Below are 57,671 nucleotides of genomic sequence, written 5' to 3' on the forward strand. Positions count from 1 at the left end.
TTGGCATTTTCACAAAGCTATCATGATACAAGATTTATCTATATTTTCAATCATGAGGAATATGCCGAAATGGAATGGATGAAATGGTTACCACATTTTAAACTGCCGCATATGCATGCAAGAGGTTTGATACATAACGAAGAAACGAGAGATCAATTATTATCTTCGTTATATGAAATTATTCGTGAGCGAGATACTGACGTCCAAAAGGGGAAAACAATATTTGCCCCCCATTTAGTTTTCTTCGTGGCAGATTATTCCCTGCTTGCTGAGCATGTCATCTTAGAATACTTAGAAAGCCAGCATACAAAAGACCTTGGCATATCTGTTGTTTTCGCAGAATCTGCGCAGGAACGAATGACCGAAAATGTTCATACGCTCATTCGATATGTAAATGAACGGGAAGGAGATATCCTCATTGAGGCAGGAAAGGCTGTTGATATTCCTTTTTATTTAGATGAATTTGATGCTTCGACTAATGAAAGGTTTACACGAATGCTTCGAACATTGAATCACCAAGTAGGCATTAAAAACTCGATTCCAAACTCGGTAGGTTTCCTAGAGATGTTTGGTGTGAAAGATGTAGAGGATGTACCAATAGCACGAAATTGGACATTGAATGAGTCAGCAAAATCACTTGCTGTTCCAATTGGTTTCAAAGGGAAGAATGAACTTGTTGCATTGAATTTGCATGAGAAGGCGCATGGTCCCCATGGATTGTTAGCGGGGACAACTGGTTCAGGTAAAAGTGAATTTTTACAGACATATATTTTATCGCTTGCAGTCCATTATCATCCCCATGAAGTAGCTTTCTTATTAATCGACTATAAAGGTGGAGGAATGGCTCAACCTTTCAAGCATATTCCCCATCTTTTGGGAACAATTACGAATATAGAAGGTAGTAAAAACTTTAGTATGCGAGCACTTGCATCTATAAATAGTGAGCTCAAACGAAGACAACGTCTATTTGATCAATATGTTGTGTCGCATATTGATGATTACACAACCTTGTATAAAGAAGGAAAGGCAATGGAACCTCTTCCTCATCTATTCCTTATTTCGGATGAATTTGCAGAGTTAAAACGAGAGGAACCAGATTTTATACGAGAGCTTGTGAGTACGGCTCGAATTGGGCGAAGTTTAGGGGTACATCTTATATTGGCTACTCAAAAGCCCGGCGGTATTATTGACGAACAGATTTGGAGTAATGCGAGATTTCGAGTTGCACTAAAGGTTCAGGATGCATCGGATAGTAAAGAAATCCTGAAGAACGGAGATGCGGCTACGATTACTGTAACTGGACGTGGTTATTTGCAAGTTGGAAATAATGAAGTGTATGAGCTATTTCAATCTGCATGGAGTGGGGCTCCTTACAAGGAGGAAGTTTTAGAGGGTGAAGACGATGTGGCACTTATCACAGATCTTGGTTTATATCCTCTTTCTGGAATTGCGACAAATGTGAAAAAGAAATCTAGTGGCTTGACAGAAATGGAGGCAGTTACTGCTAAAATTGCTAAGATAACTAGTGATTTGGGTATCCAAAAGGTGGCTAGTCCATGGTTGGAGCCGTTACCTTTGCGTCTTGAAAAACAACAAGAGGTAACTACTATTCAACCAGGGATCCCTGTAGGAATGATTGATGAACCAGAAAAGCAAAGTCAGTCATCAATTGCCTATAACTGGACAAAGGATGGAAATCTTGGCGTGTTCGGTTCCTCAGGGTATGGGAAATCATATACATTACTTACAACTATATTGGGACTTGCGGAAAATCTTTCTCCAGAAGAAGCAAATTTTTACTTGCTTGATTATGGAAATGGCTCGCTACTTCCTCTCAGACAGCTCCCTCATACTGCTGATTATTTCACGATTGATGAAGAGTTAAAAAGAGAAAAACTAGTGAAGCTTATGAAAGAAGAAATCACCAAAAGAAAGGTTACTTTCCAACAATCAGAGGTTAGTAACATTCATATGTACAATAATTTATCGACGGAAAAGTTACCTCTTCTATATATAGCCGTTGATAATTATGATATTGTCCGTGAGGAAATGGAAGAATTGGAAGCACAACTAATTCAATTTGGTCGAGATGGTCAATCGCTTGGAATTTACCTGTTTGTGGCTGCAACAAGAGTTCAATCCGTTCGACAGTCCTTAATGAATAATTTAAAAACTAAAATTGTTCATTATTTAATGGATGCAACGGAATCATTTACAGTAATCGGACGAGTACCATTTGACCTAGAACCTTTCCCGGGTAGAGCAATTCTAAAGAAAGAAGATGCCTACTTTACTCAAATTTACTTGCCAGCTAGTGGGGCAGATGACTATGAAGTATTAGAATCTATTAAGAATAAAGTAAGTAATTTAAGAGCGCAATATAAGGAAGGAACACTTCCGTTACCAATTCCAATGCTTCCACTAGAGCTATCAGCTTCAAGTTTCTCTTTCTACTTGGATGGAAAGAAAAAGGATGCAATCGTTCCAATTGGATTGGATGAGGATACAGTTCTTCCAATTACCATCGACTTTAAGAAAAATCGTCATTGTCTACTCATAGGGCAAGTCCAAAGAGGGAAGACCAATACGATCACTTTGATGCTTCACACACTGTTAGAACAGAAAACAGGGTTTATCTCTATATTTGATTCGTTTGACAGAGGATTATCCAAATTTACTGCTTATGAATCCATTGATTATCTGGAAACGAAAGAGAATTTAGTGGAATGGATTACTCGGACAGAGCAATATTATGCGGAAGTAGAACGGGACTATCTCGAAAGTATTCAACAAGGGAATCCAGGAGAAATCACGCTTTCTTATTTTATCATCGATGGCTATACAAGATTCCTGCAAGTAGCTGATATTACCATACAGGACAGACTAGCGAAATTGATGAAACGATTTGGTCACTTAGGATTTAATGTCATCGTGTCTGGGAATAACGCTGAAATTACGAAGGGCTATGATGCCTTTACGAATGAGTTGAAGCTTGTTAGACAGGCGCTCGTCTACATGAAAAAGGCAGAGCAGACTTTGTTTACAGTTGCATATGAACGAAAAGAAGCAGAGCTTCCACTTGGATTTGCACATTATATTTTAAATGGGAATGCCATTAAAGTTAAAATCCCTTTAAGTGAGTTGGAGAGGACGAACGTACAATGAAATCAACTAAAAATACCAGACTATTAAAATATGGTGTTGGAATTCTATTAATACTAGCTATTCCTATTATCTTTTTCCAACTGATGGGCGTTAATATTCTCGATTTGAATAACTCGAACAAGCGCACTATTGCAATCGTAAATGAAGATATGGGATTAACAAAAGATGCAGAACAAGTACAAATGGGTGTCGAAGTAGTCTCTATTTTAGCAGAGGGCTCAGATTTTGGTTGGAAAGTAATGGGACGTGGTGCGGCAGAAAATGGGTTAAAGTCTAACCAATACGATGCGATTGTTTATATTCCTTCCAATTTCTCGGAAAATATAATGTCTTATGATGAACAAAATCCGAAAAAAGCAGAGTTTGCCTATCAAGTTCAGCGTCAGAAAACGGGATTGCGTAAGGAACAGGTTTTACATGAAATAGAAGTAGCAACGGACCGCGTAAATGATAAAATTTCCACTCTATACTGGAGCTATATAGCGCAGGAAATGAATCATATTAAAAAAGAGTTTACGAGCATTTTAGGAAAAGAAACAGAATTCCTTAGTTCCATGTCTGCTTATTATAAGCCTGAGTCAGAAACATTAGCTGAACAGATGCAAACGCAAAAAGATCAAATGGCGGCATTGCAAACGACAATCGGATCAGCAAATAATGCACATAATAGTCGAATTCAAAATGCCGATACATTCGGATTGCAGATGAATAACTTCATCACCTATATTCAGCAATATAAAGAATTTCAAAATACACAAAGGCAAATACTACAACAAGTACAGGATGCCAGCTTGGCAAAAATTCACGCAACAGCAGCAACACAGGCTGAACAATTTAATCAGTCCGTGCAAATGTTAGAAGAAAGTAATAACAATATAAATGAAGAAATTCAAAAAGTGAATCATGTTATCGATACAAATAAAGAAAAATTTAATGAATTATCCGAACTACGTAAAAATGAAGTGGATCGTCAACTGACAGATTTACTAGTAGTGCAGGGAACTGCAATCGATCGCTACAATAATACAATCTTAGATAGTTTAGAAAAAGGCATAGAAGCAGGGAAAAGTGGGAATGCAGTTCTTGCAGCAACTTCCATAGGAACAGAGCCGAACCAATTTACTTCTATTAAAGAACAACTGGAGAAAAAAGCTGCGGACAAAGCTTCCGTTGTTCTACCTGGTTTAGAAGAACAGCGTGTGAAAGTGGATAGTATATTAACAGGGTTAACCTCTTTAAAAACAAAAGTGGCTGAAACGGATCCTGCATCGGCTTTTATAAGTGAAATTGATATCCTTCAAGCAGAATTAGGCTCGATTACAGCAGCTTTATCAGAAAGAGAAGCTACATGGGCTAATACAAACCAAACCGCAACGACTGACTATACGCAAGCTTCTGCAGAGTATGCAAAACTATTGGAAAACTATAACTCTATTTATAGAGAATACGAGTCTATACAACAAATTATAAATACTTACCCAACTGATACTGCACGTATTGGAATGGAAATAATGCAAAAAGAAAATGATTTGCTTGCTAACCCTAACGTTTCAAAGAATCAAAAAAGTAGATTACAAGAACTATTTGCAAAGGGAGCAGCTAAAACAGATACTAGTTCTTTGTTATCCTACTATGCTACTTTAGAGCAATTTGAATTTACGCTCAATGAGGGTGGAGGTAGTGCAAATAAGGATGCTATTTTAAAGGATGAAATTTTAACAGCATTGTTGAAAAATGTGGTAAATATTAATGAATTGGAGTTAGAAGGTTGGACTTCGGTTGAAGAAGGTATTCCAGAAACAGAACTAGGAATGTCTGATTTAAGTACAACATTTGCTGCAATCATGTCTGGTTACAAGGAAACTGCGGAACAACAGCACGCTTCTTTGATCAGCGAACTAAATTCTATCGATGAACAAGCAAATATTTTACTTGCTCAAATTCAGAATCCAGCGAATATGATTCCATCTGGAGAACCGGTGGCAACTACCTCTGAAGGGCAAGTAATGGCTGGTCAACAAAATGTCACTTCTCAGCTTGTAACATTAAGTGGAATGATTCAATCTTTATCGCAAAAACAAAGCAGTTTAGTAGATTATGCAAATGATTTAACTGTGAAAGCAGACAATATAAAAGAGACATCTAATGAATTCAGTGGTAAATGGGATACGAATGTAAATGCTATGTCTGATTTTGATAATGATATTCAAGAGTTTCTAGCTAACACGTATGTAGATGGTCAGGAAAATGGATATGCATTTAATCACTTTGTGAATCCATTGGAAGTAAAAGGCGAAGCAGCTGTTTCGGATGAAATGGAAAAAGTTCCGCCTGTTATTTTATTTATCATTCTACTAATTAGTAGTTTATTAATCGGCTATTTCTCTTATCAGATGAAAGAAGGACCTATTGGACTCCAGTTAGCTCTGACTGCTCTATTGTCTATACTTGTTGGTCTTATTATCAGTTTCTACAGTATCTATATGTATATTTTAAATGACCACCGTGCACTAGAATGGACAATCTTTACTATTCTTTTATTGCTTGCTGGCGCAGCTATCATTCGTGCTGCATTAGAGTTCGGACAATCCGTTGGGTGGCTAGCTAGTGTGGCGTTGATGTGTTTATACATCATTCCATTATTAATACTTGCTGTACCTGATATTAATATGCCAGATGTCTTGTCTGCTGTTTATATGTCTATCAAATATGAACCTGAAACTAGCTTTATATGGGGAGCAGTGATTACAGCAATTATCTCTCTAGCAATGCTTGCTACTACTTACTTTATGAGTACTAATAAATCAAGAGCATCTGTGGCAGATGAAGCGTATGAGAGCTAAATACCGGTTCATCCTCCCACTGTTAGTATTAATGTTTATAGGAACTAGTTTTATCGTTGTTGCAGAAGAACCTAAAGAAGCAAAAGACTTGGATCCTTTGATTTATGAAAAACTAGAATTTAAGAAAAATACCGATTATCTACATGACAAGCAAAAAACAGAGATGAAAAATACAATTCCTGAAAAGCAATTTGATATATACTTTGACGGGAGAAATAAGCTTCCTAATCGAGGAGATACATCCTTTTTGTTTCAAACAGCTGAGCGCGGGGAAAAAAGTACCGTAACTGCGAAATCTTCAGAGCTAAAATTATTTTCTAGTTCTGATACAAAGAAACTAGAATTATCAGCTGCCGACATGAAGGAAGAGAAATCTTCAAATAATAGCGTAAGAAATATCCTGTTTTTCGGAATAATAGCGCTAGGTGTTCTGATGTTATTTGTCATTCTTTTACCAAGGCTAGTCAATGCTAATGATTCCAAAATAATTGCAAAATGAATTAGGAGGTAATGTATATGCTTGGTCATTATTATGCACTCTTAGCTAAAAAGAGGGAAGATTTGCAGAGATTAATAACATGTCAGTCTTCTTTGCAGGGGAAACAATCCGAATATAACACGAATGAACCCAAATGTTTGGAACCGGAACTAACATCCACTACTTGGCAAGGAAATCACGCAAATAAGTTTGACGATATAAGGGAATCTGGCATTCACACTAGTTATGTAGATATATCGGGAACTCAATTTTCTAATGTATTTAGTGCTATTTCCGCGAAAATTAGTGAATTGAATGCAGAAATTATATCGATTCAACAGATTATCACCAATATTGAAGCAGAACAAGCACGGCAAGCTCAAGCGAAAGCATACTAACTTGCAAGGGGGAGAAACGTTATGTCTACAGAAGTTAAAATCGTCTATGCAGATGTAGAAAATCAGCTTGGAGAAATGACTGGTACAGTTAATCTACTCAATCCCAAAGCAGAACCACCTATTAGTGGAAATACCCTAGATGTTGTTACAAAATTTAATGAGTTATCCTTAAAATTGGATCAATTACTTGTAAAATATCAAACATTGTCGACTGGGAATATTCAAACAACTTCTGCTTCTATTGACTTTATGGAAGAGTCCGATCAAAAAATATCAGCAGCGATGCAATGTACAGTAAATGGAACTAGTGTGGTGGCGAGATGAAAATACTAAGCGTACAACCATTTCATGAGGGACTTCAAGGGAATATTAATATGCTGTCAAGACTAGAAGGGGAAATTAATGCGATTCAAACTGCGGTTCAAGGCTTAGTTATGATGGAGGAAACGCTTAAAGGAGAAGGTGGGAATGCAATAAGATCATTCTATAATGATTGCCATCTCCCCTTTCTACATTTCTTTTTAACATTTAAAGATCTGTACAATACGACCCTTACTACGATGAATTCCGCCTTGGATACTTTAGAGCCGGATGCTAATGGCTATATTCGACAAGCATATCTGGAAGGAGAAGTAGAAGATGGGCTAAAAGAAATTTCTCAAGTAACCACTAGTTTAACGGACGAATCCAATAGTATTATCAATTCTGTTTCCGATATAGTTCCACTGCCACATTTAGACGATAGTGGTGTGCAAGAAGGTGTAACTAGCGCTAAAACATCTAGAAATAATACGGTTTCGGATTTAAATGAATTCGATTTGTCTCAAACCAATGCACTGCTTCTTATAGAGGCAGCCATGTTAAATATGGAAGCATGGCTAACAGATATGGAGTATTTAATGGAAGAAGGATTAACGGATGTTAACTTCCCAGCCGATAGTTGGAACTCAGTGCAAGATGCAACGCCGATTGGTCAATTTTATTTGCAGCATCAAATAGACATGCTTGCCTCAAATCCACGAGTAGAAGAAAATGGTGTGGAAGTGTCAGCCCCTACCCCTACTTCTACTGCTAAGGAAAGTTTATGGGAAGCTATTATGTCTACTGTAGGAGTTGGTATTGCCGATTGGAAAGAAAAACCTATTAATGCAGCTGCTACTTTATTTGGCACAGCTTTAGTTGGGAACTCCACTTACAAAGAAGTGAGATTAGCTGCCCAGGGCTTTGGAATTACTAGAACTACTAGAACAACGAAACAGAATGTCACGAAAACAGTTATTAAGATTACTAGACCAGACTTAATTGGAGTTAAAAATAAAACATACTCTGGAGCAAATGCGACAAACTATGAAAAGATTTTTAAAAGAGTAGATACAGCAACAAATATCAAATCCACGTTTCGTTTTTCTGCAAATAAACTTGGATATATTGGAGTATTTGCTACAGCCGGTGGAGATATCGTACATGGTATACAAAATAATGAGTCTGCGAGCGAAATAGCTGGTAATGTAACAGGTGACGTTGCAGTTGCTGGTACATCAATGGCAGCTTCAGCATGGGCTGGGGCACAAGCTGGAGCAATGGTAGGTGTAGCTGGAGGACCCTTAGGCGTTGTTGCAGGAGCTGTTGCAGGATTAGTCGTAGGTGTCGTCGTAACTGCTGTTTTAAGTAAAGTGAAAATTATGGACGTTGATGGTGATGGTGAGACCGATTCTATAGGTGATGCTATTAAAATAGGAACTAAAGGTCTTATTGACGGTGTTGCTGGTTGGTTTGATTAATAGATTAATTGGAGGAGAAAGTGATTAAACAGCAAAATATGGACAGTAATACATTGTCTTACTTAAAATTTCAAACTCCCGAGATGAATAAAAAAAATATTATAGTATTTTTCATTATACTTTTATATTTCACCGGAATAATTCCTATAATAGGTGAACCGTTTTCCTATTCTTTTTTTATGGCAGCAATAATACCAATTGCACTCATTTCTATATGGGCAATTGTTTATGTAATTGATCCTTATAAAAATGAAAAGTCCTATTATTTATTCTTCGGTATTTATGGAATAGTGAATACGTATGTATTTTTCTTAGTTGTAGTAAAACTACTTTATGTGAATATTGGAGTAGAAGGTACTAAACCGTTTGTTTTATGGCTAATGTTATTTATAGCTCTGTTAGTAGGAGTGAATATATTAAATGTTAGAGCTTTAAATTCAGGAACGTATGATAAGTTACAGAAGAAAAAGAGTCTAAATATGTCATGGGCAATGATTGGGGCTTTAGGGTATATTGTCGGTCAGTTTATATTATCGTTCATTTACAGTGATGACGCGGTAAGTACACTACTGATTGTGTTAGTTTCTTTACTTGCTCTTTTGACTTCCTATTTTTCCGTTTATATTCATCGTTATTATTTTATTCATAAAAATATAGAACTGGTAAAACAGGTATATCCAAACTTTAGTTTGCCGAAAAGTGAGAGAAATGCGAGAAAGAAAAAGTTAAAATAAACGGTATATTTTAGCTGGAGTTAGTAAGGAGAGAATTCTAATTCAAAAAGAAAAAATGGATAACATTTTCTCGTCTTATTTAAAATTTGACTCACCTAAATCTAATAAAGAAGGAGTAATAGGATACTTACTTTTATTTTTGTATTTAATGGGGGTTTTCCCTATTTTAGCGGTTCCCTTCTCATTGCCATTTTTATTAGCAGCTATTGTCCCTGCAGCTTTAATAACATGTTGGGGAATTATTTATATAATAGATCCTTATAAATATGAAAAATCCTATTATTTATATTTAGGGGTATACGGTGTCGTCAATACTTACATCTTTTTTGTAAGCATACAAAAAATGCTATACAAAAATCTTGAAATAAATGGTTGGGCTCCATTTATGTTTAATATAATATTATTCATTCTACTAATTTTGGGTATGAACTGGATGAACTGGAAAGCTCTTTATAGTGAGACATATTATAAGTTACAACAAAAGAGTTCTATTCCAGTAGGATGGGCATCTATCGCAGGGGCTTCATATATATTAGGACAAATAATATTGTCCGTTGTCTATACAGACTCGGGGATCAGTATATTAATGATAGTTTGTCTTACTCTTTTATCTTTTTTTACGGCATTTTTATCTATTAATATTCACCGATACTTTTTTATCAGAAAGCATATGGATAGAGCGTTGGCAATTTACCCAGAATTCGGTTTACCAAAGGATGAGAGGCACGGAAACGAAAAGAAAAAAAGAAAGAGAAGAAAAAAGAAAAAGAAATAGAGGAAGAAGGGAAAATAATGATTCCAACATTTACTATACAAGACATTTTTGTAATGATGCAAACGTTAAATACGAAAACTTTAATAGGCTTTTCGAATCCCTTCGAACATTTAACAAAGTACGAAATTGAAAGGGAATGGGAGAAAACCTATAAAAAACTACATAAGTTAAATCTAATTGACTTAGTCGATAAGGAAATAAAATTAGAAGAAAACTTTGGAAATGCACTATGGATCATGTCACGCACCAATATGGTTGTGGAGATTATAAAAGATGGGACAGAAAAAAGTTATTTTTATTTTAGTAAAGACCATGTAGTGGAATGCAAAGAGAACGATGACAGTGAGTTTACATTATATGTACATGGAACTCCAGACTATGTTTGGAATAATGTTATTTATCCTCGAATGCTTTTAGGTGTAGAAAGTCGCTCAAACGGTGAAGGGGAAACTATTCTTATACCTACTTCTTCCTATAATACGTGGGTTAAAGCACGTTCGATAACGGATGTACAGAGCCTGGAATCTATCAATTCGGGTGAGATTTGGAAGAGTGTTAGTAGTCAGTTGGATGCTGCATTAAAAAGTATGGTACATAATAATCGATTAATGGTATTTTTTAAAGAGGATAATCATTGGGTTATCGAAGGGATGCATGTGTTGACTTCACATAGAAATAATTGGACATTCAAAATGGTGAAAAAAGACAATAAAGAGTTATTGGAAGGAAAACAAAGTTCCAATTTGGAAATTGTTTCAGAAATCTTAGATGTGTTAGTAAGGATGCAAAATCAACAAACAACACTTAATAAGTGATAGTAGAGAAATCAAGCACCTTTTCGTCAGTTGAAAAGAGTGCTTGTTGTCTATGGAGTAATATTTGTTTTATTCTTTTATGTATTATATTAACCCTCCAACAATACTAATAATAATTCTTTTAAGTGGGGAGTGTATCAATGGCTTGTAAGCTGAGTGAACAGGATTTTGAAGTGCTAAAAGAGCCTCTTAAATCAGGAAGACAAGCACCTGGTTCAATAGCTGGGGCACTATTTTTAACTATATTTCTACAGGCAATTCTATTTTCATTAGAGTATTTCTTTGTAGGAGTTAACACTACCTATCCATATAAAGATGAAATACTTTCAGTTCATTTATGGATAACTGGTGTATTAATTTTATTTTCTCTTCTTTATTCTATTCCTGCAATATATAAAAGAAGCGACAAAATGCAGTATTTTATCTCCATTTTAGTATCGCAAAATTTATTTTCCGTTAGCTTTTTAATCTGTGCATTATTTTTGATAGGGAATGACGATGGAAGTGGAACAAAGGAGACCTCAGAATCTTTACTAAACTTTACCTATGTAACGCTTGGAATTGGGCTGTTGGTCTTCGTTCTCACATGTATTCGTTTCTATATTTTGTTACAAAGAGGGGAGTATAGAAAAGGATCAAAAAAAGAAGAACTTCGTGGACGGTTTGAAGTGAAATCATATATACCTGTTGCTACTGTTGCAGGTACAGGATTGGTTTTTGTCATACAATATATCGCTAGAATATCTACACTCAATGATTTAAATATGATCATTTTCATTGTTATAGGTATAGGTTTATTTTTTTACTATGGTATTTGTATTGCCAGAACAATTGGTGATATTATATTGTAAAATTCGTTTTCAAAGTTTTAACTTCAATGAGCGAGGTTATTTAAAGTAGAATACTATTAAATAATAGTAGAGAAATCAGGCACTTTTTTGTTATTTAATCAAAGTTCCTGATCTCTCTCAAGTAGTAATCTTATGTATTTTCATGAAGTATTTTGACATTTAATTTTTCTAATTGCGCTAGGTTGATTGTATAGCTGTTTTCGGTCTCTACAAATATTCCGCCATCAACTTTATTTCTTTCAGCTGTACGGATATCTGTATTCGTTTCGAATATCAGATTATTACCACCTTTAAATTTCAGGTAAAATTTATACTTTTTCAATTCATCAGTATTACGCAATATTCTCCCTCCTTTAACGGAGTATAGCATTTGTCTATCTAAAGGTTAATAGATATAAGATAGTTTTATTGGGTATATAGTTTATGAGACTTAATGAGGATACCTTTCTTATAGAATAAATTAGGTGATATTACTTAAGTAGTATATAATGAAGGGATGCTGAAAATACTGAATTAGAGAATATAAAGGAGTTTGATCATATGGGAAACAATACAATAAAAACGGAATTACCAGAGAATTATGAAGAACTAAAAAAGGCAGCTAATCGTACTGCAAGCTGGAAATCGCGTTACGATGCAGTAGTTGAATTAGGAAAGTATAATCACAGTCAAGTGAAGGATATATTAAGAACAAGACTTGCAAATGATCCGGTTTACAAAGTACAAGAGGCTGCTTTCCAAAGTTTATTGGATTTTGGAGAAGAAGCACAATTACCAAAGCGTAAAAAGTTTGAGTTAGTAAAAGGAGCAAACAAAGTGTTTGTTCGTGTTAAAAAGAGTTTGCCTAAAGACCATACATTTGAAGAGTTTTTAACAAAGTTAAAGAGAATGCGTATTGATGTATATGATACGTATGAAGGTGACAAAGGCGATGAATTCAAAACTTGGTTAGAAAACGAATGGTCTAACTTAAAATAATTTTAAATACAAAAAAGCAATTGTCTTCATAGGCAATTGCTTTTTTCGTGCATATAAATTTATTATTTATACTTCTGAATTAAGTTGTATTAGGTAATAAGATTAAGTTTTTATAGTAAATAATTTAGTAAATAATAAGTATAAGTAATAATATTCCTTATTAGATTGACACTTAATAGGGTAGCGCATATATTTTAAATAGATAGTTAGTAATGATTGGAGAGAATATCATGGGGAAATTATGGGATACACCTGAGAAGCTGCGCACTTTGCTATGTGAATTGGTTAGTTGGGATAGTATTACTTTAACAGAAGGTGAAAGAGCATTTGCACCAAAATTAGTGAATAAGTTAGGGGAACTTCGCTATTTTCAAGACCGTCCGAGTTTATTACAAATGCATGATGCGGGGCTAGGAAGACAAGTAGTGACGGCATTATATAAACATCCTGAGGCGACCGAAACAGTTGTATTGATCAGTCATTTTGATACAGTTCAGACGGAAGAGTACGGTGTATTACAGCCGCTTGCGTATTTTCCTGAAGAGTTAACAAAAAGATTGATGGAAAATCCGGAAGAATTACCAGAAAGTGCTCGTGCGGATTTGGAGACTGGTAAATATTTGTTTGGTCGCGGTACGATGGATATGAAGATGGGTCTTGCCTTACATATGCAGTTGATAGAAAAAGCAAGTGTCGAGGAGTGGCCGATCAATCTTATTTTGACAACGGTTCCAGATGAAGAAGTCAATTCTGCTGGTATGCGTGCTGCTGTTACACATTTAGTCCGAATACGGGAGGAATTCAACTTAACTTATAAGCTTTTTTTAAATAGTGAACCTTCTTTTTCTCAAAACCCTACTGATATTGCAGAATATATTTATACAGGGTCGATAGGCAAAATTATGCCTGCTGCTTTGTTTTATGGGAAGGAAACGCATGTTGGGGAACCTATGAAAGGTATGACTGCCAATTATATTGCATCTTTCTTAACACAACGTATGGAATGGAATGATTTATTCCGGGAAACAGATCTTGGAGAAAGTACGCCGTTACCTGTTTCATTGCAGCAAAAGGATTTAAAATTATCTTATTCTACCCAAACACCTTATCGTGCTGTTGCATTATACAATGTGTTTTTACTAAAACGTACTGCATCGGAAGTAATGGATCTGTTCGAGGAAGTAACAGAAGATGCAATGAAGGCATTGAATGAAAGTTATTCCATGATTTGTGAGCGTGAACAAGTAACAGGTGTGGGACAAGTAAAAGTTATACGTTATGCAGAACTATTAGCATACGCAAATAAAAAGCTAGGCATCGAACAAGTGGAACAGCTTAAAGCACAAACACTTTCTAATGAGGAGTGGGATGATAGAGAAAAATCACTTCGTATCGTAGATGATCTGATGATCCAGTGTCAAGAGCTTGCACCAGCAACAGTGATCCTATTCGCGCCACCTTATTATCCGGCAGTGAACACATCGGATGATCCGGTGATAAAAGATGCTGTAGAATTGATGCAGCAAGCAGGTCGATCGTTTAACAACAAAATTGATCAAATACATTATTTCAATGGAATTTCCGATTTAAGTTATGTCAATTACGTGGATGACGGCAAAGGTTGGACCGCATTTGAAAAAAACACACCTGTTTGGGGAGATACTTATGATATTCCTTTTAACGATATGGCGAAGCTAAAAGGTCCTGTTTTGAACGTTGGACCATTTGGTAAAGATGCGCACCAAAAAACAGAGAGACTTCATGTAGACAGTGCATTTGTGGAGATGCCCGAAATGCTAGAAAAATTGTTGAAGAGTTTATACTAAGTATAAATGTCTTTGCGACGAGTGACCGCAGGAGCATATGTTTTCGTAGTGACGAGGAGGCTGAAGCCAAGCCCACGGAAAGCGAAGTGGTGGGCCTTGCCGAGTTTAATATTCAACTCTATACATCTAAAATAAAGTTTATCTACAGTCTGAGACTTCCTAAAAAAGGAAGTCTTTTTTATTTGCGCTTGTTAGCTGATTACTTTCGGATATAAGATGCGTGTATGTTGTCGCTACAAATTTACTCACTAAAAGAGATAATTTACTTTCGAAACGAAAAAAACTGTTATATTTATGACTGATGGTTAGTTTACTAATTGCGTAACTTATTAGACTTTTTTGTATTTTAATAATATTTTGTTTATAAATATGTTGAATATCTTGGTTTTTTTGGAGATAATGAAACTAATAATTTTTTATGATAGGAGTAATTGGATGGAAATAACAATGAGAACTAATTTAGAACATAAAAATAGAGCAAATGATTATGTGCATGAAGTATTCGAACTAGTAAAGAATAGAAATCAAGGGGAAAAGGAATTTTTACAGGCAGCACGTGAAATCTTTGATTCACTACGACCTGTATTTCTAAAGCATCCCGAATATATACATAATGGCATTTTAGAACGCATAACGGAACCGGATCGAGTTATTACGTTTCGTGTTGCATGGGAAGATGACACTGGAAAAGTCCAGGTAAACCGCGGTTTCCGCGTCCAATTTAATAATAGTTTGGGGCCATATAAGGGAGGAATCCGTTTTCATCCAACGGTAAATAGTAGTATTATGAAATTTTTAGCTTTCGAGCAGACATTTAAAAATGCTTTGACCGGACAACCGATAGGAGCAGGTAAAGGTGGATCGGATTTCAATCCTAAAGGGAAGTCGGAACGTGAGATCATGAGATTTACCCAAAGTTTCATCACCGAGTTAAGCAAATATATAGGACCTGATATGGATGTTCCGGCTGGAGATATCGGTGTTGGGAAAAGAGAGATTGGTTATATGTTCGGTCAGTATAATCGTTTAAAAGGTGGTTACGAGGCAGGAGTGTTCACCGGAAAAGATCCAAACCACGGTGGGAGTCTAGGTCGTAAAGAGGCTACAGGTTATGGGACAGTCTATTTTGTAGAAGAAATGTTGAATGCAGAAAACGATACCTTTGAAGGAAAAAAGGTAGTCGTTTCCGGATCTGGGAATGTTGCAATATATGCTATGGAGAAAGCTATAGAGCTTGGTGCAGTGGTATTAGCGTGTAGTGATTCAAGTGGATATATTTATGATCCTCAGGGGATTGACGTAGAAACGGTTAAACAGTTAAAAGAGTTGGATAGTAAAAGAATTCAGGAATATATAAAGACTCATCCAAATGCAGTCTATCATGACGGCTGCACAGACATTTGGTCAGTAGCCTGTGACATTGCATTACCTTGCGCCACACAAAATGAAATGGAAAAAGAAGATGCTTTGTTGTTAATAGAAAATGGAGTAAAAGCAGTAGGGGAAGGTGCTAATATGCCTTGCACCGAGGAAGCTATTCTTGCATTCCAGGCAAAAGGGGTATTATTTGCTCCAGCTAAAGCAGCAAATGCTGGCGGCGTTGCAGTTTCCGCAATGGAAATGTCACAAAATAGCATGCGCTTATCGTGGACTGTGGAAGAAGTAGATGAAAAGTTGAAACAGGTAATGAAGAATATATATACAAGTTGTTATAGTGCTGCAGAAAGTTACGGCCATCCAGGTAATCTGGTAATAGGAGCTAATATTGCTGGTTTCCTTAAAGTGGCGGATGCAATGGTAGCACATGGCATTCATTAATCAATACAAAAAGGGGCAACTCGAATAGAGTTGCTCCTTTTGCATATTTATCATTGGTTCTTACTATGACAATAAAATTAACTGTGGTTACTGTAGTAATAACACCTTTCGGAAATCACTGTTGAAATAGGGATACTATTATTCAAGAATGGATGAAGGAAATAGATACACATTGCTTAACACTACAAGAAATAAAGAAAGAGGTTGGTCTCGACAAAGTCGCGACCAACCTCTTTAAAAAACTTACGGGAAACCTGATTAAAGCTTAAATTTATTAACAATCTGATTTAATTGATGTGCAATATCATTTGTCTCGTTTGAACGAAGGGCAATCTCATCAATGGAAGCAGTTGTTTCTTCTGTTGCTGCTGAAATGGATGTAGTAACCTGCTCAATTTCTCTTATCGATTCAGTAAGTTGCGTGATTAACTCAACGACCTGTTTTGAATTATCGGCTTCTATTGTTGTCAGCTCTGAGATCATGGAAATTTCTTCAACTGTAATGGCAACGGCTGTAGAAATATCACTTAATGATTGAGAGGTCTGAAGGACAGTAGAAGAACCTGTTTCGATTAACTTTGTACTTTCTTCAGTAGATTCTACTACTAACTTAATACTCTCTGTAATGTCTTTTATAATTGTTTCAACTTGATCAACTTCGCTATTGGATTGTTCAGCTAGTTTTCTTACCTCTTCAGCGACTACAGCGAAGCCTTTTCCATGCTCACCTGCACGAGCTGCCTCAATCGAAGCATTAAGTGCCAGTAAATTGGTTTGAGCTGCAATTGCTGAAATAGATCCAGTAATTTGTTGAATCTGTTTTGTTGCCTCATTTAGACGGCCAATTGTTTCACTTGTTTCAATAGAAGCAGTTTTGATTTTATCCATATCATGACTAATCTCACTTGCACGTGTCAGACCTTCCTTGGCAGTGTCCATAGTTGTTTTGGAATTTATGACCGTTGAATCTGCTCGATTTTTTGAAATTTGTAAACCTTGTGCGAGATTTTGCAAGATTTCGGATGAACGTTCTGCAGTAATCGTACCATCAGATACCGATGCGGCAGTTTCACTCATGTTTGTAGATACTTGATGAACAGCATCCTTCATCTCATTAAGAGAGATAGAGTTATTCTCGACATTATTTGTTAATTTTACTGATGTCGTTTGAATTGTTCCTATAATTTCTCTTAGATTTGACGCTAATGTATTTAATATTTTACTTAAATCTCCAACCTCGTCTTTACTAGTAAAGTTGGTGTCCTCGACTGTTAAATTACCTTTTGCAATTTCGCCAGCATGTGCAATAAGTGCTGAAAGTGGTTTTGTTTTTCTTCTTATTAAATATAAAGTAATTAATGATGCTAAAATCAGTGGAATCAAACTAATAAGTATCCCCTTACTAACTACGTCCCATGTACGATCTGATACAATAGAAGCATCAAAATCAATAACACTTATAGCGATAATATCTTTGGAAGGATCATGATCTTCAAAAATAGGTGCATATCCAGATAGTCTTTCTAAGTCAGCAAATTCATAAGCCTCTGAATAAGTAGCATGTTGCATTTCTACTAACATTGCAACAGCTTCTTTGTCTATGTAAAACTGATCTCCGGCTTTGAACCCATCTTCTCTTAAATTGTCATCCATAGCGAGCAGTTTACCATCTAAATCTATAATGTACTGCGTTTCAAAGATTTCCTTATGAGCAGTAGTCCAATTTAGTTGTTCCCCAACACTTTCAATTGCTGAAGTATCTCCTGCTAGAATCTTTTTAACATCATCCGGTTGGATTAACCCAGTTGTGATATTGGCACATCCATATGCCTCAATTCCTGCTGCTTTATATAACTCGTTATAAGCAGTGTTGTACGTGGCAACGGAAGTGATTAATAGCATAGAAGCAATTATCCCAACAATGATCATTCCTAGATGCACTGTTAAATTATTTTTCATTTTAAAATCTCTCCTGTCTAACTTTCAAACTTATATAACATTTATAACATAACAATAGGGATAAAGATATAGTATTATAAGCGCGATTAATGCGCGAATGTGACTAATTACCTTCCATTTTAAATTTAAATATATAATTCTTTGTCTTATTAACAGGCAAACTATTATAGGAAACACAGAATTAATTTATAAATTGATTTAGAAAAATTTGAATCTATTAATAAAAATTCTATCGAAACGACATAAACTCTGTAATATTATTGTTACACAACTGTAAAGGTAGTTTTGTTTGAAAGATGTTAGTATGGGTATAGAGAAATTTTCCGACATGAAAATGAATTTTTCAATCACATCTTTGGGGGAACATAATTTTGACTTCTTTGTTTAAAAAAATCATTACAATCTTTAGTTTAACTGTAGTTTTAGCCGCGGGAACATTTGCAGGAAATACAGAAGCAGCAAGCACTGTAGCATCCAATGAAATAGTATCGAGTGCGAAAAGTTTAGTAGGAATTAAATATCGTTATGGTGGAACAACGAAGGCTGGTTTTGATTGTTCAGGTTATATCGGTTATGTTTACAAAAGTAAAGGTGTTAACTTACCAAGAACAGCAGCAGGGATGTATAACTCTGGAAAAACAGTAAAAAAAGCAAATTTAGCAGTAGGAGACTTAGTATTCTTTAACACATCGGGTAAAGGCGTATCTCATGTTGGAATGTACATAGGTAGCAATAAATTTATCCATGCTTCAACTTCTAAAGGCGTTCGAGTAGATAAGTTAAATGATCCTTATTACTGGGGTAAAAAGTATGTTGGTGCTAAAAGAGTAGCAACTGTTACAGTAGCAAAAAAATAATTAAAATTATACAACCGTTCCGGCAATTTGCTGGAACGGTTTTTTGTATTAATATGGCGAGGATAGATTTTCCAATTGGTGATTTAGGCTCCCTGCTAACTATAATGAAATTCTTTTAGATATCGAATTAAATGAAGGATAGAAGAATTGAACAGAACGTAAATTGTGAATGAATATATAAAAAATAGATTATTAACATCAACCTCTATATATGTAAAATAGAAGACTAGCTATTAATATGTGACCTGACAACCTATACTATATTACCTAAATAAATAAAACCGATTCTAGTGAATACCAGAATCGGTCTTTTACAGTTGTTGAAAGTTATCGGTAAATAAAGTTTGTAGTGGATTCTAAAAAAGATTGTTTCCAAAACCCTTTCCTACAGAATGGGATAACCGGTCCTGGGGGATCTACTATCTTACTGAATGGTTACCTCTTTCATCCCGACAAGATTATTATTTCCATCATAGGATAAAAATAATCCTTCTGAAAAGAGGGATAAATCTATGATCTCATCTAACCTTTTTTCGAGTGCAAAATTGTTCTGGCCCCGATAGATTAGTTCATAATCCACTTCTCCTTCTAAAGAGGTGAATCGTACAATAACCCTTTTGATATCACCGCAGGCAATATCAATAAATGTATTCATATAAAAGCTAGATTTTGTTAACTTAATAGTTGGTGAGATAAAACCTTGATTGATAGGAGAACATCCTGGCGCGTATGTTTCACATGTCACTTCATCTAGTATAGACTGATAAGCCTCAACAAGATTGACATTTTCTTTTACGTTATAATAGCTACCACCAGTACTATTTGCAATTTGCGCTAATAAATATTCGTTTAATTGACTTGCATTACCAAGTCCAATAGTATATATTTTAATATTTTTTGATTGTGCTTTTTTAAGTATGGAAAGTATTTTACTAGTGTTTGATTTTCCATCTGTTATTAAAATTGCAATTTTGGGAGAAGTATCATTTGAAAATTTATCGATTGCTATATCTAATCCCTCTAAAATATTAGTTCCACCAGATTGACCAATATTAACAAAGGTAGGTCTTACATGGTTGGTTGGACCTTTCGCCAAAAAATGACCCTTTGAATTAAAATGAGCACCAATGTTTGTTGATGCATTAATAGCCGAAATTAACTCCTGAGATTTAGATATCCTTAACTTATCAGGATCACTTCGTTTCATACTACCGGAAGAGTCTATAATAAAACCAACCTCAAAATTTCTTGGACAACTAAAGTCGGTCATTAGCGGTCGATCAATTTGAACCTGATGACTATGTGTTTTATTGACAACTGAGGATAGCTCATTTGAATATCTTGGGTCCTTCTCAGAAACACGTGCAGTAAAGGAAGCATTTCCCGAAGTATTCGAGTAGATAGTAGTATAGGCAACTCCATTCACAAAGCTTACTTCATTATTTGTAAAAGAAAATTGTGGTGAATTAAAAACCACTTTCCCTTTATAGTCTGAAATTATTTGACCTCCAGGACGAACAATACTTGCTTTAACAGTGACATAACTTGAAAAATTATCCAAAGCACCTGTTGGACTATCCTTGGGCACTGATGGTGACTTATAATTATTCTCAACTACATGTTCGATTCGCAATTCTGCTTTGGGTACATAGCTAATTTGTACCTTAACTGGTGTTCTATAGCAGGCCAAATTTAAGTCATTACTTCTGTTATCGCTGACTCTAAAAGAAATTGTATCAACTAAAGTTTTGGCTGATTTTAAGGACGTTATTTCAGCAGTTAAATCAGCACCATCTGTATAAATAGTTGGAGAATTGGAAACCTTTCTCCCTTCTTCATTCGTAATAATTGCACCAGACTTGGATGTAACTACAAATGGAATAGTTTCATCGTAAGAAATGCTATTTCCATAACAGTCTTTTAGTATCAACGTTATAAATGATGTATCTACACCGTTTGCAATCAGTGTAGGTGATTCAATATCTAGATTAGCTATACGCACATCATGAGTTGAAGATGGGATATTTACTGGTTCATCATTAGGCGATGGGAAAACAATAGTTCCCGTATCAGGAAAATCAGAAGGTAACTCACTTGCTACATTGTCCTGTCCGGATGGGGCATTTCGTAACCCCTTGATACTAAATTTACCTCGACTTGCGATTCTATTAAGAAAGACGGTTGCATCTACACGGGTTAGTGTTCGTGCAGGTTTAAAATCTTCGTATGTTTTTTTTCCATTAGTTCCAGTGGATAAATTTTGTGTGTATAAGTATTGAACTGCATAAGTTTCTGTAAGATCATAACCGTCAACAGCAGCTAAAATACGTGCAAATTGCCCTCTAGTTACGCCCTTTCCTCTAATTTTTGTATTGGTATACCCATTTAAAGGGATATTTTTACTTTTGAAATACCGATAATAACCAGATGCGCTATCCTCGTTCTTCTTTGCTACAAAAGGGGAAATTGCCTTATAAGAAGTATCAAATTTAGATAATACGGAAACTAACTGTGATTCAGTGATTTCTTTATGTGGGCCAAATGTGCCATTGGGATAACCTTGCATTATACCGGTTTTAGTTGCCCACTCAATCGATGAATAAGCCCAGAAGTCATTTTTAATATCTGTGTATAAACTTGCTGCATTTGTCCTGTCTTGATTAAAAGTAAAAGGTATAGCTAGTAATAAAACAATAAGTAGAAGCAATGTCCGTATTGTAATTTTGTTCATTTTACTTGTCCTTTCTATTAATCGAAGAAGAGCATGTCATCCCGATAATTTTGTTTTAGATCAGATTCTAAGAAAGCCAAAAATCTAGAAATCATTGCAGAAGATTGAGCTCTTGTAAGAGGTTGATTTGGGTTGAAACGGTTATTACCATCTCCATTGATAAGGCCAAGTTCAGTTGCAACATATACACTATCTTTTGCATAGGCAGGTATAATCTTGTCATCTGCATAGTTAGTAGAGAATCCAGGAGTAGGAGCACGTCCTTCCATTCCCAAAGCTCTCACAAGTATTGCTACCGCTTGAGCTCTTTTAATTGGTTGGTTAGGTCCAAAAGAATTTGGATTAACTCCATTAATGATTCCTTTTTCAACAGCACTTTCAATGTAAGGGTAATCAGGATGTTTAGTATCAAGGTCTACAAAAATAGCCTTTTTAGGCGTAGCTTTCTTTTTAGATTCTTCTAAAACCCTTAAATTTACGGCCTTTAATACACCTACTGTAAATTGAAATCTTACCATTGGGGTATTAGGAGAAAAAAATTGACTTGATTCATCAAAGATTCCTAAAGAATATAGCTTCTCAATATCACTCTTAGCCCAATGATTGGATAAGTCCCTGAACTTTGGCACAATTAGGCGGTCGATTTTTGGAACATTGACTTGATTTAAATGTATAATACCTTTGGAATTTATATTACTAGACGCAAAAGGTATATTATAATTGTATTCCGAAATCATATTACTAGAGCTAATAACAGAATGTCCTCCAACAAAACTTGAGAAGGAAGGTATATTTGGTTCGTATTGAAGCGTTCTAGATTTGCTATCAGATACTTTACTTGTTACGTACGCAGTGCCTTTACTTGTGTTTATTTCAAAGTCCAATAGCTGTGTTTCTGTTGCTCCCCAGAAATTCTTATAACCTACATCCTTACCGTTTAAAAATACGGTAATTGTTTCCGTGTTTTTTGAATTCTTTTCTTTTTTTAGATATACTTTTCTTCCCACTACATTTCCAGAATAGTAATCACTTGCTGGTCGGTTATCAATTACAGATGCTTGAGAAAATTGAAAGTCATCTAAAGTATAAGTTTCATTATCAGTTGTTACTTTTTCTGAGTAGCTTTTGATAGATGTATTGGAGGTAGTTTGTCCTTTGTCTACGTGTGATTCTAATGTCGAAACATATGAAACACTTCTAGTTAGTTTGCTTCCATTAGGGTTAGATAGGTTAAACTTGTATGTTGTCGTTATTTGGTTCTTACTAGTTCGTTCCGTAACAGTTGCTTTACCACTGAAATGAATGGGATTTCCTGATAAAAAGAAAACCTCTTCATAAGTATACTCATTTAAAACGCCTCCGTTAAAGTCAGGAGCTTTTGCAAATGTCTCGATTTGAAACAGAACTAATGCTAAAAGTAACCCAGCAAAGTAGATAAATATGCTCTTAGAGCTTGATGCCTTTCTAATTGTAAACCCTCATTTCTTGTTAAATTGATCAGAGAAATAGTTTATAACCTATATGTCGATCAGCTTTTAATCGACCAAAATTAATCGACCTTTAATAATTGATTCGTGAATAATAAACAATCTATCATTAGGAGTTAAATCATCTATAGATATAACTTTGCCTTCTTTGATAAATGTTGTTTGCTCAATATTCATACTGTTGATTTGTCCAGCTTCATTCCAAACACCTTTTTGCCACTGACTAACATTTTTTACACGTATATTAGTTCTGGAAATCGTATTTTCAAAACGTCCGACAGAAACTAAATTTGATATCGGATGTGAAGAACCTACGATATGACTAGCAATAATATCATTATTTCTTACGTAAAAGTATGCATACTGTCCAATTCTCTCATCCATTTCGTTTCTAGAAACTACTTTTAAAACAGAACGTTTATAATCTTCAACTACATTTGAGTCGTCACTAAAGGTTAACCTAGTAGTAGAAACATCTTTCCAATAGTTATTAGATAAAATTTTGGCATTATTTATAGTTAACCCGTACGATCCAGTAGTATTAATCTTACCAAAATAGATTGCATGACTCGCAAGGTTGGGACTTTGGAAACCATCATTTGTTATATGTATAACATTTGCATAATCACTAGAGGTACGTCCGTCAGAGACAACAAATGCAGTTCCGCTAGACTGAAGACTATATGAATCAACTAATCTACCATTTCGAATAAGAATAGTGCCATTATGGTAAGATAATAAACCTACATTTCTTAAACCTATCTTTTTTATAGAAGTATTAATAGAAGTTAAAGGTTCATAAAATGTACGTTCATTACTTTGTTTAATCACCATTTTTTGTATTACTTCTTTACCGAATTGTTTGACAGTAACATAGTATACTTCATCGTATGTATAGTAGCGTAATTGATCCCTCTTAATTTCTTTATTTCCTACATAAATCGATGTTTTATTGGTGAAAGATTTACTTGTGTTATCAATAAAACTTTGTGATTGCCATTTCCAATCACGAAATACTTTTTCATCTGTGACGATTAATTTGTTTTGAATAGGATCGATTTTTTGTATTATTCCTTTATATAGACTCTCGATAACTTCTCCTTGTGTATTGATTTCAACAGATGTAATTATTTGAGAGTTATATTCGTCTATTTTTAACTTAATCCGATCTCCCTCATATAACACACTAAGATCTGATATTTTAGCATTTTTATAGAAGGCCGTACTACCATTTATATAGTAAGTTTTGTTAACACCGTTATCTAATCTAATAGAAAGGAAGGTTCCTTTTTTGTCGATTCTATTTACAGTTCCAGAAAAAGATTTTCCAATCGCATCTGTATTTTGTTGTGATACAGTTGATGAACCACGGAGTTCTACTACCTTTCCTAAATTGACATCAGCTTCTATTTCCATACCAAGCTTAAATGCATCAATTGATGTGGGAAGAGTATTAACTGAAAGTCGAGTATATTTATCGATTTTTAAATTTATCTTACTGCTTTTTTTATTTGTTATAGTTATGGATTTAAGACTTTTTTGATAAGAGCCGTCACTAAGCACAGTATCAAAAGTTACATGGTCAAAGTTACCTTTAACAAGAGTTGCTCCCAAGGTTTCTGATGGTGTTAACAATAAGCAACAAAAGAAAAGAATTGGGATATATATTAACTTTTTGAACAAATTTTCTCCTCCTCATAATTTTATAGATAGATCTAGAGATTATATCGGCAAATATCCTATGTTTGTTATAGGATTTGGAAATTTTGTAGATCACCTTTAAATTGTATGGAATCTTTTGAAAATAGTTTTAAAAAGGTATTTCTAATTTACGTAAAAGTAGTATAATTGCATATAATATATTGCACACTTAAAATTGTCGCAATTTACTAATTTATTCGATAGGGGACAAACACCATGAATAGTCTAAAAATCCGTTTCACAGAAAATGAAATGAAAAATGAGAAAACACCAGCTGAGCAGTTAGTGTTCGGTACAAAATTTACAGATCATATGTTTGTCGCTGATTATACTGAAGGGACAGGTTGGCATGATCATCGAATTGTCCCTTATCAAGCCCTTACTTTAGATCCATCAGCATCCATATTACATTATGGTCAAACAGTTTTTGAAGGAATGAAAGCATATCTATCAGAGGATGGAATTGTTCGTTTGTTTCGTCCAGAACAAAATATGAAACGTATGAATATTTCAGCTGATCGACTAAGTATGCCTCAAATAGAAGAGGAGTTAGCTCTTGAAGCTTTAAAACAGTTATTAGAAATAGATAAAGAGTGGATTCCTAAAGAGCCAGATACTTCGCTATATATTAGACCTTTTATGATTGCAACAGAAGCGCATCTAGGAGTGTCCGCTTCTAAAACATATACATTCATTATTATTATGTCTCCAGTAGGATCTTATTATAAAGAAGGAATTCATCCCGTAAAGATTTTAGTGGAAAGTGAATATGTACGGGCGGTAGCGGGTGGAACTGGAACAGCAAAAACTGCTGGGAATTATGCTTCAAGTTTAAAAGCCCAGGAAGTTGCCGATCGTGAAGGCTACGCCCAAGTACTTTGGTTAGATGGACTAGAAAGAAAGTACATTGAAGAAGTAGGAAGTATGAATGTATTCTTTAAAATCGATGGTGAGGTAGTTACTCCAGCCTTAAATGGAAGTATTTTAGATGGGATAACGAGAAAATCCATCATTGAATTATTAAAGTACTGGGGTGTCCCAATTACTGAACGCAAAGTTTCAATGGAAGAAATTCGTGAAGCGTACTTGAACGGAAAACTGGATGAGGCTTTTGGAACTGGTACTGCCGCTGTAATTTCCCCGATTGGAGAATTACGTTGGAAAGGGGAATTGTTCTACGTAAATAACGGAGAAACAGGAGAACTTTCACAAAAACTATATGAAACACTAACTGGTATTCAAAGAGGCGTTATAGAAGATCCATTTGGTTGGGTTGTTGAATTAAAAAAATAATATTTCGATATCGCTTCTCTTAACGGAGAGGCGATCATTTTATGTTGGCAGAATGGAGAATACTGATGAAACCACTAATTGGCATATGTGCCAACTATTTATCCGATGATGCAATAGGACTAGCAGCTGGCATTGGGGCGAAATATCAAGAATGGCAGTTACTAGCGGATGATTATATTGTAGCTATTGAAAGAGCCGGAGGGGTTCCAGTTATTTTACCTATCACTAGAGAAGTAGAAACTTTGATGCCACTCCTTCAGAAGTTGGACGGAATACTATTTTCTGGTGGTTCTGATATTGATCCGAATTTATATGGAGAATATCCGAAATTTGGTTTAGGAGCTATTGAACCACGCAGAGATGCTCATGAGATCAGACTGGCTCAGATTGCTTTAACAAAGTTTAACATACCGGTACTGGGCATATGTCGTGGAATGCAATTGCTTACAGTAGCAACGGGAGGCAAGCTTTATCAGGATTTAGCATCTCAAAAACCAGAAGGAATTAACCACTCCGTTCCAAAATCCATCAGACATCATGCATTTCATCCGGTTAGGATGGAAGTTGGTTCTGTATTGTATAATATTTATCAAGGTGACGTTTTGACAGTAAATAGTTTCCATCACCAAGCAGTAAAAGAGTTAGGACAAGGTTTTAAAGCAACAATGATTGCTCCTGATGGAATTATAGAAGGGATGGAATGGGAGGAGTCAAACCGATTTGTTGTAGCCGTACAATGGCATCCCGAAATGATGGAAGAGAAAGTGGATACGATCCGACCGATTTTCACTGCATTTGTTGAGGCTAGTAAAATGACGGCCGAAGTTAACGAATTAGTAGCATCAGTAGAGACTATAGCATAATGATGAAGAAAGTCCTCCCTACGTCAAGCTATATGGACGATGGAAGGATTTTTCTACTTCAATTTGAACAGTTTCACAGTACATAGTATAAGTTTGCATTTTTAATTCAGGATACTTTTTTATTAATGAATTTAGTAAATGCGTGTTAATATAAGAAGGTTTTCTTATTTTCTTATCCGTATAAAATATAAAGGAACTATAAGGGTAGTTTGCCAATCCTTCTAGGATAGCTCTTTGTGTATAAAGATGATTTCGATGAATATACTTACTAGCTTTTAATAACTCCTTCGCATCAGAAATCATATTAGTGTAATATCTAGTTTCGAATAACTGATCAGAGTATTTATATTTACGCTTAAAATAGGATGAGTATTGTTGATTAATGAATATTAAAACTTCAGAAAGTGGGATTATGGGAGAACGTATTAATAAATGGTAGTGGTTATTCGTAAGAGAGTAAGCGATTATAGTAAAAGTGTACATATTATTTGCCTGGTATAGCGTAGTAGTAAAAAATATGAAATCTTCTTTGTTTTTAAAAATATTTTGCTTATTATTGCCACGCATCGTAATATGATAAAATATTTCTGGTTGCCATACTTTCCTAATATTACCCATTTAAACCTTCCCCTCCTCTATATATTGATAACACTATATTTTATAAAAGCTTAAAATGCAATTGTCATAATTTGTGCTTTTAAGCAACAATTTCATTTTCACCTCAAAAACAGTCTCAAAACTTCATTTATCTCAAAGTTAAAGCCTCAAAATAAAATTCTTTAATAGTTCTCTATATGACAAGTAAACTAATGGAGTCAGTTATTATCGCATGATGTAGAAACTACATTGCCCTTTGTATGATAAAATAGGGGGAAAAGGAGTGTTTATATGAAGGACAAGGTGTTAATTGTAGAAGATGAAAAAAATATTGCACGTGTTCTTCAGTTGGAACTAGAATTTGAAGGATACGATGTAGATATTGCATATACAGGAACTGATGGATTGATCAAATATCGGGAGCAACAATGGGATTTAGTTTTACTCGATTTAATGCTTCCAGGTTTAAATGGCTTAGATGTATTGAGACGAATCCGTGCTACAGAAGACGAAACACCAGTAATCTTATTAACAGCAAAAAATAATACAGAAGATAAAGTCACTGGCTTGGATCTTGGGGCAAATGATTATGTTACTAAACCTTTTGAAATTGAGGAATTACTTGCACGTGTTCGCTCAGCAATTCGATTTACTAAAACATCGAGTGTACCTCCTGTTCAGGAGGAGAATATTCATGTTTTTCATACGCTTTCACTGAATGAGCAAACACGGGAAATTACTAATTCTGGAGAGTCTATCAATCTAACACCACGAGAATATGACCTGCTATTATATATGTTGAAGCATCCTAACCAAGTATTGTCTCGCGAACAGTTGTTAGATGCTGTCTGGGGGTTTGATTATTATGGAGATACGAATGTTGTAGATGTTTATATACGTTATGTTCGGAAAAAGTTAGAAGAAAAACAACAATCTTCTTTAATTCAAACAGTGCGGGGCGTCGGATATGTGTTGAAGGAGCAAAAGAATGAAGCTTAAAACGAAAATACATCTATTCTCTACCCTATTGACGTTCCTAATCATAGGATTAATGAATATAGGTGTATATTTTTTATTTGAGGATATGGCCTATGATTCGGAATATACCCAGTTTAACTCGGATGTAGATGAAATGATCCAGGCATTAAGTAAAATGCAAGAAAAGGACGATCCTGCTACTATTTTACGTACTTATATTCCTCCTAATGGTGGGATTCGCATCTTAAATAGTAAAGAAGAGCTGCAATTAGTTGTTCAGTCCATTGAAGAAATAACAAATTATCAACCAAACTTTGAAGATGGTGAACGTTACTCGATTGGTATGCTCAACGGGTCTCCTGTTTTGACGATTAGCAAACCAGTTATTTGGTCAAATGGAGAAGTAGTAGAAGTTCAAACGATGAAACAATTATTAGAAGTAGGAAACAATCTAGACTTTCTTCGACTTATCCTACTTGGTGTCACCGTAGGTGGAATGCTATTAATGGCCTTATCAAGTGTTACTTTAGGGAAAATTATTACGAACCCAATTAGTAAATTAATCAATACAATGTCCCATAGTAGGATTTCGGGTAAATATGAAAAAATTACAGTCCACCCAAATCGAAAGGACGAAATGGCACAAATGGGCATCGCTTTTAATGAAATGATGGAGCAGCTGGAACAAAATTATAAAAAGCAGGAGCAATTTGTTTCTGATGCATCTCACGAATTAAAAACACCGTTAACAGTAATAGAAAGCTATGCAAAACTATTGTCTCGACATGGTTTCAATAATATTGAAATTGCGGAAGAGTCCGTTCAGGCAATTATTAATGAAACTAGTAGAATGAAAGAAATGGTCTCACAAATGCTCGTTCTAGCAAAAAGCAATGGGAAACAACAACATAAATATGAATTAATAGATGTAAACATTTTAGTAACCGAAACTTTACAGTCGATGCGAACTGCATATGATCGAAATTTTCTTTTTAAAGATGAAGGACCATTCTATATAAGTACAGATACTGAGCAACTAAGACAATTGCTTTTTATCATTTTGGATAACGCTCGTAAATACAGTGAAAAAGATATAAAGACAACTATTGCTGAAACTGATGATGGAGTTACTATTTCTATTATGGATTATGGTGATGGGATTCCGAAAGAAGACTTGGATCGGATTTTTGATCGTTTTTACCGAGTCGATGAGGCAAGAAATCGTAAAACGGGAGGTACTGGACTTGGTATGGCAATTGCAAAAGATATAGCAAACCGGCTATCTGCAACTTTAACTATCCAGAGTGTGGTAGGATTTGGTACAACCATCCATATTTTTCTTCCTTCTAATCAAATTCTCATTGATTTTTAATGTTCGTCTATTAAGATGAATTTGAGGAGGCGTGCGTGAATGAAGTTTATGAAGATGAAAAAGTTTTTTATCGTTTGTTTCGCTACATTGGGAATTATAGTAATTGGATACATAGTCAACATTGGCTCAGATCAATTGCCTATAACCGAAAACAATGTACGCACCCAACTCGAGCAAATGTATGATGCAGAAGTAGCAGAAGTGAAGAAAAATGAAGATGTTTATGAAGCTATTATCGCTAAGAGTGGACAAGTGTATTTGGTCGAAATGAATGCAACCACTGGTGATGTAAACTCGTTAGAGCACACAGATGAATTCACTATTAAAGAAGTACCTATTATAAAAAAAGAAGTCACTAATGGAGTAGTAGATAAGAGCCCAGTAGTTAGCCCAAAATCTACAAAAACCAAGCTTACTGCTGAAAAAGGGAAAAGTATAGGAGTTTCCTCTAAAGGGAGTTCTAACTTAGTGATTGCCGAAAAACCAAAAGAAGAAACTTCTAAGATAAAAAACGTCGGAAGTTCCAAAAATAATGAGAACAAAAAAGAAGGAACTTCAAAAACAGTTGAAGAGAAACCTATTAAAGTTATTAAAGACGTGTTAAATAAAGAAGTGAATAAAACTGAAACAGCTACTAAGGACAATAAAAAAGTAGAAAATGAAAAAAAAGAAGAGAAGATAGCAAAAGCCGAAGCTTCTAAAATAGCTAATGAATCTGAATTGCTTAAAGAAGATTCTGAACAGTTAGAAGTACTGAAGATCGAACCAACAAAAGCCGAAGCTTCTAAAACAGCAATATTAGAAGTTCCCAAATCAGAAGAATCGCAATCCTCCACAGAAACAATATCACTAAAGTCGGAAGAAACTAGTGACAATAATGCTACGATCCTCATTACTGCAGAAGAGTCTATTAAGCTTGCTATTGCATACCAAAAAGGTATAGTAGAAAGTAATAAATTTATTCGAACGAATGAAGGCGGGTATTATTTAGTTGTGATGGAAGTAGAATCATCGAAAGAAAAGAAACCAAAAGCAACTTTGCAAATACATGCAATATCTGGAAAGGTAATTTCGATTACGTGGCAATAAACACTCTCATCAAATTCTAATATAACTCTCTTGGTATTCTCATTTACTTACTATATTATAAAGTTAACAAATGAATATTGAACAGCTATATTAATTGGGGAAATATATTAGGGCAACCAACCTTAAATTAAACTTGATAGCTATATAAAATAACCACCTCATTCTATTATTCCCCGTAGATGAGGTGATTTTTATTGCATAAAATAAATGCATAGTTAAAAAGCGCAGTTCACTTTGTGAAGTGCGCTTTTAATAATTGCTCAATGAAATTAAAGAACAACTGGATGATTGAGTTCCATCAAATAGTTTCTGTCTTTTTGGTTAAGGCGTGTTTTAGACTTTCCTTGGTAAACAAAAAAGACTTAAACCCCAAAATAAAGGATTTTTGGATTAATTCTCCTTTTATTTGCGTTTATTTCGTTTTGTTAAACGTCCAAGTGCAAATGCACCGGCAGCAAGACCAATCATTGTATTAGTATTTTTATTGAAAACTTGTTTTACAACTAAGTTCATATTGGCTGGACGCTCTGCAAGACGACGCATGAAGTAACCGTACCAATCTTGTCCAAATGGTACGTACGTACAGAAGTTGTAGCCTTCGCTAGCAAGTTGTTGTTGCATTTCTGTGCGGAAGCCATATAACATTTGGAATTCAAACTTATCATAAGGAATGTCATTATCTTTAATGAACTGTTTGATATGGTTAATCACATTATGATCATGAGTTGCAATAGAAGTAAATTTACCATTAAGAAGATGCCATTCAATAAGCTCTACATAGTTTTTATCAATTTCTTCCTTTGTTTGATACGCATATTCAACAGGTTCTTTATAAGCTCCTTTTACAATACGTAGGCGGAAGTTTTTGTACTTTTGAATATCTTCCTCTGCACGGTAGAAGTATGCTTGAATTACAGTTCCCACATTATCATAGTTTTTAGAAAGCTCGTCCAAAATATCGAATGATGGTTGTAAATGTTTGGTAGATTCCATATCAATATTGATGAAAGTACCATATTTATGTGCGATTTCAACAATTTCTTTTAAGTTATTTAATGCGAAGTCATAGTCAATATCAAGCCCAAGTTGGGATGGTTTTAAAGAAATATGCGCATCCACTTGATGTTCTTCAATTGCCTCAATTACTGCGATAATTTGTTCTTTAGCAGCCAATGCTTCTTCTTTTACGAAAACAAATTCGCCTAAATTATCTACTGTACAAGAGATACCCATTGCATTTAGCTTTTTGATGCTTTCAATAGTCTCTTCAATGTTTGTCCCAGCAACAACATGCTGTGCTCCCATTTTTAAACCATATTTTTTTGCGGCACCATTTAATACTTGATTCTCCGACAAAGCCATAAAGATATCTTTTAACATTGTAATGCTCCTATCTCTGTTTTGATGCTTAGATTATACCATAGTTCGCCTTGCTTTTAGTATTCATTTAGCTAACGTATGCCAAATTTTGTAGAAAAAAGGAGTTTGATATTTCTGGTTATTCAGAAACATTAAATAGGTAGGAGTTTAGATAAATTAAACAAATTGAGTTACTAAAGGTTTGAGAAAATAGATTTTGCGATTTGAAAGTATTTAAAAGAAGTAATATTTTTACGGTGATAAATATTAATAGAATATTACAAATATTATTTAATAATATTGTTGTATTACAGTATAGTGATTTCTGTTTATTGAAAAAAGATAGGGGTACCAAAATAAAGAGATTATATATTGTAAATTTTTCCATAGGTAATATTAGAACATCATATTTAGAGTCGCCCACTAATGAGAAAGAGGAGGAATTCTATATGAAGATTAATACTTTTAAAGTAACAGCTGCATCGGCTTTATTGGCTACAACAATTTTGGGATCACCGGTATTGGGAAATGCCCATGGTAAGGGAGAAGGTAGAGACGGTGGGCACAAAGATGACAAACAACGTTCTCATCAAATGATGAATCACAAACAGGATCGCAAAGAGCATCGACAAGGACGATATAATGGACAAAACCAAGATAATAGAGATAAAAGAGTGGATATAAAATTAAAAGACAGTAAAATTACTGATAAAAATAAAGTTAAAAATAAAGTTAAAAATAAGTTGGAGAAAGTAAAAAGCAAAACAGAGAAGTCCTCGAAAAAAATAAATAAAGTAAACACTTCAAATACAGTTCAAAATAAAGTGAAAAAAGTAGCGAAAGTTCCGGTAGTTTCATATGCAGAAGCAGATGAGTATGGGAAAAAGACCGTTTTACCGTTAATTGCAGGGTTGGAAACTGCAAGAGCCAGTTTAGATTGGGATAATCTAACGAAAAATTATAACTTATTATTCAAAGAATTAAAAAAAGGAAATGAGATCTTCGGTAAAGTAGAAGGAAAGGAGAATCGTGAAAGGTTGATTTCCACGTATAAAGTTCCTGCCATTGAAAAAAGTACAGAGCTAGCTTTGCCAATATCTATTTACAATGGTATTAATCAAATAGAAGACCTTTTAAAAGCTAAAAACACAGTGAAAGCGGCTGTGAAAATTGAAAAACTGAAATTGTTAGTAGACAAATTAGGGAGTGTTGAAAATGATGCACTACTCACTAATTTGGTTGAAAAAGTAAACTCAGTAGATTCGAAAATTAAAGCTACCAAGGCTACAAGTAATAACTATCAAGCAGTTTCAATATAAGATGAAAAAGATCAGATGATTAGTCTGACCTTTTTTTCACTCTAAACAACTTTATTGTTCATAGGTTAACATAAAATCCTTTATTCAAAGACGATCGTATCTATCAAATAACGTTGAATTACTTTCATATTTGGCTCATAACCTATTCCATTTCCTTTTGGAACTTCTATATAGCCATTCACCACAACTATTTCCGGGGAAATGATATCTTCCTCCCAATAATGAGAAGACCCTGCAGTATCACCTGGCAGTGTAAAATTGGGTAAAGAGGTGAGGGCGATATTATGTGCACGGCCGATCCCTGCCTCTAACATTCCACCACACCAAACAGGAACACCTTTTTCCATACATAAGTCATGAATTTTCTTTGCTTCCGTCAGACCTCCAACACGCGCAATTTTTATATTGATAACCTTTGTGCTACCAAGTTCGATTGCATTACGTGCATCAGCTACAGAAAGAATACTTTCATCTAAGCAAATAGGGGTATTCAGCTGTTTTTGTAGTTGAGCATGATCGACAATATCATCATAAGCAAGTGGCTGTTCAATCATCATTAGCTGAAAATCATCCAGTTGTTTTAAAAGTTCAATATCCTCGAGTGTATAGGCTGAATTCGCATCAGCCATTAGAGGGTAATTAGGAAATGCTTCTCTCAGTTTTTGAATCACTTCGATATCATATCCAGGTTTGATTTTCACTTTAATTCGTTTGTACCCTTCTTTGATGTAATTGCTGACTACTTCTAATAATTTCTCTATTGTTGTTTGGATGCCGATGCTAATGCCTACTTCAATTTTCTCGGTAACTCCTCCAAGTGCTTGTGAAAGTGATTGAGCAGTTCGTTTAGCATATAAGTCCCAAATAGCCCCTTCCACAGCAGCCTTTGCCATATTATTCTTTCGGATAGGTGCAAAAATTGCGCTTACTTCATCTGGATGACTAATTTCTTTGCTCAACACAAGTGGTATTAAAAAGTCCCTTATCATATGTAAAGTAGTTTGAACGGTTTCTTCTGTGTACCATGGTGCTTGGAAAGCTGCGGACTCTCCCCAACCAGAGTTTCCATTTTCATCAAAGACCTCTAGTAAGAAAAATTCTTTTTCTTGCATACTTCCAAAGCTAGTTACAAATGGGTTTTTCATTGTCATTTTCATATGCCGCATAGTTATTTTTTTTATAATCATGTTTAATAACTCCTCTAAAAACACTGTTATTATTCAACTTATCATGTTCTAGCTACTAAAACAAATTAAAAAAACCCTACTACTGTAGGGAAGTTAAGGTGTTTCATAATCCTCTTTTTCGATTTCCACTGTCGAAACAGGGGCGCCTTCCCAAATCATTTGAAGGGAAGCTTGTATATCTAAGTCATTTCTATAAGCCATTTCTTCTGGTTCAACTGGATTTGGTTTAATAGAAATCTCCTCCTTCCATTCTTTCTACTATTATATTAATCAAAAATAAAATAAATCATGGAACATTCAAATTTATTTTGATTATCAAAATCAGTTGAAAAAGGATTTTCAATGACGAAATGGCGGTGAAAATTCTATAGTTGTATTTAATAATATATTCTGACAATTGAAATAACTAATTGAGCAAGTAAAATAAGAGGAAATGAAGGGAGTGGATAAATTATGACAGTTGAGTATCTAGTACAAGTAATGAATCGTAGTATTCAAAAAGTGGAGGAAACAGTTGACCAGGTAGAACGTCATACAAATATGTCTAAGGCAGACCAGCATCAAATTATGCAAGCAGTATTGGAACTGAGTGACCGGATAAAATTAATTGAAATGCAAATAGATATAAATAAGATGAAAAGAATTCAGTAAATGTATGTAATACTTCGAGTATTATGTGCATGCTTAGTATAAGAGATTGACATACTACTCAAAATGATGTAAATTACCAAATGGACGAACGTTTTTAGTTCAATTGATAATAATATTCGTATTTAGGAGTGTATATGATGGAAAATGTATTCGATTATGAAGATATTCAATTAATTCCGGCAAAATGTGTAGTTAATAGTAGATCAGAATGTGATACTACAGTCACACTTGGGGGACATACTTTTAAATTGCCAGTAGTGCCTGCTAATATGCAGACAATTATAGATGAAAACATTGCAAATTATTTAGCTGAAAATGGTTATTTTTATATAATGCATCGCTTTGAACCACAAAAACGTATTGCCTTCATCAAGAGTATGCAATCACGTAGCTTAATTGCATCAATAAGTGTGGGTGTCAAAGAAGAAGAGTACACATTTGTAGAACAGTTGGCGGAAGAAAATCTAGTACCTGAGTTCATCACCATCGATATTGCGCACGGTCATTCTAATGCAGTTATTAACATGATTAAACATCTTAAAAAACATTTACCGAATAGCTTTGTCATTGCTGGTAATGTTGGAACTCCAGAAGCAGTAAGAGAGTTAGAAAATGCTGGAGCGGATGCAACGAAAGTTGGAATCGGACCTGGGAAAGTATGTATCACGAAGATTAAAACAGGATTTGGAACAGGTGGTTGGCAACTTGCGGCATTGCGTTGGTGTGCAAAAGCAGCTAGCAAACCAATAATTGCAGATGGTGGAATTCGTACACATGGTGATATTGCAAAATCCGTTCGTTTTGGTGCTTCTATGGTTATGATTGGCTCTCTATTTGCAGGTCATGAAGAATCTCCTGGTGTTACAGTCGAAAAAGATGGCAAGCAGTATAAAGAATACTTCGGTTCTGCATCTGAATTTCAAAAAGGCGAAAAGAAAAATGTGGAAGGTAAAAAAATGTTTGTAGAATATAAAGGTCCGCTAGAAGATACTTTAAGAGAAATGGAACAAGACTTGCAATCTTCTATATCATATTCAGGTGGAAATAAATTAGAGTCGATTCGTAATGTAGACTATGTAATCGTAAAGAACTCTATTTTCAATGGCGATAAAGTTTACTAAAAATTAATGTTATTTTAGATCTCTGAGTGCTACAATAAAGTTGAAATTTATTGTTTTGAATAATTACATTATTTGAGAAGAGGAGTGTTCTAAAATGACTATTAATATATATCTTACTTTTAACGGGAATTGTCGAGAAGCTGCAGAATTTTATGCAGAAGTATTTAAGACAGAAAAACCAGAGATTATGACTTTCGGTGAATCACCGCAAAGCCCGGATTTTGTATTACCCGCAGAAGCAAAAGACTTAGTTCTCCACACTCGCTTAAATATTAATGGAAGCAATATAATGTTCTCTGATACGTTTCCAGGATCACCGTTTACGGAAGGAAATAATATCAGTTTAGCTTTTGTAAGTAATGAAGAAGATACGGTTAAATCCGCATTTAATGCTCTTAAAGAAGGCGGTAAAGTGAGCATGGATCTTCAAGAAACATTTTGGAGTAAATGTTACGGTTCCTTAAGAGATAAGTTCGGTATTGAATGGCAATTTAGCCACGAACCAGATCAACTGCCACAATAAAATAGGAAGTCATGCAATGTTCAAGTATACATTGCATGACTTTTTTTATTACTAAATAATTCAGAATGTAATAATAAATCGATGCTGTTTAAAGTATACTAGCATATATATCTACTAGAAAATTAATAGAAAGAAGAGATCAACCGATGAATATACAGATAAATCCTCGAGCACTAGCATTGAAAATTCCTGGAACACGACAATTCTCCAATCAATTAGTTCATTACCCGGATGCCGTTAATCTAACGATTGGTCAGCCGGATTTTCCGACACCTACATCAGTAAAAGAAGCAGGTATCCTGGCAATTGAACAAAATTTAACCGGGTATTCGCATAATGCAGGGCTGCTAGAGTTAAGAAATGCAGTGAACTCTTTTTTCTTTGATAAATATGGTTTTTCATATGATCTTCAAAGTGAAATTATTATAACAAATGGTGCTAGTGAAGCAATCGATGCAGTCTTTCGAACAATTTTAGTAGAAGGAGACGAGGTTATTCTACCAGCTCCTACTTATTCAGGGTATGTACCTGTGATTGAACTTTGTGGAGCGAAAGTAGTGTATCTAGATACGACGGACACTAATTTCCAACCGTCTGCAGAAAGACTTGCAAACTTGATCAATGAGAGAACAAAAGCCGTATTTTTCAATAATCCCTCTAATCCTACTGGGGTTGTTCTTACAAAAGAGACGATGGATGAATTAGTTGATGTGATACAAGAAAAGAATTTATTTGTACTAACAGATGAAATATATAGCGAGAACACTTTCTCAGGAAAGCATCATTCCTTTGCAAGTTATGAGGAAATACGCGAAAAATTATTTTATATTCATGGTGTTTCCAAGTCGCATTCGATGACGGGTTGGCGAATCGGCTTCCTGATGGGGCCAGCAAATGTGATGGAGCATGTAGTAAAAGTGCATGCCTTCAATACAATTTGTGCTTCACTACCTGCCCAATATGCAGCAATGGAAGCACTCACAAATGCCAAAGACACTCCAAGTGAGATGAACTTGGAATATGTGAAAAGACGTGACTTAGTATTTAGTCGATTAACAGAGATGGGACTGACGGTGGAAAAGCCAAATGGCGCTTTTTATATTTTCCCTGATATAAGAAAGTATGGAATGAATTCCTTTGAGTTTGCTACGAAGCTATTACAGGAGGGCGGTGTGGCTGTCGTTCCTGGAAGCGCGTTTACAGCATATGGAGAAGGTTTCATACGCATTTCCTATGCGTACAATATGGCTGTGCTAGAAAAAGGAATGAATAGACTAGAAGAATTCCTTCTTACATTAAGTCCATCTCAATTCCTCTAGATTACGACGTGTTCATGACACAAATTAAAGGCTAATTCCATTATTTTGGAATAGCCTTTTTGCTATTGTCCTTCAAAATCTCCCGTAACACTAGTATTCAACCATCAACAGCGAGTAAAGCTTATTCGGCCACAGCTTCTTATTATTGCACTATTGTAGTTCCAAATGATCCTTCAATGTCCACGTGACATCGCTCATCTCTTCATCGTTGGGTACATAATACCAAATGCCGTCCATTCGCTGGCCACTACCATGCGTAAGCGTAATAGATTCGACATTTGTCAGTGAAGACTTATAACCTTTTTGAATATCCATCATTTGATCAAATGTCATATTTGTTCGAATGTTGTCCGCTAAGGAGGCCAAGAGATCCTTATAGTTGAGGAAGCTATTAAAAGAAGCCCCTTCCTTTAATATAGCTAAGAGAACTTGTTTTTGACGCTCCTGTCTTCCAAAGTCACCTAAGGGATCATTCATTCGCATGCGAACATAACTAAGAGCACTATCACCGTCTAAATGTATGGGACCAGCTGCAAATTGGTAACCGTTTTCTTCAAAAGCAGATCGGTTCTCAACCGTGACACCGCCAACACTATCGACAATCTCTAAAAAACTTTCCATATTGACCTGTAAAACATAGTCAATTGGAATATCTAGAAGATTTTCAACAGAACGAAGGGCCATATCTATCCCACCGAAGGCGTAGGCATGATTTAATTTATCCATTTTCTCTAATCCGATAATTTCTGTATATGTGTCTCTTGGGATGCTTAATACTTTAACTGAAGCTAGAGAGGGGTTAGCGGTGAGGACAATAATAGTGTCGGACCGTCCGATATCTGCATCCCGTTCATCCACACCGAGTAGTAAAATGGAGATTGGTTCCTTTTCTACGAGTTCTACTTTCGTTTTTCTAAGTTCAGAAACTTTGCGAATCTTTGTTTCATGGATTGTATCGAGTGTAGTGGATACATTTTGATAAATACTTGTTGCGTATATAACACCAACTAAAAGGAAGCAACTAATAATTGTAATCCAAATTGTTTTCTTCGACATTCATGGTCCTCATTTCTTATAACTACAAACCTTTTTGTAAATATATGAGTGTAAGTCCCAGAATATTAATTAGAACTGGTAATAGTATGTATAGTTTGGTTCTTTATTAAACAAGCGAAATAAATTAGATAAATTCTCAATTTACTTAAACTTAATATTTAAAATTATCTAAACTATAGTATAGTTAAAGAGATACATATTATAAAAGGGATGGTGTAGGAATGTATAGAAAAACTTACAAAAGTATAACAGCAGCATTAACGATTGCGGCTGGTTTGGGATTAGCTTTAGCACCTCAAACGAGTTTGGCAGCTGAGGGAGATTTTAACCTTACTATTATGCATACAAATGACACACATGCAAATGTGGATGCTGTTGCAAAAAGAGCGACAGTAGTAAAACAGATTCGTAGTGAACACAAAAATAATCTTCTTCTTGACGCAGGTGATGTTTTCTCTGGGACTCTATACTTTAACCAATATACTGGTTTAGCTGATTTAGAGTTTATGAATTTATTAAAATATGATGCGATGACTTTCGGAAACCATGAATTTGATTTAGGTGCTACATCAGATGGCCATTTAGGTCTTGCAGAATTCGTCAAAAAAGCCGGTTTTCCATTTGTAAGTGCAAATGTAGATTTCTCGAAGGATGTACTATTTGAAGGACTTCAAAATAAAGAATATTCATCTTCAGCTTCTAATGGTGAAATATATAATGGAATTATTAAAGAAATTGATGGAGAAAAAGTAGGTATTTTTGGATTGACAACTGCTGAAACTGTAGATATTTCTAGCCCTAATGATATAGCATTTGTGGATTATATAGAAGCCGCTAAGGGAGCAGTAGCTGCATTTGAAAAAGCTGGTGTCAATAAAATTATTGCTCTTACTCATATTGGTTATGATGATGCAGCAAAATATGATAATGATTTATTACTTGCGGAAAAGGTACCTGGAATCGATATCATTGTTGGTGGTCATACACATACAAAACTGGACGCACCTAAAGAGTTAACTGTAAAAGGTAAACCAGTTCTTATCGTTCAAGCAAATGAATACAATAAATTTTTAGGTCAATTAGATGTTTCATTTAATACGGAAGGTGTTATTACAGATCATACTGGTATTTTACATGATGTTACAGCGGTAGAAATAGCTGATCCAGAAACAGTAAAACTACTAAAACCATATACTGATTCTATAGACAAAGTAAAAAACACCTCAACAGGTAAAGTAGCTTTACAGGGTCTTAATGGTGGACGTGGACTTTGGGGCGTTCGTGCCGGTGAAACGAATCTTGGTAACTTAATAACTGATGGAATGTTAGCTTCGGCCAAAAAAATAGACTCTGAAACTGTTATCGCTATGCAGAATGGAGGGGGAATTCGTGCTTCCATTGATGCTGGAGATATTACTGTTGGAGAAGTTCTAACCGTAATGCCTTTTGGTAATGCTCTTGCTATAGCCTCAGTTACAGGTGAAGAGATTAAATCATTACTTGAACATGCTATTAGTGAGTTTCCTAAAGAAAAAGGAGCATTTTTACATGTTTCAGGTTTAAAATATGCTTTTGATGGGACTGCTGAAGCAGGGAAACGTGTTCTAAATATACAAGTTAAAGAAGGAGACAAGTATATAGAGTTAAATAATTCTAAAACATACAAAGTCGCTACAAATACATTTACAGCAAAAGGTGGAGATGGTTTCAAAGCTTTTGAAACTGCTTATGCTGAAGGTAGAGTTAGTGAACCAGGAAATGTAGACTGGGAAATGTTTATTGAATATATCACGACACTTGAAACAGTTAATCCGACAGAAGAAGGACGTATAAATGCAGTACTTCCTTTCAAAGACATAAATGCAACTGACTGGCACTATTCTTACATCCAAGACATATTCTATTCAGGTTTAGCGAAAGGAACTAACAGTACAACCTATTCTCCAAATAAACAATTGACTCGTGCTCAAGCTACATCACTAATTGTACGTGCACTTGGTTTGGAAGCAAAAGGGACTGCTACATTTACAGATGTGGTTAATCTTCACGCTGATACAAAAGCTGAAATTGCTGCTGCGGCTGATGCTGGTATTATAAAAGGGGTTGATGGTAAGTTCATGCCTCACAAGGCTATCACTCGTGCACAATTTGCGTTAATGCTTAACAGAGCTTATGATGCGAAAGTAGAAGTAGACTATGTAGTAAAAGGCAAATCTACATTTTCCGATTTAGGGAAATATGATGGAGAGTTTGTTAAAGCTATTAACATGGTAGAAGAATTAAATATTGGTTCTGGTACTGATGGGAAATTTAGACCTACTGAAGGAACTACTCGTGCCCAGGCGGCAAAATTTGTTTCCAATTTTACTAATTTATTAAAATAGATTCTAAAAGTCCCTTCACATCCATTGTGAAGGGATTCCTAGTTTATAGTCTACTTTTGATGTGTATACATAATATAAAGGAGGTAATTACTTGAGAAAGTTTAATAAATTCCTATTGTTGGGTTTAATCATGCTCGTGCTGTTTCCAGGAACTGTCCAGGCTTCTCTATTTACAGATGTTAAGGACGATGAATGGTATTATCCTGTATTAGTCTCCAACCAGAAAAACAATATTATTACTGGTTACCCAGACGGGACTTTTCGTCCTAATAATTCTATAAGTAGAGCCCAAGTAGCGCAAATTATAAATAGAGTTTTAAAATTATCTAATTCTACAAATTACCAACCTTCATTTATTGATGTTTCGAGTGATCATCCTGCATATCAGGACATTGCTGCGCTAACAAAAGCGGGAATATTTAATAACGGTAGAAATTTCAATCCCAATGATACTTTGACGCGAGCACAGCTATCTAAAATTATCGTTTTAATAAATGACTTCCAAGTGCAACAAGAAGTAAAAAGTTCATTTACAGACGTTTTGGAAAGTCATTGGGCGAACTCTTATATATCTTTTTTAGCAAAAGCAGGAATTACAACTGGTAAAACTAAAACTACTTTTGCACCTAACAATGCAGTAACAAGAATTCAGGCGCTAGTATTGTTAAATAGAAGTATGGAATATAAGAAAAACCCTTCAACTGATGAAACTATTTATGATCCATTTGAAAAAGTTTATAAGAAAATTGAACAAGCAAATGAGAGTTTTATCTCTGAAACTATTAAACTAGTTAATTTGGAGCGAAACAAGCATGGGTTAACTGCATTAGTTGAAGACAAAGTGCTATCCCAAATAGCATTTATAAAAGCGGATGACATGATTTTAAATAATTATTTTGAACATACTTCTCCAATATATGGAGCACCTTGGGATATGGCAGATGGGTTCGGTTACTTCTATAAGACCTTTGGTGAAAACATTGCCCATGGTTATGAAGAGTCAAATGAGGTGGTTACAGCATGGATGAATTCTCCAGGTCACCGGGCGAATATACTAAATAGTAAGTACACAACAATTGGTGTAGGTATAGCTTTAAATGAAAGTAACCAATATTATTATGTCCATATGTTCTCCAGTAAATAACACAATAAAGAGCTGATCAAGTCGTTTTAATCTTGAATCAGCTTTTTAATGTGTTATTTAAACAAATTCTGTAGTAATATCCTCTTGTTTTGTCATTAAAAAGAGTTATTTGTAGGGAAATTATGAAATTGAGTAAAAATGAGGATATTAATGGAAGCGAATCTTTGATATTATCGTAGGAGGATAAAGGAGAGGAGCTCAAAAGTGTTAGATAAATTAAAAAATATTATTACTATCAGTCTTGTGCTAGTATTAGCTTTTTCGCTATCGCTACAAGTGAATGCTGCAAATACTTTCTCAGATGTGTCGAATTCGGATGAAGGTTATAAAGAAATTGAATATATATATGTCAAGGGGATTATAAAAGGTTACAAAAGTGGCGGAGGTCAAAAGTTTCAACCAAATGAAGTATTAACTCGCTATCAAGCAGCTAAAATGCTTGTTCTAGCAGGTGGACATGGACCGTTAAAGGTTAGTAAATCGAGTTTCAAAGACGTTAAATTAAATGAATCTGAATACATTGAACAAGCAGTTAAACTAGGATACATGACCGCTACAGGAAATGGAAACTTTAGCCCTTTCAAACCTTTTACTCGGGATGATATGAGTATGGCTCTAGTAAAGACTTTCAAGTTAAGCTTAACTGAACATGCAAATAAGCCTATAATATTCACAGATATAAATAATAATGATGCATTAGCAAAATATGTTAAAGCTATAATGTATAACGGCATTACAAAAGGTTCACAAGGGAAATATATGCCGAATAGTGGAGTAACACGAAAACAATTTGCTCTTTTTATTGCTCGAGGAATGGAAGACGAATTTAAAGTAAACAAAGAAGTAGACGGGGTTACTGTGCCCGACTCTAGTAAGTCGGTAGGACAAGTCATTATTAATGTTAATAATGATACGTTAAATGTTCGAGCGGAGCCAAGCAATTCTGGAACAGTCGTAGGTAAATTAGTGGATAAAGAAAAGGTATTTGTCTATGAAATTACAGGAGACTGGCTAAAAATAGATTATAAAGGCAAATTACAGTACATTAGTAAATCATATACCAGTTTCTTAGATGTAAATGGCAAAGAAATTGGTGCATCTACAGGAAAAGTATCAACGACATCACCTGATTTAAACATTAGAAGCAAACCAACTTCAAACTCAACTATTGTTAATACTGTAAGTCAAAATACGGAATTGCTAACGTATGGGCTATACAATGGCTGGTATTTAGTAAAAGTCGATAATATACCAGGTTATATTAGTGCAACCTATACAAAGGATGCAACTAAACCTGAAGTAACAGTACCGGACAATTTAGGCAACCTGACTGGTAAAGTAACTGCAGCATCACTAAATGTTCGAAGTGGTCCAGGAGCATCTTATGCAAGTGTAGGTAGTTTGACAAAAGGTAAGGTAGTAACAGTCGAAAGTCTTAATGGCGCTTGGGCCAAAGTTAAATATGCTGGTGGACAAGGCTATGTAAGTAAAACCTACTTAAAACTGGTGAACCAATCTGGAAGTGTATTAAAGAACAGAATTATTTTAATAGATGCTGGTCATGGTGGAAAAGATCCAGGTGCTTCTAGTCAAGGTGTTACAGAGAAAAGTGTTGTAATAAAAGTAGCAAAACTAGTAGAGCAAAAGTTAAAAAATGAAGGTGCAAAGATTATCATGTCAAGATCTGGTGATACATTTCCATCACTCCAAGAGCGTGTGGAACTTTCCAAATCTACTAACTCTGAACTTTTTGTCAGCATACATGTAAATGCCGTTGCTAATAAAACAGTAAACGGAACTGAAACTTTCTACAATTTGTCAGCAAATGATAATGGAGAGGAAAGTAAAGTGCTTGCAACGAAAATTCAATCAGAAATTATAAAAAATGCTAATATGAATAACCGTGGTGTAAAAGAAGGAGAGTTTTACGTCATTAAAAGAATGGAGATTCCATCAGTGCTGGTGGAATTAGGGTTTATAACAAATCAGCAAGATTTTAATAAGCTAGTGAATGACAAATATATTGAAATTTATGCTCAATCTATCTTTAATGGAATACGTGATTACTACTCAGTTCAATAGTATTCCGGTTCAGAGGCAGTGCTTAGTCAATCAATGACGAAGTGCTGTCTTTTTTGTCTGTAATCTTTTTGTTATATTCTTGTTATTTATATGTGATGAAACTGTAATGTTTAGTGCCTCCAAATGATGGTATGCTTACTACAGATTTTGCTAAAGAGAGAGGTTATACAACATAATGTTTAGGAATTTTTTAAAAGTATGTTTACTAAGTTCAGCCTTACTGATGATGAACATCTCAGCAGCTAATGCTGCATCGCCAAGTGAAATTAAAACGAAAGCTTATAATTATATTGGAACACCATATGTATATGGTGGCACTACGTCTAAGGGCTTTGACTGCTCTGGATTTATTCAACAAGTATTTCAGGATACAGCCATAGTCTTACCGAGAACAACTTCAGAACAATTTAAAGAAGGAATAACTGTAAGTAAAAGTGATTTAGAGACAGGTGATTTGGTATTCTTTAATACATCTGGCAAGGGTGTTTCTCATGCCGGAATATATATTGGATCTAACCAGTTCATTCATTCATCTTCCTCCAATGGAGTAAGTGTTTCTTCTATTAATGATCCTTATTATTGGGGCGATAAATACATAGGTGCAAAGAGAGTATTAGACCAATCACAAACTTCAGAAAAAGTTGAAGTAAAATCTGCAAGTATAGATATGAGCATTTTTGCTAGTAGAGCAGAAGTAGCGAAAAGTATCGTAGAGCAATTGAACCTTCCGCTAGCAGCTGCAAAAGCAAATTATTCAGATGTCCCATCAACTTCTAAATATTATGAAGCGATAAATTCAGTGACCGCAGCTGGAATATTTAGTGGTAATGAACAAGGTAAATTTAATCCTTCTAAACCAATAACTAGAGCACATGTTGCGAAAGTTTTAGTCGAAGCTTTTAACTTGAAATCGACAACTGGTACTTATAACTTTAAAGATGTAAGTAATTCACACTGGGCGAGTGAATATGTTCAAATTTTAGCTCAAAATGGGATAACAATAGGAAAGCCTGATGGAAGCTTCGGAATAAATGATAATGTTACTTATTCACAAATGAATACCTTTATGACAAGACTTAAATAAGTTAGATAGCTAAAATATACCCTTTGAGTAGTGATTATAAACCATGTAAATCATGGAATTTATATGACTACTTAGAGGGTTTCTATTTTTTAAAAATAAGAATTTAACAGTAATAGTAATTTGCAGAAATTGGACATAAACTTTTCAATGCGAAAAGGTATTTTATAAGTAAATATGATATAATAAAAAAATGCAATCTAGGGACTAGTTAGTTCCAAACGAAAGGAAGAACAAGATGAAGAGTGTTATTGTCCTTAGGCACTGTTACATAAAGGCATCATTGAATTTTTTTTCAAGCCTGCAGTTTATACTCAGTAAAAGCATAAACTTTGTAAATAAAGTAGCCTCATATAGTTATCAACAATTTCATTCGAAAATATATTATGACAATCTAATACTTCCTATTAATACAGGTGGGATTGGTTATGAATAAATTGAAGTTCGCATCTATATTTTTACTATTATCTACAATAGTTTTGAAATTCTCAAGCATGATTCGAGATCTAGTTATAGCAGCTTACTTTGCCGATTCATTTGAAGCAGATGTGTATTTTGCTGCTATGACGATTCCAAACGCAATTATCTTGTTTTTACTTACGGGTATGAAAGATGCTTTTTTACCAAGTTATTATAAGTTTGAGGCGATTGGTAGAGGAGATTCTCATCTAACAAATATTATTAAGGGTACTTTTTGGATAGCTTTAGGAATAGCGGTTATTGGAATGCTACTAAGCTCACCGATTATACATACATTTTATCCGAGTTTTTCTGAATTTGAAGGCGGAATGGAAATTGCCATTTGGACAAGTATAATATATTTTTCCTCCGTTGTTTTAGTTGGAGTAAATGCTGTTTATGAGGGTTACTTTGATGCAAAAAAGAAGTTTTCTTTTTCTGTCTTTTCACAAACAAGTGTAGTATTAGTAACTATTGTATTTACGCTATTATTTCATGATTTAATAGGAATAATCGCTGTGCCAATCGGATATTTAGCAGGAACTATATTGAGTTTACTTATTAAATTTGTTTATCGAACACCTAAGAAGTTTTTAAGCTGGAAACAGAAAATGGATAAAAAAGAAGTATTCGATTTTTATGGAATCTTCCTACCTGTTGGCTTGACTATAGCAGTTGGTCAAATTAACTTGACGGTAAATACTTTTTTTGCAGCTAGAATAGGTGTAGAAGGTACTGTATCAAATCTGAACTATGCATTTAGATTAGTTAATATTCCACAAGCAATCTTTGCTGTAACAATAGCAACAATTGTTTTCCCTATAATCGCTAGTGCAAGATCAGAGAATAATATGTTGAAATTCCGTAGGGGTATAGAAAAAGGAATATTATACCTACTTGTTTTCTTAACACCAGCTTTAACTGGAATGGTCTTTCTAATGGAAGAGTTAGTGAGTATCGTATACGAACGTGGTGCATTTACTGCTGCTTCTACTCAAGTAACAGCATCCTATGCAGTTTTATATATAGGTTCAACGTTCTTTTATTCTATTCAGGCTATAATTGCAAAAGGGTTTTATACTTTGGAAAAGGGTCATTATATGATGAGAATCGGTATAATCTCGATTTTTCTTAATATTATATCGAACTGGATATTTTCCAATTATTTTGGTGCACAAGGGATAGCGTTGTCAACTTCCATTGTTGCCGTTTTGTATTCTACAATTACTTTTGTAACTTTATGGAAGCTCATTGGTGGAATGAGCAAACTCTATTTGTTGAAAAATACTTTGCAAGTTGTAATTGCTACAACTACCATGTTTGTAACTATTAATATGGTAGACAAATTTACGGAAATAGCTGATTTACCACCACTATTACACATATTAACAATTGCTTTACCTGGTGCAGTAGTTTACTTTTTAGTTCTCATGTTATTCAAAAATGAATTCGTGAAAACTATTTTATCTAAGGGAGGAAATTCATCATCTATCTAGTGATGGTTACTAAATTATGAAAAATAACATAAAAAAACAAATTAAAAATTTGAACAAAATCGATACATTCTCACCATATTTCTTTTTACCATTTATATTAGTTTTATATTTCTTTATAAGTCTTTTTGATTTTCACCGATTTGAATTATTTAATGTAAATACATCCATCTGGCCGTCAGTTTTCTTAGCATTACTCTTTTACTATTTAGGCGTTTACTTTGTAGACAAAAAAGGGTGGACTTTCCCCACTCTTGGACTTTCTTTTCTTAGAGGGTATGTAATGTGGATGATTTGGGCACTTGTAATAATAGGAGCACTTGCATATTTTACAATGATGACAGGTGGAGATGTGGGGATTTCTGATGAATCCGTGCGTCGTAATCTTGATCCAAAGTTAAACTTTTTAAGTCAGCTACTTTGGTTTGGTGCTATTCTCATATTATCTTTAAAAATTATTAAGGAAAAAACTCTAACTAAAGGTAAATTGCTTATATATGCTGTTATTTATGGCGTAATAATGGTGGCATTCCTGATGATGGGATATAGAACACCTATTATATTAATGCTATTTACAGGACTGATTATTTTTCATTATGCTGTTAAACGCATTAAGTTAACTTGGTTTTTAACTACCTTATTAATAATAGGAGTTTTCTTCTCACTATTCGGTTTCTTTAGAGTACTATCTGAAGATACAACCAAGGACTTTAACTCCAGAGAGCAACCAGATGTTGAACTGTCCGAGACTGATGAAGAAAAGTTAATTTCAGTTGAAAGAAAAGTTAATCTTGTTCCCAAATGGATACGTTCACTGAACGGAGAAGCTGTTACTGGACATATCGTTTTAAGTAAAATTATTGAGTCTACAGAAGAAGATGGTTATCTATATGGAGAAATACATGGTGGAATTTTCTCTACCGTTCTACCTGGTGAGCAAATTTCACCTCGTATGAAGGTTACAGAAATCGTAAACTCATTAAGCGTTGAAGAAGGTAAATATATAACTCGACCAACTAGAACTACAACACCAACATATATTGGTCAGCTCTTCTTAGACGGAGGATACTTGTTAGTTGCAATTGGATTCCTATTATATGGAGTGATCATTTCCATGTTGTATAATCAGGTAAAAAGAAACGGATACGATAGTTACCAAGCGGTGGCATTTGCGTTTGTATTAACTATTTTTACAGTTTCTATGCATACTGGATTGTTAGACTTAATATTCCTTCTAATGATTGGCTTTGTTATATTAACCGCAGCGTTGAGTAATGATAAGAAGTTAAAAGTTACGTCTTAATACAAACAACATATAAAAAAAGTCTCACACTTAAACCTAGTGTGAGACTTTTTTTGATGAAAATAATTTCGGGAGTTTGATCTACTTTAGTCAAAGTGGCAAGAGATTGGTAGTAAGTAAAAAAAGAAAGAGCAGAGAAACTGCCCTTTCCATGAAAATTATTGAATCGTATTAATATCACGAACTAAGTCTTTATGAATAAACAAAGTCTGGTAGGTAGGAGAATCTGATAAAACTTCAACAAAACCATTAATATTAGGATTTACAATAATAACAGGCATATTGGAAAGCTTATAAGTAAATGCTGCCGAGAAATTTAGTGATGCATCCTTACGTACATTGACACCAGATGTTGTTGTCATTCCAATTTTGTAAGCTCCAGCATCTTTGAATCCTAAGAATTTATCAATTTTGTAGTATTGGCCAGCAGCTTTCGCACCCCAATATGGATCTGAAGCATATCTTACATTGAAGCCAATTGATTTATTTCCAAAAATTGCTCCATTTGCATACCCAGCAGTAGGGGGAATATAGTTTAAATTCCAAAATTTCTCCATCAGCTCTGTAATATTAGCTTCTACCGATGTAAATTTTTTGTTTAATGGATTTGTATCTGTTACATATAAACCAAATAGATTATTGTTGGTAAGAGCGTGACTACTCAATCCATAAGTACTTTCGTTTTGAGCAAGTGCTAGAATCATAAGAGCATTAACTTGATATTTTGCTTCTGTAAGTTTTAATACTTCTCCTAAACCTACTAATTTACTGTTTAGTGTCGCGTCTTTATAATTTGGATAGCTCTTAGGAGATTGTTTATAAAGATTTTCAAGTCTGGTTAGTTCACTCATAATGTACGAGTCTATTTCTACAGCTGTATAATTTGTTTTGGACCGTGCAGGAAGGAACTGATAGTAATTAAAGTATTCCCCTGAAATAGCTGAATTATTTTCGTTATAGAAAGTATAACCATTCCAGCTGTAATATTTTTTTCCGGCCAGTAAGGAAGATGGTGCTTTTCCTATTATATAAGAAGCTTCCCTATTAGTAGAGTTATAGAAAATAGTATGTTTTAACTCACCATTTGTGACACTATAATAGGATCTGTTTGTTAAGAGTACATATGGCTTTAATGTTACTTTATCTAGTTTTACATATCCTATTCGATCAGCATATTGCACTTTTGCCCAGAATATCTTCTTACCAGAATAGTCCTCTTCAACCTCCGTACCCAAGTATTCCATTTCAGTATCAGTAGTTGCCGATGTTGAGACATACCTATTTTCTTCTTTAGGTAGGCTATAGACAACTGTATAGCCGTTTGTAATAACAAGACCAGATGGCATTTTAATAATGTTACCATTGCGTTCTATAACTTGGTTGGTTTTGGTAATTCCTTTTTGAGCTTCTTCAAATGACTTATATGGCTTACTATTAACTAATTCTTTGTTCACTATTTCTTTTACTTCAAAGGATAGGAAGTCTGGAAGACCTGCATAACCATTATCCTTTGCCACTTCTACTAATCTGTATATGAAAGTAGCTGCTTGTGCTATAGTTGTACTTTTTTGGGGATAAAAGTATACATTGTTTCCTTCTGAACTTCCTTTTATAATTCCTAATTTTGCCCCAACAGAAACAGCAGTAATATACTCTTTCACAATATCTTTAGAATCTGTAAAAGTTAAATTGCCAGTACTTGTCGGTATTGCTAAATAATCTAGTACGCGTGAGATCATAACGGCCATATGTTGGCGAGTGATAATCTCATTAGGTTTAAATTTTCCATCGGGATACCCTGTAATTATGCCAACTTCTGCTGCACTTAGAATATCTTTGGCAAATGGATGTGTAGAATATACATCTGTAAACGTACTCTCACTACTTGTGGGTAGTTGTAAGATCTTTGATAGGTAACTAGCAAATTCTCCCCTAGTAACAGCACGGTATGGATAGTACTTACCGTCCTTATCGGGAAGTAAAATGTTATTTTCTACTAAATAGGTTAGTGATTTTTCATGCGAATTGCCAGTAAAATTACTTGCGGATGCATTTAGACTAGTAAATATACTAAAAGAGAGTAGCAATAAACCTACTAAAATAATTATTTTCTTCATAATTTAACACCTTTCTAATTATAGCTTGAATCATATTTTAACAGAATTAAACATTTTCTTTAAGAGTAAAAGGTCTCTAGTTTCATGAAAAATTGGTAAATGACTATATAAAATGAAACAAATGGAACATAGAATTCAAGTCTACAGTTTGTTATGCTCTTAATAGAATAGAAAGGATGGTGTAAGCTCTTAATAAAATGGAGCGTATAAATATGAAAAGTAAAGTTTTAAAAATAATTTTTATGTTACTAGTAATTATGATTATGGTGCCTCTTCAAGGATTAGCAGCACAAACAATAAACAAAGATATGAAGTTATCTACGGGAGTTCAGTACAAACAATACACAAATACTGGAGCTAAAGTTAACTCTATTAATCATCTAGCTATTAATCTAAATGATGCATATACAAAGGTAAGTATTGGATTGCCAAAGGATTTTAAAACTAAGGAAACGACAACTAGTATTGCGACTCGAGACTCTGCGGAAGGCAATAGAGTAGTTGGTGCAGTAAATGCGGCATTTTTTGATATGAGTGAGGGATATCCACTTTTTTTACTCTCCCAACAAAATGAAATATTAAACGGTGGAGTTCTACTCGATTCAACTACAGAATATTTTAACCAACCGATTGCTTTTGGGGTAACGGCAAATGGAAATGCAGAAATAGATCTTTATGATTTTGATATAAAGATGAATTATGATAATTTGTCCTATGATATATCAGGACTGAATAGAGAAAGACGTGCTGATGAAGCAATTATCTTTACACCACAAAACATAAATACCGCTACAAACTCCAATCAATATGGTACCGAAGTAGTGTTTGAAACTGATACACCAATAAATTCTACATATTATGGTCAAAAAATTACGGGGAAAATAAAAAGCATTCATATGGGTTCTACCGCAAAAGTAACAATTCCCCAAAATGGTTTTGTATTATCTTTTCATGGTCCTAAATGGCGTGCAATTGGAGATAAGATGAAAATTGGAGAAGAGGTATCCGTTTCATTCGATATTGACTCTAAGTGGAAAGATTCACAATTCATGCTTGCAAGCGGACCAATGCTTGTAAAGGATGGAAAGAAACACGTTACTATGAATCTCTCAAGTTCTAGAGCAACTGAAGTTACTTCACGAAGTGCTATAGCAATTAGCCAAGATAAGAAAACTGTTCATCTAGTAACTGTTGATGGAGCAAATAAGAAAGGGATGAATATGTCCCAATTCGCAGATTATCTAGTTAGTCTTGGAGTTGATCGAGCTCTTAACCTAGATGGTGGTGGCTCGACAACTATGGGCATTAGAAACTATGGAAGTAATGCAGTTGTTTTGGCAAACACCCCTTCCGCAGGATCTCAAAGAAGAGTTTCAGCAATCTTAGAGGCTATTAGTACGGCTCCAACAAGTAACCCGAACTCTATCAACCTTTCTCGTAATACCGTGGGTACTATGTTAGTAGGCGCAACTTCTTCCTATAAGATTAACTATATATTAGATGAATTTTATAATCCTATAACAGTAAGTACTAGCAAGATAGTAAATAAGTCAGATAATAACTTAGTGTCATTTAATGGTACAAGTTTTACTGCTTTAAAAGAAGGTTCTGATAGAGTCCGTATAAATTACGATACTGCTACCCAATCATTCCCTCTAACAATTGTTTCGGGACCTACTAATTTGACGATTAAAGCTAGTGGGACATCAGCAAATGTTAATAGCAAGCTGACATTTTCCGCAACTGCAACGGATGTAGACAAAAAAGCCTTGATTTATTCACCAGAACAGCTGAAATGGACAGTTGAAGGGGATATTGGGACTGTCTCATCAGCTGGAGTATTCACAGCGGGTAACAAGGCAGGAACTGGTAAAATAATTGCTCAGTTAGGTACAAAAAAAGCATCAGTCGGAATAGAAGTAAAATCAACAACAAAACCTACTACAAAATTTAGTGATATCCTAACTACAAATCCGTATATTACCGAGATTAATTATTTAACTAGTAAAGGTTTTATAAATGGTTATGAGGATGGAACATTTAGACCGAATAATGACATTACTAGAGCGCATGCGGCACTACTAATTAGTAGAATAAAAGGGTTAAACCTAGAAAGTATTACTGATCCGAATTTCCAAGATGTGCCAAAAACGCATCCATATTATAAAGAAATAGCAGCCATAGCCAATTTAAATATTGTATCCGGTAAACAAAATGGAAAGTTTGATCCAAATGGCAAGTTAACTAGAGCTCAAATGGCTAAGATTTTAGTTAATGCTTATAATTTATCAGGAACAACAAATAAAAAATTTACGGATGTATCCAGTCAACACTGGGCTGTTAATGAAATAAGTGCATTAACTGCAAGCGGAGTTACCACTGGATTCCAGGATGGGACATATAAGCCGGAAAGCCCTATTAATAGACTACATTTCAGTGTGTTCTTATATAGAATAACTCAATAGTTAATAAAAGCCTCTCCATCGTATGTGGCGAGGCTTTTATTATGTTATAATCAGATATTATAAAGACAAAAGGATGTTAAATAGATGAAAATAGGGATTGTGGGGAATTATGGGAATAATAATAATGGGGATGAAGCAATTCTATCAGGCATCCTTCAACAATTATTACATAATTTTCCTATACAAATAGAAGATATTACGGTTTTCAGTAACAATCCTCAACAAACTGTTAACCGTTATGGCGTAAAAAGTTATCCCCTCTACTATAAAAAGGGGAGGAATATCAATACTTTTATACATACGTACAAAAAAAATAGGAACTATATTAAATCACTGGATTTGTTGGTTATTGGCGGTGGTGGAATACTTATGGACTTTTATAAAAGAGAAGCTCAATTGTTTGGAACTTATGCATTAATGGCTAAGAATATGAGTGTTCCATACGTTGTATATGGCTGTGGTGCAGGTCCTATTCACACTTCTATGGGAAAATGGAGCTTAAGATTTATGTGTAGATTTGCAGATAGTATATCTGTAAGAGACCCACAATCGAAGCAACTTTTAGAAAGTATTGGTGTCAAAAGACCAATCACCATTATAGGAGATCCAGCATTTACCTTAAAACCAACATCAACTTCAAAGACTTACAATTCAACTCCAACTAAAATAGGGGTTTCTGCAGTGCCTTTCTTCAATTCCAATTATTGGCCACAGGGCAGTGAATCTAAATACAAGGCTTATATAAATGCAATGGCAAAAAATTTAGATAAACTAGCAGAAGCGCATGATGTAGAGTTTACTTTTTTCGCAACTAAGTTTCCTCAAGATGTGGATGCGACAAAACATATTAAAAACTCGATGAAATACAAAGAGCATGTCCAGATTATTGATAAAAATCTAATGCCACAAGAAATACTAGAAATAACTAACTTACAAGATGTTGTTATTGGAACTAGATTACATTCACTTATTCTAGCTAGTGCAACAGCCACACCTATCATTGCGGTTTCTTATCATAAAAAAGTAAACGATTTTATGCATTTAGCGGGCTTAGGAGAATACTGTTTTAGTATGGATAGTATTGAACACAGTGAACTTATGTTTAAAGATTCTTTTAGTAAGATGAAAAAAGATTGGGATGGAACCGTAGAAAATACAAAAAAACTTTCCACTCATTTTAATGAAGAAGCTCGCAAAGGAGCTTCACAATTTACGAAGGCAGTGAGATAATATGAAGAAAATTTTTGTTATTAGTAATATGTATCCTACATCCAATCACCTATCCTATGGTATTTTCGTGAAAAATCAGGTGGAAGCTTTAAGAAAAGCGGGTATGGACGTCGAAATAGGAGCAAATACAAATCCGGCAACAGGGATGAAAAATGCTCTTAAAAAGTATACTTTATGGGCACTAAAGGTTATGAAAAAAGGAATATTCCAAAAAAAGAGTATTTCTATCACTCATGCACATTATGTATTTCCGTCAGGAGTTTTTTCATTATTCTTAAAGAAATTATTTAAAATTCCTTATGTAGTAACAGCACACGGCGGAGATATTGAAAAGATGGCAAAGAAAAATGCCACTATTCGAAAATGGACGACTACTATCTTACAAGAAAGTGCACATATCATAGCTGTTGGGCCGACCCTTGCAGAGCAAATTGAAATAGACTTTCAGGTGCCTAAGGATAAAATTACGATTATGAGTATGGGTGTTAGTCGAGAAGTTTTCAAGATTGGCGATCAAAGCGAAGCAAGAAAACTTCTAAAATTATCATCAGATGAATTCCTATTCTCTTTTGTAGGAAATGTGATTAGACAAAAAGGTGTAGAAGAATTACTTCAAGCTTTTCAACAGGTTAAATTAGCTACAAATAGGAAAGTAAAACTAGCTATAATTGGCTCACGTCGAGATACATCCTTTATGGAAAAAATAGCACCTCTTTTAAACGACGATGTGCTATTAATTGATCCTGTTAAACAAGCAGATCTTGTCACATGGTTTCAAGCAAGTGATGTTTTTGTGCTGCCATCACATATTGAGGGCTTTGGATTAGTCGCTTTAGAGGCTATCGCATGTGGTATACCAGTTATTGCTTCGGACGTAGGGGGATTGTCTTCCTTATTAGCCAATGATGCAGGTCATTTAGTAGCTTCGCAAAATGCAAGCGCCCTAAAAGAGGAAATGTTAAAATCACTGGAATTTGAAAACTATTTTAATAGTAAAGAAACTGAGAAGATATTATATAAGCATGATGAAAAAAATATTATAAAAGATCTAATATCAATCTATGAGACTGCTGTTCCTGAGGGTAACAAATAGTGAATACATTTTTAAAAATTGTAGGAGCAGTAGCAGTTATAAATATAGTTGCTAGATTGTTTGGTTTTTTAAGAGAAATGATTATAGGCTATCAGTACGGTACTAGCTATATAGCAGACAGTATTTTTACCGCGTACACAATTCCAAATTTCCTCTATTTAGTAATTGGTGGTGCATTTACTACTGCTTTCATATCCATATACAATCAAAAAAAAACAGATCAAGGATTATTTGTTAAACAAGCATTTACAACTGTAATTACGACAATTATTATAATTACTATCCTAATGTTATTGGCAACGAATCCAATATTGAATCTATTTTTCGGAGAAATGTCTGATGAAGAAAGTAGACTCGCTAGAAATTTGTTTTATTGGATGATGCCATCAACAATCTTCTTAGTCTTATCAACTTGGCTTAGTGGCATGTTAAATGTTAATGGCAAGTTTCACTTATCTAGTATCTCCATTCTTCTATACAATGCAGTATTCTTAATAATTTCCGTAGTGAGTTCTTATTGGATAGGACCAATCGCATATGGAATAGGCGCTTTAATCAGTGCATTGATCATGGTTGGATTTCTTATAAAAGGGTATAGAAAGCTAGAGAAGTTTCCAATTGGTGTATCTTTTCAACAAACCTGGACAACAAAACAACTTTGGAGGCTTGCACTTCCAATTATGCTTGGTGGAGCAACGATTCAATTTTATGCACTCATTCAGCGTATATTTTCAGCAACTCTATCAGATGGGTTTGTTTCGGCAGTAAATTATGCGACGAAGCTTACACAATTCCCACAAGCTATATTGATGACAGCAGTGACGACAGTAATATATCCAATGTTAAGTAAAAAAGTTGCTGAGAAAGATCATAATGCAGTAAAGAAAATATATACT

45 protein-coding genes (2 of these 45 running past the window's edge) are annotated in these 57,671 nt (G+C 34.6%); 35 read left to right on the plus strand and 10 right to left on the minus strand.

Annotated elements, in window-relative coordinates:
- The 10 genes from essC to MKX39_RS04210 form a co-directional block, all read left to right on the plus strand.
- Positions 1 to 3,165, plus strand: the 3' portion of a protein-coding gene (gene essC, locus MKX39_RS04165; RefSeq protein ID WP_340768468.1) for a type VII secretion protein EssC. 1,314 nt of this gene lie to the left of the window's left edge; 3,165 of the gene's 4,479 nt are visible here — the last part of the coding sequence; its start codon lies beyond the left edge, outside the window; the stop codon is at positions 3,163 to 3,165.
- Positions 3,162 to 6,008 (plus strand): type VII secretion protein EsaA, encoded by a 2,847-nt coding sequence (gene esaA / locus MKX39_RS04170; RefSeq protein ID WP_340768469.1) that lies wholly within the window; start codon positions 3,162 to 3,164, stop codon positions 6,006 to 6,008. Before essC ends, esaA begins: the two co-directional genes overlap by 4 nt.
- Complete coding sequence (essA, locus tag MKX39_RS04175; RefSeq protein ID WP_340768470.1) at positions 5,989 to 6,507, plus strand: type VII secretion protein EssA; 519 nt, start codon at positions 5,989 to 5,991, stop codon at positions 6,505 to 6,507. The genes esaA and essA overlap by 20 nt, the downstream gene beginning before the upstream one ends.
- A gap of 17 nt (positions 6,508 to 6,524) precedes the next feature.
- Positions 6,525 to 6,884: a YwqH-like family protein gene (locus tag MKX39_RS04180; protein WP_340768472.1), complete on the plus strand. Its 360-nt coding sequence runs from the start codon at positions 6,525 to 6,527 to the stop codon at positions 6,882 to 6,884.
- A gap of 21 nt (positions 6,885 to 6,905) precedes the next feature.
- Positions 6,906 to 7,208: a YwqI/YxiC family protein gene (locus tag MKX39_RS04185; protein WP_340768474.1), complete on the plus strand. Its 303-nt coding sequence runs from the start codon at positions 6,906 to 6,908 to the stop codon at positions 7,206 to 7,208.
- Positions 7,205 to 8,665 (plus strand): ribonuclease YeeF family protein, encoded by a 1,461-nt coding sequence (locus MKX39_RS04190; RefSeq protein WP_340768475.1) that lies wholly within the window; start codon positions 7,205 to 7,207, stop codon positions 8,663 to 8,665. Before MKX39_RS04185 ends, MKX39_RS04190 begins: the two co-directional genes overlap by 4 nt.
- A gap of 20 nt (positions 8,666 to 8,685) precedes the next feature.
- Positions 8,686 to 9,399, plus strand: a complete 714-nt coding sequence (locus MKX39_RS04195; RefSeq protein ID WP_340768476.1) for a hypothetical protein — start codon at positions 8,686 to 8,688, stop codon at positions 9,397 to 9,399.
- 184 nt (positions 9,400 to 9,583) lie between these two features.
- Positions 9,584 to 10,174: a hypothetical protein gene (locus MKX39_RS04200; protein WP_340768477.1), complete on the plus strand. Its 591-nt coding sequence runs from the start codon at positions 9,584 to 9,586 to the stop codon at positions 10,172 to 10,174.
- Positions 10,175 to 10,191: 17 nt separating this feature from the next.
- A complete protein-coding gene (locus tag MKX39_RS04205; RefSeq protein WP_340768478.1) occupies positions 10,192 to 10,989 on the plus strand; it encodes a hypothetical protein in 798 nt (265 codons plus the stop codon).
- Between the two features lie 140 nt (positions 10,990 to 11,129).
- A complete protein-coding gene (locus tag MKX39_RS04210; RefSeq protein ID WP_340768479.1) occupies positions 11,130 to 11,840 on the plus strand; it encodes a hypothetical protein in 711 nt (236 codons plus the stop codon).
- A 130-nt stretch (positions 11,841 to 11,970) separates the two neighbouring features.
- On the opposite strand, the gene MKX39_RS04215 is transcribed toward MKX39_RS04210, so the two are convergent.
- On the minus strand, positions 11,971 to 12,180 hold the full coding sequence (locus MKX39_RS04215; protein WP_340768480.1) for a hypothetical protein: 210 nt from the start codon (positions 12,178 to 12,180) through the stop codon (positions 11,971 to 11,973).
- A gap of 200 nt (positions 12,181 to 12,380) precedes the next feature.
- Here MKX39_RS04215 and MKX39_RS04220 point away from each other — a divergent pair, with 200 nt between their 5' ends.
- The 3 genes from MKX39_RS04220 to gdhA all read left to right on the plus strand — a co-directional run bounded on the left by MKX39_RS04220 (position 12,381) and on the right by gdhA (position 16,462).
- On the plus strand, positions 12,381 to 12,818 hold the full coding sequence (locus MKX39_RS04220) for a HEAT repeat domain-containing protein (RefSeq protein WP_093537228.1): 438 nt from the start codon (positions 12,381 to 12,383) through the stop codon (positions 12,816 to 12,818).
- A 230-nt stretch (positions 12,819 to 13,048) separates the two neighbouring features.
- On the plus strand, positions 13,049 to 14,644 hold the full coding sequence (locus MKX39_RS04225) for a M20/M25/M40 family metallo-hydrolase (protein WP_340768481.1): 1,596 nt from the start codon (positions 13,049 to 13,051) through the stop codon (positions 14,642 to 14,644).
- A 435-nt stretch (positions 14,645 to 15,079) separates the two neighbouring features.
- Positions 15,080 to 16,462, plus strand: coding sequence for an NADP-specific glutamate dehydrogenase (gdhA, locus tag MKX39_RS04230; protein WP_340768482.1), 1,383 nt, complete (start codon positions 15,080 to 15,082; stop codon positions 16,460 to 16,462).
- A 258-nt stretch (positions 16,463 to 16,720) separates the two neighbouring features.
- Here the strand turns inward: gdhA and MKX39_RS04235 are convergent, their stop codons facing one another.
- Positions 16,721 to 18,421: a methyl-accepting chemotaxis protein gene (locus tag MKX39_RS04235; protein ID WP_340768483.1), complete on the minus strand. Its 1,701-nt coding sequence runs from the start codon at positions 18,419 to 18,421 to the stop codon at positions 16,721 to 16,723.
- Between the two features lie 371 nt (positions 18,422 to 18,792).
- Here MKX39_RS04235 and MKX39_RS04240 point away from each other — a divergent pair, with 371 nt between their 5' ends.
- On the plus strand, positions 18,793 to 19,278 hold the full coding sequence (locus tag MKX39_RS04240) for a C40 family peptidase (protein ID WP_245762690.1): 486 nt from the start codon (positions 18,793 to 18,795) through the stop codon (positions 19,276 to 19,278).
- 424 nt (positions 19,279 to 19,702) lie between these two features.
- Here the strand turns inward: MKX39_RS04240 and MKX39_RS04245 are convergent, their stop codons facing one another.
- Complete coding sequence (locus MKX39_RS04245; protein ID WP_340768484.1) at positions 19,703 to 22,009, minus strand: S-layer homology domain-containing protein; 2,307 nt, start codon at positions 22,007 to 22,009, stop codon at positions 19,703 to 19,705.
- A gap of 17 nt (positions 22,010 to 22,026) precedes the next feature.
- Positions 22,027 to 23,016: an S-layer homology domain-containing protein gene (locus MKX39_RS04250; protein ID WP_340768485.1), complete on the minus strand. Its 990-nt coding sequence runs from the start codon at positions 23,014 to 23,016 to the stop codon at positions 22,027 to 22,029.
- A 148-nt stretch (positions 23,017 to 23,164) separates the two neighbouring features.
- On the opposite strand from MKX39_RS04250, the gene MKX39_RS04255 reads away from it, so the two are divergent.
- The gene (locus tag MKX39_RS04255; protein WP_340768486.1) at positions 23,165 to 23,311 is read left to right on the plus strand and encodes a hypothetical protein; all 147 of its coding nucleotides are present in this window, start codon (positions 23,165 to 23,167) and stop codon (positions 23,309 to 23,311) included.
- Positions 23,312 to 23,544: 233 nt separating this feature from the next.
- On the opposite strand, the gene MKX39_RS04260 is transcribed toward MKX39_RS04255, so the two are convergent.
- Entirely contained in the window at positions 23,545 to 25,179 is a 1,635-nt protein-coding gene (locus MKX39_RS04260; RefSeq protein WP_340768488.1) for a hypothetical protein, read from the minus strand.
- Between the two features lie 234 nt (positions 25,180 to 25,413).
- Between MKX39_RS04260 and MKX39_RS04265 the strand changes: the two genes are divergently transcribed.
- Both MKX39_RS04265 and MKX39_RS04270 read left to right on the plus strand, forming a co-directional pair.
- Positions 25,414 to 26,490, plus strand: coding sequence for a branched-chain amino acid aminotransferase (locus MKX39_RS04265; RefSeq protein ID WP_340768489.1), 1,077 nt, complete (start codon positions 25,414 to 25,416; stop codon positions 26,488 to 26,490).
- Positions 26,491 to 26,555: 65 nt separating this feature from the next.
- Positions 26,556 to 27,353: a gamma-glutamyl-gamma-aminobutyrate hydrolase family protein gene (locus MKX39_RS04270; protein WP_340768490.1), complete on the plus strand. Its 798-nt coding sequence runs from the start codon at positions 26,556 to 26,558 to the stop codon at positions 27,351 to 27,353.
- An 18-nt stretch (positions 27,354 to 27,371) separates the two neighbouring features.
- Here the strand turns inward: MKX39_RS04270 and MKX39_RS04275 are convergent, their stop codons facing one another.
- Positions 27,372 to 27,971: a transposase gene (locus MKX39_RS04275; protein ID WP_340768493.1), complete on the minus strand. Its 600-nt coding sequence runs from the start codon at positions 27,969 to 27,971 to the stop codon at positions 27,372 to 27,374.
- 270 nt (positions 27,972 to 28,241) lie between these two features.
- Between MKX39_RS04275 and MKX39_RS04280 the strand changes: the two genes are divergently transcribed.
- Genes MKX39_RS04280 through MKX39_RS04290 form a run of 3 tightly spaced genes read left to right on the plus strand, consistent with a single transcriptional unit; the run spans position 28,242 to position 31,389 of the window.
- The gene (locus tag MKX39_RS04280) at positions 28,242 to 28,949 is read left to right on the plus strand and encodes a response regulator transcription factor (RefSeq protein WP_340768494.1); all 708 of its coding nucleotides are present in this window, start codon (positions 28,242 to 28,244) and stop codon (positions 28,947 to 28,949) included.
- Entirely contained in the window at positions 28,939 to 30,300 is a 1,362-nt protein-coding gene (locus MKX39_RS04285) for a sensor histidine kinase (protein WP_340768495.1), read from the plus strand. Before MKX39_RS04280 ends, MKX39_RS04285 begins: the two co-directional genes overlap by 11 nt.
- 39 nt (positions 30,301 to 30,339) lie before the next feature.
- The gene (locus MKX39_RS04290) at positions 30,340 to 31,389 is read left to right on the plus strand and encodes a hypothetical protein (protein ID WP_340768496.1); all 1,050 of its coding nucleotides are present in this window, start codon (positions 30,340 to 30,342) and stop codon (positions 31,387 to 31,389) included.
- 402 nt (positions 31,390 to 31,791) lie between these two features.
- Here the strand turns inward: MKX39_RS04290 and MKX39_RS04295 are convergent, their stop codons facing one another.
- Positions 31,792 to 32,769 carry a proline dehydrogenase family protein gene (locus MKX39_RS04295; protein WP_340768497.1) on the minus strand — a complete coding sequence of 326 codons (978 nt, stop codon included), beginning with the start codon at positions 32,767 to 32,769 and terminating at the stop codon, positions 31,792 to 31,794.
- Positions 32,770 to 33,197: 428 nt separating this feature from the next.
- On the opposite strand from MKX39_RS04295, the gene MKX39_RS04300 reads away from it, so the two are divergent.
- A complete protein-coding gene (locus tag MKX39_RS04300; protein ID WP_340768498.1) occupies positions 33,198 to 34,067 on the plus strand; it encodes a hypothetical protein in 870 nt (289 codons plus the stop codon).
- An 80-nt stretch (positions 34,068 to 34,147) separates the two neighbouring features.
- Here MKX39_RS04300 and menC read toward each other — a convergent pair whose 3' ends face one another.
- Entirely contained in the window at positions 34,148 to 35,254 is a 1,107-nt protein-coding gene (gene menC / locus MKX39_RS04305) for an o-succinylbenzoate synthase (RefSeq protein ID WP_340768500.1), read from the minus strand.
- A 453-nt stretch (positions 35,255 to 35,707) separates the two neighbouring features.
- Here menC and MKX39_RS04310 point away from each other — a divergent pair, with 453 nt between their 5' ends.
- The 4 genes from MKX39_RS04310 (at position 35,708) to MKX39_RS04325 (ending at position 38,868) form a co-directional block, all read left to right on the plus strand.
- Entirely contained in the window at positions 35,708 to 35,905 is a 198-nt protein-coding gene (locus MKX39_RS04310; protein ID WP_093537242.1) for a hypothetical protein, read from the plus strand.
- 137 nt (positions 35,906 to 36,042) lie between these two features.
- The gene (gene guaC, locus MKX39_RS04315; RefSeq protein ID WP_093537243.1) at positions 36,043 to 37,026 is read left to right on the plus strand and encodes a GMP reductase; all 984 of its coding nucleotides are present in this window, start codon (positions 36,043 to 36,045) and stop codon (positions 37,024 to 37,026) included.
- Between the two features lie 94 nt (positions 37,027 to 37,120).
- Entirely contained in the window at positions 37,121 to 37,549 is a 429-nt protein-coding gene (locus MKX39_RS04320; RefSeq protein ID WP_340768502.1) for a VOC family protein, read from the plus strand.
- Between the two features lie 146 nt (positions 37,550 to 37,695).
- A complete protein-coding gene (locus MKX39_RS04325; RefSeq protein WP_340768503.1) occupies positions 37,696 to 38,868 on the plus strand; it encodes an aminotransferase class I/II-fold pyridoxal phosphate-dependent enzyme in 1,173 nt (390 codons plus the stop codon).
- 150 nt (positions 38,869 to 39,018) lie between these two features.
- On the opposite strand, the gene MKX39_RS04330 is transcribed toward MKX39_RS04325, so the two are convergent.
- On the minus strand, positions 39,019 to 39,924 hold the full coding sequence (locus MKX39_RS04330; protein ID WP_340768504.1) for an LCP family glycopolymer transferase: 906 nt from the start codon (positions 39,922 to 39,924) through the stop codon (positions 39,019 to 39,021).
- 221 nt (positions 39,925 to 40,145) lie between these two features.
- On the opposite strand from MKX39_RS04330, the gene MKX39_RS04335 reads away from it, so the two are divergent.
- The 6 genes from MKX39_RS04335 (at position 40,146) to MKX39_RS04360 (ending at position 49,870) form a co-directional block, all read left to right on the plus strand.
- The gene (locus tag MKX39_RS04335; protein ID WP_340768505.1) at positions 40,146 to 42,308 is read left to right on the plus strand and encodes a 5'-nucleotidase C-terminal domain-containing protein; all 2,163 of its coding nucleotides are present in this window, start codon (positions 40,146 to 40,148) and stop codon (positions 42,306 to 42,308) included.
- A 91-nt stretch (positions 42,309 to 42,399) separates the two neighbouring features.
- Positions 42,400 to 43,452, plus strand: a complete 1,053-nt coding sequence (locus MKX39_RS04340; RefSeq protein ID WP_340768506.1) for a CAP and S-layer homology domain-containing protein — start codon at positions 42,400 to 42,402, stop codon at positions 43,450 to 43,452.
- Positions 43,453 to 43,656: 204 nt separating this feature from the next.
- Complete coding sequence (locus MKX39_RS04345) at positions 43,657 to 45,534, plus strand: N-acetylmuramoyl-L-alanine amidase (protein WP_340768507.1); 1,878 nt, start codon at positions 43,657 to 43,659, stop codon at positions 45,532 to 45,534.
- A gap of 175 nt (positions 45,535 to 45,709) precedes the next feature.
- Positions 45,710 to 46,618, plus strand: coding sequence for a C40 family peptidase (locus MKX39_RS04350; RefSeq protein WP_340768508.1), 909 nt, complete (start codon positions 45,710 to 45,712; stop codon positions 46,616 to 46,618).
- A 425-nt stretch (positions 46,619 to 47,043) separates the two neighbouring features.
- On the plus strand, positions 47,044 to 48,570 hold the full coding sequence (gene murJ / locus MKX39_RS04355) for a murein biosynthesis integral membrane protein MurJ (protein WP_340768509.1): 1,527 nt from the start codon (positions 47,044 to 47,046) through the stop codon (positions 48,568 to 48,570).
- Between the two features lie 16 nt (positions 48,571 to 48,586).
- Positions 48,587 to 49,870, plus strand: coding sequence for an oligosaccharide repeat unit polymerase (locus MKX39_RS04360; RefSeq protein ID WP_340768511.1), 1,284 nt, complete (start codon positions 48,587 to 48,589; stop codon positions 49,868 to 49,870).
- 158 nt (positions 49,871 to 50,028) lie between these two features.
- Here the strand turns inward: MKX39_RS04360 and MKX39_RS04365 are convergent, their stop codons facing one another.
- On the minus strand, positions 50,029 to 51,987 hold the full coding sequence (locus MKX39_RS04365) for an S-layer homology domain-containing protein (protein WP_340768512.1): 1,959 nt from the start codon (positions 51,985 to 51,987) through the stop codon (positions 50,029 to 50,031).
- A 212-nt stretch (positions 51,988 to 52,199) separates the two neighbouring features.
- Between MKX39_RS04365 and MKX39_RS04370 the strand changes: the two genes are divergently transcribed.
- From MKX39_RS04370 to murJ (MKX39_RS04385), 4 genes are all read left to right on the plus strand, one after another.
- Positions 52,200 to 54,452 carry an S-layer homology domain-containing protein gene (locus MKX39_RS04370; RefSeq protein WP_340768514.1) on the plus strand — a complete coding sequence of 751 codons (2,253 nt, stop codon included), beginning with the start codon at positions 52,200 to 52,202 and terminating at the stop codon, positions 54,450 to 54,452.
- Positions 54,453 to 54,536: 84 nt separating this feature from the next.
- Positions 54,537 to 55,682, plus strand: coding sequence for a polysaccharide pyruvyl transferase family protein (locus MKX39_RS04375; protein ID WP_340768516.1), 1,146 nt, complete (start codon positions 54,537 to 54,539; stop codon positions 55,680 to 55,682).
- A gap of 1 nt (position 55,683) precedes the next feature.
- Positions 55,684 to 56,775, plus strand: a complete 1,092-nt coding sequence (locus MKX39_RS04380; RefSeq protein ID WP_340768517.1) for a glycosyltransferase — start codon at positions 55,684 to 55,686, stop codon at positions 56,773 to 56,775.
- Positions 56,775 to 57,671, plus strand: partial view of a murein biosynthesis integral membrane protein MurJ gene (gene murJ / locus MKX39_RS04385; protein WP_340768518.1) — the 5' portion only. It continues 636 nt past the right edge of the window; 897 of the gene's 1,533 nt are visible here — the first part of the coding sequence; it begins with the start codon at positions 56,775 to 56,777; its stop codon lies off the right edge, out of view. Before MKX39_RS04380 ends, murJ (MKX39_RS04385) begins: the two co-directional genes overlap by 1 nt.

The sequence above is a fragment of the Psychrobacillus sp. FSL K6-1464 genome (assembly GCF_038003145.1).
Taxonomy (GTDB): Bacteria; Bacillota; Bacilli; order Bacillales_A; family Planococcaceae; genus Psychrobacillus; species Psychrobacillus psychrotolerans.

Bases quoted from the DNA above. Each gene is read 5' to 3' on its own strand.
- esaA (WP_340768469.1), top strand. From the start codon at position 3,162: ATGAAATCAACTAAAAATACCAGACTATTAAAATATGGTGTTGGAATT.
- essA (WP_340768470.1), top strand. From the start codon at position 5,989: ATGAAGCGTATGAGAGCTAAATACCGGTTCATCCTCCCACTGTTAGTA.
- MKX39_RS04180 (WP_340768472.1), top strand. From the start codon at position 6,525: ATGCTTGGTCATTATTATGCACTCTTAGCTAAAAAGAGGGAAGATTTG.
- MKX39_RS04185 (WP_340768474.1), top strand. From the start codon at position 6,906: ATGTCTACAGAAGTTAAAATCGTCTATGCAGATGTAGAAAATCAGCTT.
- MKX39_RS04190 (WP_340768475.1), top strand. From the start codon at position 7,205: ATGAAAATACTAAGCGTACAACCATTTCATGAGGGACTTCAAGGGAAT.
- MKX39_RS04205 (WP_340768478.1), top strand. From the start codon at position 10,192: ATGATTCCAACATTTACTATACAAGACATTTTTGTAATGATGCAAACG.
- MKX39_RS04210 (WP_340768479.1), top strand. From the start codon at position 11,130: ATGGCTTGTAAGCTGAGTGAACAGGATTTTGAAGTGCTAAAAGAGCCT.
- MKX39_RS04220 (WP_093537228.1), top strand. From the start codon at position 12,381: ATGGGAAACAATACAATAAAAACGGAATTACCAGAGAATTATGAAGAA.
- MKX39_RS04225 (WP_340768481.1), top strand. From the start codon at position 13,049: ATGGGGAAATTATGGGATACACCTGAGAAGCTGCGCACTTTGCTATGT.
- gdhA (WP_340768482.1), top strand. From the start codon at position 15,080: ATGGAAATAACAATGAGAACTAATTTAGAACATAAAAATAGAGCAAAT.
- MKX39_RS04235 (WP_340768483.1), bottom strand. From the start codon at position 18,421: ATGAAAAATAATTTAACAGTGCATCTAGGAATGATCATTGTTGGGATA.
- MKX39_RS04245 (WP_340768484.1), bottom strand. From the start codon at position 22,009: ATGAACAAAATTACAATACGGACATTGCTTCTACTTATTGTTTTATTA.
- MKX39_RS04265 (WP_340768489.1), top strand. From the start codon at position 25,414: ATGAATAGTCTAAAAATCCGTTTCACAGAAAATGAAATGAAAAATGAG.
- MKX39_RS04270 (WP_340768490.1), top strand. From the start codon at position 26,556: ATGAAACCACTAATTGGCATATGTGCCAACTATTTATCCGATGATGCA.
- MKX39_RS04275 (WP_340768493.1), bottom strand. From the start codon at position 27,971: ATGGGTAATATTAGGAAAGTATGGCAACCAGAAATATTTTATCATATT.
- MKX39_RS04280 (WP_340768494.1), top strand. From the start codon at position 28,242: ATGAAGGACAAGGTGTTAATTGTAGAAGATGAAAAAAATATTGCACGT.
- MKX39_RS04285 (WP_340768495.1), top strand. From the start codon at position 28,939: ATGAAGCTTAAAACGAAAATACATCTATTCTCTACCCTATTGACGTTC.
- MKX39_RS04290 (WP_340768496.1), top strand. From the start codon at position 30,340: ATGAAGTTTATGAAGATGAAAAAGTTTTTTATCGTTTGTTTCGCTACA.
- MKX39_RS04295 (WP_340768497.1), bottom strand. From the start codon at position 32,769: ATGTTAAAAGATATCTTTATGGCTTTGTCGGAGAATCAAGTATTAAAT.
- MKX39_RS04300 (WP_340768498.1), top strand. From the start codon at position 33,198: ATGAAGATTAATACTTTTAAAGTAACAGCTGCATCGGCTTTATTGGCT.
- menC (WP_340768500.1), bottom strand. From the start codon at position 35,254: ATGATTATAAAAAAAATAACTATGCGGCATATGAAAATGACAATGAAA.
- MKX39_RS04310 (WP_093537242.1), top strand. From the start codon at position 35,708: ATGACAGTTGAGTATCTAGTACAAGTAATGAATCGTAGTATTCAAAAA.
- guaC (WP_093537243.1), top strand. From the start codon at position 36,043: ATGGAAAATGTATTCGATTATGAAGATATTCAATTAATTCCGGCAAAA.
- MKX39_RS04320 (WP_340768502.1), top strand. From the start codon at position 37,121: ATGACTATTAATATATATCTTACTTTTAACGGGAATTGTCGAGAAGCT.
- MKX39_RS04325 (WP_340768503.1), top strand. From the start codon at position 37,696: ATGAATATACAGATAAATCCTCGAGCACTAGCATTGAAAATTCCTGGA.
- MKX39_RS04330 (WP_340768504.1), bottom strand. From the start codon at position 39,924: ATGTCGAAGAAAACAATTTGGATTACAATTATTAGTTGCTTCCTTTTA.
- MKX39_RS04335 (WP_340768505.1), top strand. From the start codon at position 40,146: ATGTATAGAAAAACTTACAAAAGTATAACAGCAGCATTAACGATTGCG.
- MKX39_RS04350 (WP_340768508.1), top strand. From the start codon at position 45,710: ATGTTTAGGAATTTTTTAAAAGTATGTTTACTAAGTTCAGCCTTACTG.
- murJ (WP_340768509.1), top strand. From the start codon at position 47,044: ATGAATAAATTGAAGTTCGCATCTATATTTTTACTATTATCTACAATA.
- MKX39_RS04360 (WP_340768511.1), top strand. From the start codon at position 48,587: ATGAAAAATAACATAAAAAAACAAATTAAAAATTTGAACAAAATCGAT.
- MKX39_RS04365 (WP_340768512.1), bottom strand. From the start codon at position 51,987: ATGAAGAAAATAATTATTTTAGTAGGTTTATTGCTACTCTCTTTTAGT.
- MKX39_RS04370 (WP_340768514.1), top strand. From the start codon at position 52,200: ATGAAAAGTAAAGTTTTAAAAATAATTTTTATGTTACTAGTAATTATG.
- MKX39_RS04375 (WP_340768516.1), top strand. From the start codon at position 54,537: ATGAAAATAGGGATTGTGGGGAATTATGGGAATAATAATAATGGGGAT.
- MKX39_RS04380 (WP_340768517.1), top strand. From the start codon at position 55,684: ATGAAGAAAATTTTTGTTATTAGTAATATGTATCCTACATCCAATCAC.